This window comes from Xylophilus ampelinus, assembly GCF_003217575.1.
GTDB lineage: Bacteria > Pseudomonadota > Gammaproteobacteria > Burkholderiales > Burkholderiaceae_C > Xylophilus > Xylophilus ampelinus.
Genome location: NZ_QJTC01000019.1, coordinates 1 through 54,522, shown reverse-complemented (window position 1 = coordinate 54,522; position 54,522 = coordinate 1). Strand labels below are relative to the sequence as shown.

51 protein-coding genes, 1 tRNA gene and 2 pseudogenes are annotated in these 54,522 nt (G+C 69.3%); 33 read left to right on the top strand and 21 right to left on the bottom strand.

Features of this window, described 5'->3' with window-relative positions:
- The first annotated feature begins 20 nt into the window (after positions 1 to 20).
- On the top strand, positions 21 to 1,328 hold the full coding sequence (locus DFQ15_RS12615) for a D-amino acid dehydrogenase (protein WP_110466313.1): 1,308 nt from the start codon (positions 21 to 23) through the stop codon (positions 1,326 to 1,328).
- A gap of 161 nt (positions 1,329 to 1,489) precedes the next feature.
- On the opposite strand, the gene DFQ15_RS12610 is transcribed toward DFQ15_RS12615, so the two are convergent.
- Positions 1,490 to 2,782: an FIST signal transduction protein gene (locus DFQ15_RS12610; RefSeq protein WP_110466312.1), complete on the bottom strand. Its 1,293-nt coding sequence runs from the start codon at positions 2,780 to 2,782 to the stop codon at positions 1,490 to 1,492.
- Positions 2,779 to 3,741: a PhaM family polyhydroxyalkanoate granule multifunctional regulatory protein gene (locus DFQ15_RS12605; RefSeq protein WP_199399871.1), complete on the bottom strand. Its 963-nt coding sequence runs from the start codon at positions 3,739 to 3,741 to the stop codon at positions 2,779 to 2,781. Before DFQ15_RS12605 ends, DFQ15_RS12610 begins: the two co-directional genes overlap by 4 nt.
- A gap of 202 nt (positions 3,742 to 3,943) precedes the next feature.
- Between DFQ15_RS12605 and DFQ15_RS12600 the strand changes: the two genes are divergently transcribed.
- Positions 3,944 to 5,131: a toxin-antitoxin system YwqK family antitoxin gene (locus DFQ15_RS12600; protein WP_233504482.1), complete on the top strand. Its 1,188-nt coding sequence runs from the start codon at positions 3,944 to 3,946 to the stop codon at positions 5,129 to 5,131.
- Positions 5,132 to 5,150: 19 nt separating this feature from the next.
- Here DFQ15_RS12600 and DFQ15_RS12595 read toward each other — a convergent pair whose 3' ends face one another.
- The gene (locus DFQ15_RS12595; protein ID WP_110466311.1) at positions 5,151 to 6,182 is read right to left on the bottom strand and encodes a fumarylacetoacetate hydrolase family protein; all 1,032 of its coding nucleotides are present in this window, start codon (positions 6,180 to 6,182) and stop codon (positions 5,151 to 5,153) included.
- Between the two features lie 52 nt (positions 6,183 to 6,234).
- Between DFQ15_RS12595 and DFQ15_RS12590 the strand changes: the two genes are divergently transcribed.
- The 4 genes from DFQ15_RS12590 (at position 6,235) to DFQ15_RS12580 (ending at position 9,366) form a co-directional block, all read left to right on the top strand.
- Positions 6,235 to 7,407: a DUF3108 domain-containing protein gene (locus DFQ15_RS12590; protein WP_233504480.1), complete on the top strand. Its 1,173-nt coding sequence runs from the start codon at positions 6,235 to 6,237 to the stop codon at positions 7,405 to 7,407.
- 141 nt (positions 7,408 to 7,548) lie between these two features.
- Complete coding sequence (locus DFQ15_RS12585) at positions 7,549 to 7,830, top strand: BTH_I0359 family protein (RefSeq protein WP_110466310.1); 282 nt, start codon at positions 7,549 to 7,551, stop codon at positions 7,828 to 7,830.
- A 227-nt stretch (positions 7,831 to 8,057) separates the two neighbouring features.
- Positions 8,058 to 8,231, top strand: a complete 174-nt coding sequence (locus DFQ15_RS17445; RefSeq protein WP_158529065.1) for a hypothetical protein — start codon at positions 8,058 to 8,060, stop codon at positions 8,229 to 8,231.
- Between the two features lie 277 nt (positions 8,232 to 8,508).
- Positions 8,509 to 9,366, top strand: coding sequence for a ChaN family lipoprotein (locus tag DFQ15_RS12580; protein WP_233504478.1), 858 nt, complete (start codon positions 8,509 to 8,511; stop codon positions 9,364 to 9,366).
- Between the two features lie 93 nt (positions 9,367 to 9,459).
- On the opposite strand, the gene DFQ15_RS12575 is transcribed toward DFQ15_RS12580, so the two are convergent.
- The gene (locus tag DFQ15_RS12575) at positions 9,460 to 9,765 is read right to left on the bottom strand and encodes a hypothetical protein (protein ID WP_110466309.1); all 306 of its coding nucleotides are present in this window, start codon (positions 9,763 to 9,765) and stop codon (positions 9,460 to 9,462) included.
- Between the two features lie 158 nt (positions 9,766 to 9,923).
- Positions 9,924 to 12,233: a putative bifunctional diguanylate cyclase/phosphodiesterase gene (locus DFQ15_RS12570; protein ID WP_110466308.1), complete on the bottom strand. Its 2,310-nt coding sequence runs from the start codon at positions 12,231 to 12,233 to the stop codon at positions 9,924 to 9,926.
- Between the two features lie 371 nt (positions 12,234 to 12,604).
- Here DFQ15_RS12570 and purU point away from each other — a divergent pair, with 371 nt between their 5' ends.
- The 3 genes from purU (at position 12,605) to DFQ15_RS12555 (ending at position 14,656) form a co-directional block, all read left to right on the top strand.
- Positions 12,605 to 13,453: a formyltetrahydrofolate deformylase gene (gene purU, locus DFQ15_RS12565; RefSeq protein ID WP_110466307.1), complete on the top strand. Its 849-nt coding sequence runs from the start codon at positions 12,605 to 12,607 to the stop codon at positions 13,451 to 13,453.
- Positions 13,454 to 13,539: 86 nt separating this feature from the next.
- Positions 13,540 to 13,938 carry a CidA/LrgA family protein gene (locus DFQ15_RS12560; protein ID WP_110466306.1) on the top strand — a complete coding sequence of 133 codons (399 nt, stop codon included), beginning with the start codon at positions 13,540 to 13,542 and terminating at the stop codon, positions 13,936 to 13,938.
- On the top strand, positions 13,931 to 14,656 hold the full coding sequence (locus DFQ15_RS12555; protein WP_110466305.1) for an LrgB family protein: 726 nt from the start codon (positions 13,931 to 13,933) through the stop codon (positions 14,654 to 14,656). Before DFQ15_RS12560 ends, DFQ15_RS12555 begins: the two co-directional genes overlap by 8 nt.
- Before the next feature lie 16 nt (positions 14,657 to 14,672).
- On the opposite strand, the gene DFQ15_RS12550 is transcribed toward DFQ15_RS12555, so the two are convergent.
- Positions 14,673 to 15,371: a YggS family pyridoxal phosphate-dependent enzyme gene (locus tag DFQ15_RS12550; protein ID WP_110466304.1), complete on the bottom strand. Its 699-nt coding sequence runs from the start codon at positions 15,369 to 15,371 to the stop codon at positions 14,673 to 14,675.
- 40 nt (positions 15,372 to 15,411) lie between these two features.
- Here DFQ15_RS12550 and DFQ15_RS12545 point away from each other — a divergent pair, with 40 nt between their 5' ends.
- From DFQ15_RS12545 to DFQ15_RS12530, 4 genes are all read left to right on the top strand, one after another.
- Positions 15,412 to 16,455, top strand: coding sequence for a type IV pilus twitching motility protein PilT (locus DFQ15_RS12545; RefSeq protein ID WP_110466303.1), 1,044 nt, complete (start codon positions 15,412 to 15,414; stop codon positions 16,453 to 16,455).
- 82 nt (positions 16,456 to 16,537) lie between these two features.
- Positions 16,538 to 17,167 (top strand): cyclic nucleotide-binding domain-containing protein, encoded by a 630-nt coding sequence (locus tag DFQ15_RS12540; RefSeq protein WP_055841170.1) that lies wholly within the window; start codon positions 16,538 to 16,540, stop codon positions 17,165 to 17,167.
- Between the two features lie 33 nt (positions 17,168 to 17,200).
- On the top strand, positions 17,201 to 18,337 hold the full coding sequence (locus DFQ15_RS12535) for a PilT/PilU family type 4a pilus ATPase (RefSeq protein WP_110466302.1): 1,137 nt from the start codon (positions 17,201 to 17,203) through the stop codon (positions 18,335 to 18,337).
- Between the two features lie 334 nt (positions 18,338 to 18,671).
- Entirely contained in the window at positions 18,672 to 19,574 is a 903-nt protein-coding gene (locus DFQ15_RS12530) for an NAD(P)-dependent oxidoreductase (protein WP_110466301.1), read from the top strand.
- Between the two features lie 329 nt (positions 19,575 to 19,903).
- Here the strand turns inward: DFQ15_RS12530 and DFQ15_RS12525 are convergent, their stop codons facing one another.
- From DFQ15_RS12525 to DFQ15_RS12515, 3 genes are all read right to left on the bottom strand, one after another.
- On the bottom strand, positions 19,904 to 20,668 hold the full coding sequence (locus DFQ15_RS12525) for a BON domain-containing protein (protein ID WP_082448605.1): 765 nt from the start codon (positions 20,666 to 20,668) through the stop codon (positions 19,904 to 19,906).
- Complete coding sequence (locus DFQ15_RS12520; protein ID WP_110466300.1) at positions 20,665 to 21,264, bottom strand: SIS domain-containing protein; 600 nt, start codon at positions 21,262 to 21,264, stop codon at positions 20,665 to 20,667. The genes DFQ15_RS12525 and DFQ15_RS12520 overlap by 4 nt, the downstream gene beginning before the upstream one ends.
- 83 nt (positions 21,265 to 21,347) lie before the next feature.
- Positions 21,348 to 21,788 (bottom strand): YraN family protein, encoded by a 441-nt coding sequence (locus DFQ15_RS12515; RefSeq protein ID WP_110466299.1) that lies wholly within the window; start codon positions 21,786 to 21,788, stop codon positions 21,348 to 21,350.
- Here DFQ15_RS12515 and rsmI point away from each other — a divergent pair.
- The 6 genes from rsmI (at position 21,788) to DFQ15_RS12485 (ending at position 28,753) form a co-directional block, all read left to right on the top strand.
- On the top strand, positions 21,788 to 22,762 hold the full coding sequence (gene rsmI, locus DFQ15_RS12510) for a 16S rRNA (cytidine(1402)-2'-O)-methyltransferase (RefSeq protein ID WP_110466298.1): 975 nt from the start codon (positions 21,788 to 21,790) through the stop codon (positions 22,760 to 22,762). The two genes, DFQ15_RS12515 and rsmI, sit on opposite strands and share 1 nt — an antisense overlap.
- 135 nt (positions 22,763 to 22,897) lie before the next feature.
- Entirely contained in the window at positions 22,898 to 24,118 is a 1,221-nt protein-coding gene (locus tag DFQ15_RS12505; RefSeq protein ID WP_110466297.1) for an efflux RND transporter periplasmic adaptor subunit, read from the top strand.
- 13 nt (positions 24,119 to 24,131) lie between these two features.
- Complete coding sequence (locus DFQ15_RS12500; RefSeq protein WP_110466296.1) at positions 24,132 to 26,162, top strand: MacB family efflux pump subunit; 2,031 nt, start codon at positions 24,132 to 24,134, stop codon at positions 26,160 to 26,162.
- 162 nt (positions 26,163 to 26,324) lie between these two features.
- On the top strand, positions 26,325 to 27,893 hold the full coding sequence (locus DFQ15_RS12495; protein WP_110466295.1) for a TolC family protein: 1,569 nt from the start codon (positions 26,325 to 26,327) through the stop codon (positions 27,891 to 27,893).
- 105 nt (positions 27,894 to 27,998) lie between these two features.
- Positions 27,999 to 28,346, top strand: coding sequence for a DUF6172 family protein (locus tag DFQ15_RS12490; protein ID WP_110466294.1), 348 nt, complete (start codon positions 27,999 to 28,001; stop codon positions 28,344 to 28,346).
- Entirely contained in the window at positions 28,343 to 28,753 is a 411-nt protein-coding gene (locus DFQ15_RS12485; protein ID WP_110466293.1) for a hypothetical protein, read from the top strand. Before DFQ15_RS12490 ends, DFQ15_RS12485 begins: the two co-directional genes overlap by 4 nt.
- A 21-nt stretch (positions 28,754 to 28,774) precedes the next feature.
- Here DFQ15_RS12485 and DFQ15_RS12480 read toward each other — a convergent pair whose 3' ends face one another.
- Positions 28,775 to 30,043 (bottom strand): Hsp70 family protein, encoded by a 1,269-nt coding sequence (locus DFQ15_RS12480; protein ID WP_110466292.1) that lies wholly within the window; start codon positions 30,041 to 30,043, stop codon positions 28,775 to 28,777.
- A gap of 101 nt (positions 30,044 to 30,144) precedes the next feature.
- Between DFQ15_RS12480 and DFQ15_RS12475 the strand changes: the two genes are divergently transcribed.
- Entirely contained in the window at positions 30,145 to 30,606 is a 462-nt protein-coding gene (locus tag DFQ15_RS12475) for a bifunctional diaminohydroxyphosphoribosylaminopyrimidine deaminase/5-amino-6-(5-phosphoribosylamino)uracil reductase RibD (protein ID WP_199399870.1), read from the top strand.
- A gap of 90 nt (positions 30,607 to 30,696) precedes the next feature.
- On the opposite strand, the gene DFQ15_RS12470 is transcribed toward DFQ15_RS12475, so the two are convergent.
- Entirely contained in the window at positions 30,697 to 31,266 is a 570-nt protein-coding gene (locus tag DFQ15_RS12470) for an ankyrin repeat domain-containing protein (RefSeq protein WP_110466291.1), read from the bottom strand.
- A 194-nt stretch (positions 31,267 to 31,460) separates the two neighbouring features.
- Here DFQ15_RS12470 and DFQ15_RS12465 point away from each other — a divergent pair, with 194 nt between their 5' ends.
- Genes DFQ15_RS12465 through DFQ15_RS12450 form a run of 4 tightly spaced genes read left to right on the top strand, consistent with a single transcriptional unit; the run spans position 31,461 to position 35,102 of the window.
- Positions 31,461 to 32,093, top strand: a complete 633-nt coding sequence (locus tag DFQ15_RS12465) for a paraquat-inducible protein A (protein WP_110466290.1) — start codon at positions 31,461 to 31,463, stop codon at positions 32,091 to 32,093.
- Positions 32,090 to 32,797: a paraquat-inducible protein A gene (locus tag DFQ15_RS12460; RefSeq protein ID WP_110466289.1), complete on the top strand. Its 708-nt coding sequence runs from the start codon at positions 32,090 to 32,092 to the stop codon at positions 32,795 to 32,797. The genes DFQ15_RS12465 and DFQ15_RS12460 overlap by 4 nt, the downstream gene beginning before the upstream one ends.
- On the top strand, positions 32,794 to 34,437 hold the full coding sequence (locus DFQ15_RS12455) for a PqiB family protein (RefSeq protein WP_110466288.1): 1,644 nt from the start codon (positions 32,794 to 32,796) through the stop codon (positions 34,435 to 34,437). The genes DFQ15_RS12460 and DFQ15_RS12455 overlap by 4 nt, the downstream gene beginning before the upstream one ends.
- Positions 34,434 to 35,102 carry a PqiC family protein gene (locus DFQ15_RS12450; RefSeq protein WP_233504476.1) on the top strand — a complete coding sequence of 223 codons (669 nt, stop codon included), beginning with the start codon at positions 34,434 to 34,436 and terminating at the stop codon, positions 35,100 to 35,102. Before DFQ15_RS12455 ends, DFQ15_RS12450 begins: the two co-directional genes overlap by 4 nt.
- A 92-nt stretch (positions 35,103 to 35,194) precedes the next feature.
- Here the strand turns inward: DFQ15_RS12450 and DFQ15_RS12445 are convergent.
- A tRNA-Arg gene (locus tag DFQ15_RS12445) sits at positions 35,195 to 35,270 on the bottom strand.
- Between the two features lie 91 nt (positions 35,271 to 35,361).
- Positions 35,362 to 36,024, bottom strand: coding sequence for a TetR family transcriptional regulator (locus DFQ15_RS12440; protein WP_110466287.1), 663 nt, complete (start codon positions 36,022 to 36,024; stop codon positions 35,362 to 35,364).
- A 209-nt stretch (positions 36,025 to 36,233) separates the two neighbouring features.
- Between DFQ15_RS12440 and DFQ15_RS12435 the strand changes: the two genes are divergently transcribed.
- The 4 genes from DFQ15_RS12435 to DFQ15_RS12420 all read left to right on the top strand — a co-directional run bounded on the left by DFQ15_RS12435 (position 36,234) and on the right by DFQ15_RS12420 (position 43,337).
- A complete protein-coding gene (locus DFQ15_RS12435) occupies positions 36,234 to 37,571 on the top strand; it encodes an efflux RND transporter periplasmic adaptor subunit (RefSeq protein ID WP_110466286.1) in 1,338 nt (445 codons plus the stop codon).
- Positions 37,572 to 37,583: 12 nt separating this feature from the next.
- Positions 37,584 to 40,757, top strand: a complete 3,174-nt coding sequence (locus DFQ15_RS12430; RefSeq protein WP_110466285.1) for an efflux RND transporter permease subunit — start codon at positions 37,584 to 37,586, stop codon at positions 40,755 to 40,757.
- The gene (locus DFQ15_RS12425; protein ID WP_110466284.1) at positions 40,744 to 42,234 is read left to right on the top strand and encodes an efflux transporter outer membrane subunit; all 1,491 of its coding nucleotides are present in this window, start codon (positions 40,744 to 40,746) and stop codon (positions 42,232 to 42,234) included. Before DFQ15_RS12430 ends, DFQ15_RS12425 begins: the two co-directional genes overlap by 14 nt.
- A gap of 233 nt (positions 42,235 to 42,467) precedes the next feature.
- The gene (locus DFQ15_RS12420) at positions 42,468 to 43,337 is read left to right on the top strand and encodes a c-type cytochrome (protein ID WP_110466283.1); all 870 of its coding nucleotides are present in this window, start codon (positions 42,468 to 42,470) and stop codon (positions 43,335 to 43,337) included.
- Between the two features lie 171 nt (positions 43,338 to 43,508).
- Here the strand turns inward: DFQ15_RS12420 and DFQ15_RS12415 are convergent, their stop codons facing one another.
- From DFQ15_RS12415 to DFQ15_RS12405, 3 genes are all read right to left on the bottom strand, one after another.
- Positions 43,509 to 44,075, bottom strand: coding sequence for a DUF2946 family protein (locus DFQ15_RS12415; RefSeq protein WP_110466282.1), 567 nt, complete (start codon positions 44,073 to 44,075; stop codon positions 43,509 to 43,511).
- A 65-nt stretch (positions 44,076 to 44,140) separates the two neighbouring features.
- Positions 44,141 to 45,235, bottom strand: coding sequence for a YheT family hydrolase (locus DFQ15_RS12410; protein ID WP_110466281.1), 1,095 nt, complete (start codon positions 45,233 to 45,235; stop codon positions 44,141 to 44,143).
- Between the two features lie 54 nt (positions 45,236 to 45,289).
- A complete protein-coding gene (locus DFQ15_RS12405) occupies positions 45,290 to 45,742 on the bottom strand; it encodes a YybH family protein (protein WP_110466280.1) in 453 nt (150 codons plus the stop codon).
- A gap of 169 nt (positions 45,743 to 45,911) precedes the next feature.
- Between DFQ15_RS12405 and DFQ15_RS12400 the strand changes: the two genes are divergently transcribed.
- The 3 genes from DFQ15_RS12400 to DFQ15_RS12390 are packed head-to-tail and all read left to right on the top strand — an operon-like array spanning position 45,912 to position 48,072.
- A complete protein-coding gene (locus tag DFQ15_RS12400; RefSeq protein WP_110466279.1) occupies positions 45,912 to 46,505 on the top strand; it encodes a LemA family protein in 594 nt (197 codons plus the stop codon).
- A gap of 6 nt (positions 46,506 to 46,511) precedes the next feature.
- Positions 46,512 to 47,519: a TPM domain-containing protein gene (locus DFQ15_RS12395; RefSeq protein ID WP_110466324.1), complete on the top strand. Its 1,008-nt coding sequence runs from the start codon at positions 46,512 to 46,514 to the stop codon at positions 47,517 to 47,519.
- A 1-nt stretch (position 47,520) separates the two neighbouring features.
- Positions 47,521 to 48,072 carry a TPM domain-containing protein gene (locus tag DFQ15_RS12390; protein WP_110466278.1) on the top strand — a complete coding sequence of 184 codons (552 nt, stop codon included), beginning with the start codon at positions 47,521 to 47,523 and terminating at the stop codon, positions 48,070 to 48,072.
- Positions 48,073 to 48,109: 37 nt separating this feature from the next.
- Here DFQ15_RS12390 and DFQ15_RS17895 read toward each other — a convergent pair.
- Positions 48,110 to 48,313 (bottom strand): annotated as a pseudogene (locus DFQ15_RS17895) (VOC family protein); the annotation flags it as partial.
- Positions 48,314 to 48,429: 116 nt separating this feature from the next.
- Here DFQ15_RS17895 and DFQ15_RS12380 point away from each other — a divergent pair.
- Complete coding sequence (locus DFQ15_RS12380) at positions 48,430 to 49,371, top strand: GSU2403 family nucleotidyltransferase fold protein (RefSeq protein ID WP_110466277.1); 942 nt, start codon at positions 48,430 to 48,432, stop codon at positions 49,369 to 49,371.
- Between the two features lie 4 nt (positions 49,372 to 49,375).
- On the opposite strand, the gene DFQ15_RS12375 is transcribed toward DFQ15_RS12380, so the two are convergent.
- Positions 49,376 to 49,885, bottom strand: a complete 510-nt coding sequence (locus tag DFQ15_RS12375; protein WP_110466276.1) for a DUF1993 domain-containing protein — start codon at positions 49,883 to 49,885, stop codon at positions 49,376 to 49,378.
- A 268-nt stretch (positions 49,886 to 50,153) separates the two neighbouring features.
- Between DFQ15_RS12375 and DFQ15_RS12370 the strand changes: the two genes are divergently transcribed.
- Positions 50,154 to 51,347 carry a Fic family protein gene (locus DFQ15_RS12370; RefSeq protein ID WP_110466275.1) on the top strand — a complete coding sequence of 398 codons (1,194 nt, stop codon included), beginning with the start codon at positions 50,154 to 50,156 and terminating at the stop codon, positions 51,345 to 51,347.
- Positions 51,348 to 52,137: 790 nt separating this feature from the next.
- Here DFQ15_RS12370 and DFQ15_RS12365 read toward each other — a convergent pair.
- The 3 genes and pseudogenes from DFQ15_RS12365 to DFQ15_RS12360 all read right to left on the bottom strand — a co-directional run.
- Positions 52,138 to 53,049 (bottom strand): Kiwa anti-phage protein KwaB-like domain-containing protein, encoded by a 912-nt coding sequence (locus DFQ15_RS12365; protein ID WP_110466323.1) that lies wholly within the window; start codon positions 53,047 to 53,049, stop codon positions 52,138 to 52,140.
- Entirely contained in the window at positions 53,042 to 53,626 is a 585-nt protein-coding gene (locus tag DFQ15_RS17190) for a hypothetical protein (RefSeq protein ID WP_146228746.1), read from the bottom strand. Before DFQ15_RS17190 ends, DFQ15_RS12365 begins: the two co-directional genes overlap by 8 nt.
- 423 nt (positions 53,627 to 54,049) lie before the next feature.
- Positions 54,050 to 54,411 (bottom strand): annotated as a pseudogene (locus DFQ15_RS12360) (nuclease-related domain-containing protein); the annotation flags it as partial.
- Between the last annotated feature and the right edge of the window lie 111 nt (positions 54,412 to 54,522).

The following is a 54,522-nucleotide window of genomic DNA, read 5'->3' as shown; positions in this document are numbered from 1 at the left end:
AAACCTGAAAGGATTTCGCCATGCGCGTCGTCGTCCTCGGCTCCGGCCTCCTCGGCCTCACCTCCGCCCACTACCTGCAGCAGCTCGGCCACGAGGTGACGGTCATCGACCGCCAGCCCACGCCCGCGGCCGAAACCAGCTTCGCCAACGGCGGGCAGATCTCGGTCAGCCACGCCGAGCCCTGGGCCAACCCCTCCGCTCCGCTGAAGGTGCTGCAGTGGCTGGCCCGCGAAGATGCGCCGCTGCTGTTCCGCATCCGCGCCGACATGCGCCAATGGCTCTGGGGCCTGCAGTTCCTGCGCGAATGCACCCCGGCCCGCACCCGCCACAACATCGAGCAGATCGTGCGCCTGGGCACCTACAGCCGCGACACGCTGCAGCAGCTGCGCGCCGACACCGGCCTGGAATACGCCGAGCGCACCCAGGGCATCCTGCATTTCTACACCAGCCGGAAAGAGTTCGACGGCGCCGAAGGCCCGGCACGCCAGATGCGCGCGCTGGGCTGCGACCGCCGCGTGATATCGGCCGACGAGGCCCTGCGCATCGAGCCCGCCCTGGCCCATATCCGGCCGCAGCTGGCCGGCGCCACCTTCACCGCGGAGGACGAATCGGGCGACGCCCACCGCTTCGCCCGCGGTCTGGCGGCCCGTGCAGAGGCGGCCGGCGTGCAGTTCCGCCTGGGCCACACGATCACCGCGCTGCGCGAAGTGGGCGGCCGCATCGACCATGTCGAGGTGACCGACCCGGACGGCCGCTTCCAACGCATACGGGGCGACGCCTTCGTGCTGGCGATGGGCTCGTTCAGCCCGCTGCTGACCGCGCCTTTGGGCATCCGCCTGCCGATCTACCCCGCCAAGGGCTATTCGGTCACGATGCCGGTGGCCGACGCGTCCCGCGCGCACCAGGTCTCGCTGACCGACGACGAATACAAGCTGGTCTTCTCCCGCCTGACCACGCCCGACGGCGTCGACCGCCTGCGCATCGCCGGCACGGCCGAACTCAACGGTTACGACCGCAACCTGAACCCGGTGCGCTGCGACGCCATCGTGCGCCGGACCGAGCAGCTCTTCCCCGGCGCGGGCGACGCGTCGCAGGCCCAGTTCTGGACCGGCCTGCGCCCTGCCACGCCCAGCAACCTGCCGCTGATCGGCCGCACCACGCTGGGCAACCTGTTCCTCAACACCGGCCACGGCACCCTGGGCTGGACCCACGCCTGCGGTTCGGGCAAGTCGATCGCCCGCATCGTGAGCGGCCTGGCGCCCGAGGTGGATTACGTGTTCACCGGCATGGAGCGACCCGCGCCGCGGGCGGAGGCGGCGACCGTCTGAACACGTTCGCGCCTCGGGGGCGGCCTCGCCCGGTTCGCGCCGCGCGCGCACGGTGCGGCCGGTCGCCGGACCGGCTCCACTGCGCCGGGACTTGATTTCAAGAGAATAGTGCCAGCAGCCGGCGCCAATCAACGACCACAAGCTATTATTTTTATAGCAAACTAGGTTGCGGGTTCGTCCGCCGTTACGAATACCGTCAGCACGCCGGTGTAGCCGTAGACGTGGTGCCGGGCGATTTCGCCTCCGGCGAAGAAGCCCACCAGCGGCACGTCGCCCAGCGCGTGGCGAAGGATCTGCAGTTCGGCGCTCGGCCCGCCGAAGTGCGGGCCGCCGCGGCCGGCGCAGCTCACGTACAGCGCGCCCGCGATGCGTCCCGCCAGGTGCGGCCGGGATTCGGCCTCGGGCGCCGACAGCGCCTCGGCGGTCACCAGCGGCAGCTCCTCGGGCTCCAGTTCCTCGCGGATCTCGGCGCAGATGCGCACCAGGTCGGCCCGGGCCGCCTGCAGGTTGCGTTGGCAAAAGGCCATGCGCATGCCGGCCTCGACCCGCTCGGCCACCGCCACGCCCTGGCGTGCAGGATCGAGCCCGACGATGTGGCGCACCCGGGTATCGACGCCGAAGTTGCCCGCCCGGCCCACCAAGTCGCTGGCGCCGCCGTCCTGCGGAGACTGCAGGCCGACCAGGGTGGCGCGCACCTTCTCCAGCGCATGCTGCGGATCGTCCATCGACACGCCCAGCTCGCGCAGCAGCACCTCGAGCGCCGGCTCGCCGTCGAGCCGGGTGATGACGTTGTCCTGCGCCGCGGTGACCGCATGGCCGCGCGCCAACGGCAGGCAGCCCTGGGTGACACGCGAGACCAGCTGCACGCCGGGGCCGAAAGCGACACCGCTCAGGCCGCCCTTGAACACGCCGCCGGCCGCGCCCTGCCCGCGGATGTTGCCGTTGCCGCCGACGGCGAACTGCACCGCGCCGTGGCGGCTGGCGGCCAGGCCGCCGAAGAGATAGCCGGTGGCGGTGCGGTCGGCCAACTCGCCGATCAGCTCGTTGAGGTCGGGCATCTGCGCATCGGCATGCAGCAGCGCGGTATGGGCGTCGAAGCTGCCGGTGGCCAGCGAGCCGAGCGGCGCCACGCCGGAGAAAACGCGGTACTGCTCGGGCGGCAGATCGCAGAGCATCACCGCCAGCGCCGGCTCGTCGAAATACTCGGCGTTGTTGACCGCCACGCCGACGCCCACGGTGCCGGCCCAGTCGGTCACCTCGGGCAGCTCGGCGCTCAGCGCATCGAGGATCTCCGGCGCGTCGGGTGCGTAGTGGTCGGTGATGTAGAGCAGCGCCAGCGGGGGCGAAGACGCGTGGTCGGGCAGTGCCATCTGGGCATGCAGCTGTGCCAGTACCAGGCCGACCGCCATGCGCCACTGCGGGTGGGTCGCGTGGCCGTAGGGGAAGAGTTTCATCGTTTGCGGGTGGGGCGCGACACGGCGGGCGCCGCGGCCGGTGGAGAGGCGCGGCGCGTGATACGCGGCGCCGCGGACGATGCCGCCGGTGCGTGGGGCCCGGCGACCGGGCGGGGCGCAGGCGCGGCGGCTCGCGGCGATGGAGACGGCGCCTTGGGGACGCGGGGCGTCGGTGTGCGCGGCGTGACCGGCGACTTCGCGCGGCCCGGTGCCGACGGCGTCTTGCGTGCGGTCGGCACCGCCCCCGCGGGAACGGCTGCCGCAGAGGCCATGCGGGTCGCCGCGTCGACCATCACCGGCGGCGCGCGCGTGGCGTCCTGCAGCGCGGCGGCGGCGATCTGCTGGAACTGGTCGGTGAGGGCGTTCCACCACTGGAGCGGATCGACCACGCCGGCCGGACCCGGGCCGGCCGTGGCCGCCTGCGGCGCAGCGGACGGCGCGGCAGCGTCGGCCTGCGGCGCGGAGGCGGCGGGCGCAGGCGACGGCTCGTCAGGTACCGGCGCGGGCTTCGGCGCCACAGCAGCGGCGCCAGCGGTGAACATGTCGTCGTACGGCCCGGGCGCGCCCGCGGCCCGCGCGGCCGGGGCGGGCGCCGCAGGCGGAGCCGAAGCCTGCGCGCAGGCTTCGGCGGCCGGAAAGCCGAAGGCAGAGGCCAGATCGCCCATCTGCACGTTCATGCTGCGCAGGGTGGCGAGCGACATCTTCTGCACCTCGAGTGCCTGGATCGTGGCGGCCAGCGCGCGGGCGTTCTGCTCCAGCCAGAACTGCACCGTCTTCAGCTCCTGGATGCGCTTGTCGAGTTCTTCGAGCCGCAGCGTGGGCGCGACCCAGGCCGACCAATCGGGCAGCCCGGCGGGCGTGGCGCGCGGCATGCCCTTGGCGGCCGACGCGGCCAGCGTCTGGAGGAAATCGAAGCCCGGAACGTACTCTCCGAAACCGAAGGCGGTGGGCTCGGGCATGGCTGTCTCCTGGTATTGTGGGGTGGCGCCGACAGGCAGCCAGCTTACCGCAAGCAGCCCGTGTTGCACTCCGTGCTCAACACGGTGTTTCCGCATGTAATCCCGGGCATCGGCCACGTGGCGCGGGGGCTGGCGCGGAGTAAGCTCGATCGGCCTACAGGCTTTGAACACGTAATCGAGCGACATGCTTATGGAGCCGCCGTTGTCCCTGTCGTCCTGCCCCGCACCGCCTTGCGTCGCGTCAACGCTCCGCCGCGGCCTGGCCTGCGGCCTGGGCCTGCTCCTCTGCGGATCGGCATGGGCCGTCCAGGACTGCGACCTCAACGGCGAATTCGTCAGCCCGATCGGCGGCAGCAGCCTCCAGGGACGGACCGGCACGATCCGCTGCCGGGAGCGGGGCACTGGCATGCCGACCCGCGAGCAGGAAGTGCAGGACGGCAAGTTCATCGGCCAGGTGCGCTATTTCAGCGAAAACAGGTTGTCGCGTGAACATGTCCTGAACGAGCGCGGCAACATCCACGGCCGGGCCCGCGAGTTCGCTCCCTCGGGCCAGGTGCTGCGGGACACCGTCTACGACGACGGCCGCCAGGTCGGAATGGCGCGCAACTTCTACGCCAACGGCCTGTTGCAGCGCGCGAGTTTCAGCAATGCGAAAGGCGAGATCGCCTCGGCCGAATTCAACGCCCACGGCGAACTGCGGCGACTTCAGTGCGCCGACCGGCCGGTGCTGGCCCCGGTGGTGGACGACGCGCGGCTCTGCGGCTTCGCAGGCAAGCCGTCGCAGATCGCCTTCTATTCCGAGACCGGCGTGTTGCATGCCCGCGGCACCTACGCTGCCGGCAAGCGGGTGCGCTACGAGACGCTGCAGGAGAACGGCCACGTCTCGCAGCAGGAAGAACTGAGCGCCACCGGTCGTATCGAACGCAGCTTCGACACCGCAGGCACCAAGCGCCGCGAGGTGATCTGGAGCATGGCCGGCGGCAAGGCGGTGCGCGAGCGCGAGCAGGAGTTCTCGCACACCGGCGTGCTTTTGCGCGAACGCCGCTGGACGCAGGGAGAACTCAGCGGCGAATCGACCTTCTTTCCCAACGGCCAGCGGCGCAGCGTGGCGCAGTACGACGTCGCCGGCACCGCCCGCGTCCTGGACACCCGCGAGTTCTACGACAACGGCACGCTGGCGGCCGAGAGCCGCTACATCGACACCGGCCGCTACGCCCCCATCCCCACCGGCATCCACCGCCGCTTCGACACCCAGGGCCGGCTGAGGTCGGAATCGGTCTACGACGCCCGCGGCCGCCTCAGCCGCGCACGCACCTACGACGAGGCCGGCCGGCTCGTGCGGGACGACGAGGTGGAGGAAGACGGGTCGCGCCGGGCGATGGCGCGGTAGGCGTACGCCGGGGCCTCGATCAGGCGGCGCTCGGCGCGTCGGCGTACCCGGTGGCCACCACATGCTGGTCGATCGCCCCGAAGACGCTCTGCCCGTCGCGGCCCTTCATCTCGATGCGGATGGTGTCGCCGAAGCGCATGAATTCGGTCTTCGGTGCCCCGTCCTGGATGGTTTCGATGCAGCGCTTCTCGGCGATGCAGCTGTAGCCCTTGGGCCAGTCCATGCGGCCGTTCTTCTCCATCCCCTTGTTGCTGACGGAGCCGCTGCCGACGATGCTGCCGGCGCGCACGTTGCGGGTTTTGGCGATGTGGGCGACCAGCTGGCCGAAGTGGAAGGTCATGTCGGGGCCGGCGTCGCACATGCCGACCTTGCGGCCGTTCCAGGTGCTCTGCAGGGTCAGGTGCAGGCGGCCGCCCTGCCAGGCCTCGCCCAGCTCGTCGAGGGTGACGGCCACCGGGCTGAAAGCGGTGGCGGGCTTGCTCTGCAAGAAGCCGAAGCCCTTGGCCCGCTCGGCCGGGACCAGGTTGCGCAGGCTGACGTCGTTGGCCAGCATGACCAGGCGGATGCCGTCCAGCGCCTGCTCGGGCGTGGCGCCCATCCGCACGTCGGCGGTGACGACGGCGATCTCGGCCTCGAAGTCGATGCCGAAGGCCTCCGACGGCACCACGACCGCGTCGCAGGGGCCGGCGAAATCGTCGCTGCCGCCCTGGTACATCAGCGGGTCGTCATAGAAACTGGCGGGCACCTCGGCGCCGCGGGCCCGGCGCACCAGCTCGACATGGTTCAGGTAGGCCGAGCCGTCGGCCCACTGGTAGGCGCGCGGCAGGGGCGCCATGCAGCGGGCGGGCTCGAACGGGAACGCGTGGCGGGCGCGGCCGGCATTGAGCTCGTCGCTCAGGTCCTGCAGCTGGGGCGAGAGGAAGCTCCAGTCGTCCAGCACCTGCTGCAGGCGGCCGGCGATGCCGGTCGCATAATGGGCCGAGGCCAGGTCGCGGGATACGACCAGCAACTGGCCGTCGCGCGATCCGTCCTTGTAGGTAGCAAGTTTCATGGCAGCAAGTATCCCTGGAACCGTTCCGCGGAGCCCCGCGGGCGGCATCCCCGTGCGCCCCCTGGCCGCCCTGACCGCAGCCGTGCTGGCGGCCCACCTGGCCGCGCTCGGCTGGGTGCCGCCGGGCCTGCCCGACGCGCCGCCGCCCACCAGCGCCACGCCCTTCGTCACCCGGATGGTGTCCCCTCCCGCGCCGCCCGACCCGGTGGCACCGCCCCGGCCGCCGGCCCCGCCGCCCGCGCCACCGCCCGCCCCTGCGCCGACACCCAAACCGAAGCCGCCGCCGGCACCGCCTTCCGCGCCGGCGCCCGAGCCGGCGCCTTCGCCACCGGCCGCCGATCCGCTGGCGGCGGCGTCGATCGGCCCGGTCGCCTCGATCGGGCCGTCGGCCTCCGTCGGGCCGGGCGCGTCGGTCGGCCCGTCGGCCGCCGCGGGCACCCCGGCCGGCGCTGGCGCTTCGGCGGGCGCGGGCGGATCCGGCACCGGCACCGGCGCGGCAGGCCCGGCGGGCGTGGCGACGGCCCCTGCGGCGACCGCGACTCCCGGGCGGTATCTGCTGGAAGGCCCGCCGTGGAGCCCGCCCGTCGGCGTACCGGCCTCGGTGCGGATGCTCTACAGCGCCGAGGGCAATGCCAAGGGCATGACCTGGCACGCCAAATCGGAACTGCTCTGGCAGCAGGAGGGCGACCGCTACGACGCGCGGATGGAGGTCAGCGCCTTCCTGATCGGCTCGCGGGTGCAGACCAGCACCGGCAGGATCGACGCGACCGGGCTGGTGCCCGAGCGCTTCGGCGACAAGGCGCGGCGCAGCGAGCAGGCGGCGCATTTCGACCGCGACAAGGGCAGTGTCGTCTTCAGCTCGAACGCGCCCGAGGCACCGCTGCATGCCGGCGCGCAGGACCGGCTGGGCGTGTTCATGCAGCTCGGCGCGCTGCTGGCGGGCGATCCGACGCGCTACCCCGAAGGCTCGTCGATCGCGCTGCAGACCGTCGGCACCCGCGACGCGGAGGACTGGAGCTTCACCATCGCCGCCCGCGAACCCCTGGACCTGCCCGCGGGCAAGGTCGACGCGGTGCGCCTGGAGCGGGCGCCGCGCAAGGAGTTCGATACCCGGGTCGAGGTCTGGTACGCCCCGGCGCTGGGCTACCTGCCGGTGCGCATCCGCATCACCCAGCAAAACGGCGACTATGTCGATCAGAAGCTCGACAGCCTGGGCAAGCCGTGAGGGCCCGACGCCCGAACGGCGCAGGGCGCCATGTCTTACGCGCCAAAGCGATAAAAAGAATGGCGCTGCGGCCCCCCTACACTTGAAACTGGCATCCATGCTGCCAAATGCCAGAGAGTTCTGAACAGAAAAGGAAACCGCATGCAGATGCTTTACGACTCGGAGTCTTTCGTGGTTGTCCACATGGTGCCAGACACCACCGAGGACGACAGCACGGGTGCGGAAGTCCCACAGCTGGCGCGCCATGGTTTCGAGATCGTGGACAAGCGCTCTGGCAAAGAGGTCTACCTCGACGGCTCCTGGGCCGAGATGTTCCAGCAGATCATCCTCGACTGGCAGCGCAACACGCCTACGCAGGACGAGGTCGAGGATATGCTCGACAGCTACGCGGGCCTGGCGCAGAACCCGGTCGTCGTGCACTGATGCAGCAGGCGGCCTCTACCGGCCGCCCGTGCGGCCCTCGGTCTCTGACAAGTCGATCGACGCCACGGTCTTCCGTGGCGTTTTGCTTGGTGGGCAGGTCGTGCGGCGGCGCGGCGTCTTCCTGCTGCGGATAGAGCCGGCGGAACACCGGCTCCACCAGCAGCAGCACCGGCGATCAGCCTGCGCACCTGGAACGCGGTGATCACCGGCACCCCGGCTGCAGTACCTTGGCGATCGTCAACTGCGCCGCATTGCGCGCCGGCCCGGCGCTGGCCACCGGCGCGCCCGCCATCTCCGCCAGCGCGACGACGACCGGCGGCCCGACCATCCAGGGCGGCGGCGTGCGCAGGACCACGCAGGCCGCGGCCGCGGCGAAGGCGAGCGCCAGGGTGAACAGTTAGAGCGGCTAACACAACCCAGCGAAGCGGTTCTGGCTAGGCGCCGCATCGCAGACAGTACGAGTAGTACGACAAGGTGCGGCAACGACGCCAGAAGGGTTGTGTTAGCCGCTCTTAGCGGGCCAGCAGCATGCGATCGGGCAAGGCGAGAGAAAAGCGGCGCATGGGGAAACGAAGACGGAAAAGGCGGGCACGACCGGGCGCCCCTGTTCGGGACGGCGATTGCAACAGACCTCGCACCACCGGGACACCCCCGGGGCCGGCCGCATAGTATCGACGCATGACCGCCTGCGCCCCGCTCCGCCACCGCCTGTCCCGCCCGGGGCCCGCCGTCCGCCACGCGGCACCGATGCTGCTGGCGGGCGTGCTGGCGGGCTGCGCGGCCGGGCCGTCCGCGGTTCCGGCCAAGACGCCCGGCACCGCGGCGGAGCCGGCCTCACCTGCCGGCGCGGACGCCACGCCCGACATCCTGCTGATCGGCGAGACCCACGACGCGGCGGGCCAGCCCGAACTGGTGGTCGCCCAATTGCAGCGGCTCGCCGCCCGGGGCCGGCTGGCCGCTGTGGCGCTGGAGATGGCCCCGCTGGGCGCCACCACCGTCGCCCTGACGCCCGATGCCGACGACGCCGCCCTGCGCCGCGCATTGCGCTGGGACGAACGCGCCTGGCCCTGGGCACGCTATGCGCCGGTAGTGCGCGCAGGCCTGGCGGCCCGCGTGCCGGTGGTCGGCGCCAACCTGCCCGCCGACCAGATGCGCACCGCGATGGAGGACGTGTCGCTCGACGCGCAGCTGGCGCCCGACGTGCGCCGTGCGCAGGAAGAGGCGATCCGCACCGGCCACTGCGGCCTGCTGCCCGAGCGGCAGATCGGCCCGATGACGCGGGTGCAGATCGGCCGCGACCGGGCGATGGCGCTGACGCTGGCCGAATCGGTGATGCCCGGCCGCACCGCCTGCTGCTGGCGGGTGCCGGCCATGTCGACCGGCAGCTGGGCGTGCCGCAGCACCTGCCGACCCAGTGGACCGTGCGTAGCGTGGCGATGGTGGCCGGCGGCGCGGCGCCCGGCGGGCAGTTCGACGCGGTGTGGACCAGCCCGGCGATGCCGCCGGTCGATCACTGCGCCGGCCTGCGGCGGATGATGGCGCCGGCGCGGCGCGGTTGAGCGAAACGGGGCGTCGGTTGCCGGACGGCGCCTCTGAAAGCGGCCGCAGTCCTTGCTATAAAAATAATAGCTACAGGTCGGCGTTTTTCGCCGGCCAGAGGCACTTTTCGTTCATAAAACGGCCTGCGAGGGCGACCGGACAAGGCGCGGCGAACAGCTGCAGCGTGCGCTGGTTGACCCGCAGCACCCGCAGGGCGGACATGCCCTCCTGCACCGCCTCGGGATGCGCGTCCAGGTAGGCCCCGAGGTCGCGCACGCCCTCGGCCCGCAGCCGGTCGAGCAGCCGCTTCAGGCCGCTGAAGTCTTCGAGCCACAGGGAGACGGGGGCGAATTCGAAGGCGTGGCCCAGGTCGACGGAGTCGGACGGTGCGTTCATGGCAGAAAACTCGAATAAAAAATGCCTGCAGCCGACGTACCGCGCCGACCAGCAGCTATGAATTCAATAGCAAACGATGGGCGGCTCCCCCGGCGGGCGGCGCCGGCCGGCCGGTGCCGCCCGCCCCGTGCCGGATCCGCGGGTGCCCTGCCCATCGGCTACGACCGGATCAGCGGCCGGGCCGGCGCGCCCGCCGGTTCCAGCAGCGCCGGCTGGCGGCGCAGCAGCGCGGCGAATTCGTCGGGCGGCAAAGCGTGGCTGAGCAGGAAGCCCTGGTACATGTCGCAGTGCCGCTCGCGCAGGAAATCCAGCTGGGCCTTCGTCTCGACCCCCTCGGCGATGACCCGCATGCCCAGGCTGCGCGCCATCGCGATGATGGCCGCGCTGATCGCCATGTCGTCGGCGCTGCCGGGGATGTCGCCGATGAAGCTGCGGTCGATCTTGATCACGTCGATCGGGAAGCGCTTCAACTTGGCGAGCGAGGAGTAGCCGGTGCCGAAGTCGTCGATCGCGATCCGCACCCCGAGGGCGCGCAACTGCTCGAGGGTGTCGAGCGCCTCGTCTTCGCGCTCGACCAGCACGCCCTCGGTGATCTCCAGCTCCAGGCAGTCGGCGGGGAACCCGGTCGCCTCCAGCACCTGGGTGGCCTGGCCCACCACGTCGTTCAGGTGGAACTGGCGGGGCGAGACGTTGGCGGCCAGCGTCAGCGGCGGCAGGCCCTCGTCGCGCCAAGCGCGACCCTGGCGGCAGGTCTCGGCCAGCACCCAGGTGCCGATCGCGCCGATCAGGCCGGTCGATTCGGCCACCGGGATGAAACGGTCGGGTGGGATCCGGCCCGCTTCGGGGTCCTGCCAGCGCAGCAGCGCCTCGGCGCCGACGATGCGGCCACTGCCGATATCGACCTGCGGCTGGTAGTGCAGCTGCAGCGTGCCCTGGGCGACCGCGCGGCGCAGCTTGGCCTCCAGCTCCAGCCGGGCGCGGGCGCTGGCGGTCATCTCGTCGGCGAAGTAGCGGTAGACGCCGCGGCCGTCGCCCTTGGCGCGGTAGAGGGCCGCGTCGGCGCCCTGCAGCAGCGCCTCGGGCGTGGTGCCGTGCTGCGGGAACAGGCAGATGCCGGCGCTCATGCCGGTCGCCAGCTCCACGCCGGCGCGCGAATGCCAGGGCTGGGCCAGCGCCTCCATGCAGCGGGCGGCGCCGCTGGCCGCGTCCTCGCCGGTCGGCAGGTCGCGCATCAGCAGCGCGAACTCGTCGCCGCCCAGGCGGGCCAGCACGTCTGTCGGCCGGCGGCAGGCCCCCAGGCGCGCGGCCACCTGCTGCAGCAGCTCGTCGCCGGCCAGGTGGCCGTAGCTGTCGTTCACGTCCTTGAAGCGGTCGAGGTCGAAGAGCAGCACCGCCAGCATCTCGCCCTCGCGCTCGGCTTCGAGCACCACCTCCTCCAGCCGCAGCTGGAACATCAGCCGGTTGGGCAGGCCGGTGAGGGCGTCGTGGTGGGCCAGGTAGTCGAGCTTGGCCTCCGAGGCCTTCTGCAGCGTGATGTCGGTGAAGACGCCCACGTAATGGTTGACGTGGCCGGCACCGTCGCGCACCGCGGTGATCGCCAGCATCTCGGGGAAGATCTCGCCGCTCTTGCGTCGGTTCCAGACCTCGCCCTGCCAGCGGCCATGGGCGTCGAGGTCGGCCCACATCGCCGCATAGAAGTCGGGCGCATGCCGGCCGGACTGCAGCAGGCGGGGCAGTTCTCCCAGCACTTCGGCCGCGGCGTAGCCCGAAACGCGGCTGAAGGCCGGGTTGACCGAGACGATGCGCTGGTCGGCATCGGTGACCATCACGCCCTCGACCGTCTCCTCGATGATCGCGTCGGCCAGTCGCAGGTGCGTCTGGGCCGAGCGCATCGCGGTGACGTCCTCGACCACCGGCACGAAGTAGGCCGGCACGTCGTCCTCGTCCCGCACGATGCCGACCTTGACCTTCAACCAGCGCAGCTGGCCGTCGGTATGGCGGATCCGATGCTCGATCTCGTAATGGTGGGCCTCGCCGCGCAGCAGGATGCCGCGCCGCTCTTGCGCCGCCGCCGCATCGAAGGATTCCATCAGCTCGGCCATGCTGCGACCGACCAGGTCGGCCTCGCTGCGGCCGAAAATCTCGCATAGCCGCGGGCTGGCCGCCAGCATCCGGAAATCGACCGACATCCGGCCGATGCCGACGCCCGCGTGCTGCACCATGCCGCCCAGTTCGCTGCCGATGCGCAAGCTGGCCTCCCGCGCTCGCCGCTCCCGGCGCAGCAGGACCCACCCGAGCAGGCCGGTCAGCACGACGAAGACGAACTCGCCGGCGCCATGCAGACGCGCGACCAGGGCGGGATCGGTCACATCGAGCGTGCGCTGCAGACGTTGCGAGGCGAACATCCAGGCGGCCCCGACCACTATGTAGAGGGCGGCGACGGCGACCGGGCGCAGGCCCTGTTTCATGCGCGGCGGGCCTGGCGTGGCGAAAGGTTGCGGGAGCGAAGGCGGCAGCAGGTCATGGCGTAGAGAATCGGCGCGGGGAGACTGCAACCCGGCACACCGGCGGGCGAGCCCCCCGGCGGGGCGTGCGCCCCCAGCGTGCTGTGCGCCGCGCCTCCCAGATACAAATGCGGCAAGCGGCCATTGTGCATGCCCGCAGCCGCCCGACCGGCGACCGTGGCGGGGGGCCGACAGATTTTTGCCGCCCCTGCCTGCCGGCCCGACGATCGACTGCCCGGTCCGCCCCGGCCCCCGGACGCGCGGCGCGCGGCAGCCGGTCGGTCGGGTCGGTTGCCGGCGGCGGCATCGGTGGTTGCTGCGACAATCCCGCGGCTATGAACCACGCCTACGTCCTCACCCTGTCCTGCCCCGACCGCCCGGGCATCGTGCACGCCGTCTCGGGCTTCCTGTTCGAGCGCGGCGGCAACATCGAGGCCGCGGCGCAGTACAACGACCCGGCCACCGGCCTCTTCTTCATGCGGGTGCAGTTCGCCTGCGCCACGCTCGACCGGGCCGCGTTGCAGGCGGCGCTCGACGCGTTCTCGCCCTCGTTCGGCGGCCAGTGGCAGCTGCACACCCTGGCCGAGCCGGTGCGCACCGTGCTGATGGTGAGCAAGGAAGGCCACTGCCTCAACGACCTGCTGTTCCGCTGGAAATCGGGCCTGCTGGCCATCGACATCCGCGCCATCCTCAGCAACCACCGCGATTTCTACCAACTGGCGGCCAGCTACAACGTGCCCTTCCACCACATCCCGGTCACCGCCGCCACCAAGCCGCAGGCCGAGGCGAAGCAGTACGAAATCATCGAGGCCGAAGGCGCCGAGCTGGTGGTGCTGGCCCGCTACATGCAGGTGCTCTCCGACGACCTGTGCCGCAAGCTGGCGGGCCGTGCGATCAACATCCACCACAGTTTCCTGCCCAGCTTCAAGGGCGCCAAGCCCTACTACCAGGCGCACGACCGCGGGGTGAAGCTGATCGGCGCCACCGCCCACTACGTGACCGCCGACCTGGACGAGGGCCCGATCATCGAGCAGGACGTGGCCCGGGTGGACCACAGCAAGACGGTCGAGGACCTGACCGCCATGGGCCGCGACACCGAGAGCCAGGTACTGGCCCGCGCCGTGAAGTGGCACAGCGAGCGCCGCGTGCTGCTCGACGGCAATAAGACGGTGATATTCAAATGACCTCCCAGGACGCCGGCGCCTCCCCCGGCCCGGCACAGAAAAGCCCGGCATGAGCACCGGCCTGTGACGACGACGAAAGCCGCACCGTGAAGCCGATCGCCGGGCTGGCCTGGCTGCTGGTGTTCCAGTCGGTGGGCGAGGCGCTGTCGCACGTCTTCTCGCTGCCGTTTCCCGGGCCGGTGATCGGCATGGTGCTGCTCTTCGTGGCGCTGTTCCATCCGGCGGTCCGCGGTCCGGTCGGGGCATGCGCGGATTTTTTGCTGGCGCACCTGTCGCTGCTCTTCGTGCCGGTGGGCGTGGGCGTGATGACGCACCTGGGGCTGCTGGAGGCCTATGGCGCCCGCATCCTGGCGGTGATCGCGGTGTCGACCTGGATCGGCATCGCGGTGACGGCACTGGTGCTGCGGGCGGGGCGCGAGGGCGGTGCGGCGAACGGCGGCAAGGGCACGGCACCGGCCACGCCGCGGGAGGGCCGGCATGGCTGATGTCGTCGAGCTCTGGCTCTACCTCTCCTCCAGCCCGCTCTTCGGGCTGACCGCGACGCTCGCCGTCTACGTGCTGGCCCAGGGGTTCTACGCGTCGCGCGGCCAGGCGCCCTGGGCCAACCCGGTCCTCTGGAGCGTGCTGGTGCTGGCCGGCGGCCTGCTGGCGGCGCGCGTGCCCTACCCCACCTATTTCGCGGGGGCGCAGTTCATCCATTTCCTGCTGGGGCCGGCGGTGGTGGCGCTGGGCTGGCCGCTGTGGCAGCGGCGCGCCGCGCTGCGGGCGCGCTGGGGCCGGCTGATGCTGGCGGCGCTGGCCGGCGGTGCCGCGGCCAGCGCCAGCGCGGTGGCGCTGGCCTGGGCCTTCGGCCTGCCGCGCGAGGTGATCCTGTCGCTGGCGCCCAAGTCGGTCACCGCGCCGGTCGCGATGGGAGTCGCCCAGGCGATCGGCGGGGTGCCGGCGCTGGCCGCCGTGTTCGCGGTGCTGACCGGACTGGTGGGCGCGCTCAGCGGCAAGTACCTTTTCGCCCGGCTGGGGGTGCCGACCGACAGCGCCGGCTGGACCGCCCGCGGCTTCGCGCTGGGCACCGCCGCGCACGGCATCGGCGCGGCCCGGGCCATGCAGGTCAACGCCGAGGCCGGCGCCTATGCCGGCCTGGCGCTGGGCCTGCAGGTGGTGCTGGCGTCGCTGCTGATGCCGTTGGTGTTCCGGCTGTTCTAGCGGGCCGGCCGGCGCATCAGGGCGCCGCGGGCGGCGTCCGGCCGCCGAAGATCGCGGTGCCCACCCGCACCATCGTGCTGCCCTCGGCCACCGCCGCCTCCAGGTCGGCCGACATGCCCATCGACAGCGTGTCGAGCGGCAGCCCTTCGGCCACCAGCGCATCGAACAGCGCCCGGGTGCGGGCATGCACCGCCCGCTGCGCCGCCATGTCGGCCTGCGGCTCGGGGATCGTCATCAGGCCGCGCAGCCGCAGCCCGGGCAGCGCGGCGACGGCATGCGCCAGCGCCGGCAGGTCGGCCGGCGACACGCCCGACTTGTTGGCGCCGCCGTCGATGTCCACCTGCAGGCAGACGTCGAGCGGCGGCAGGCCCTCCGGCCGCTGGGCCGACAGCCGCTCGGCGATCTTCAGCCTGTCTACCGAATGCACCCAGTCGAAGTGGGTGGCGGCCAGCCGGGTCTTGTTGCTCTGCACCGGCCCGATGCAGTGCCATTCGATGCCGCTGCCGGCCAGCGCCTCCACCTTCTCCACGCCCTCCTGAAGGTAGTTCTCGCCGAAGGCCTGTTGCCCGGCCGCGACGGCTTCTCGCACATCTTGGGCGCCGAAGGTCTTCGATACCGCCAGTAGCCGCACACTGTGGACCGGCCGCCCCGCCGCGGCGCATGCCGCCGCGATCCGGTCGTGTACCTGGTGGATGTTGTTACCAATCGTTGTCATAATCGCCGAAGCGTCCGAAATGAAATCTTGAAGGATCCCCGTGGATATCACCCAACTGCTGGCCTTCAGCGTGAAGAACAAGGCCTCCGACCTGCACCTCTCGGCCGACCTGCCGCCGATGATCCGGGTCCATGGCGATGTGCGGCGGATCAACGTCGATGCGCTCGACCACAAGGCGGTCCACGCCATTGTGTACGACATCATGAACGACAGCCAGCGCAAGGCCTACGAGGAGTTCTTGGAGGTCGACTTCTCCTTCGAGATCGAGGGCCTGGCGCGCTTCCGGGTCAACGCCTTCAACCACAACCGCGGCGCGGGCGCGGTGTTCCGGACGATTCCCTCGAAGATCCTGACGCTGGAGCAGCTCAACGCGCCCAAGATCTTCGGCGACCTGGCCCTCAAGCCGCGCGGCCTGGTGCTGGTCACCGGCCCCACCGGCTCGGGCAAGTCGACCACGCTGGCCGCGATGGTCAACTACCTCAACGAAACCGAGTACGGCCACATCCTCACCGTGGAAGACCCGGTCGAGTTCGTGCACGAATCGAAGAAGTGCCTGGTGAACCAGCGCGAGGTGGGTCCGCACACCCACTCGTTCTCGGCCGCGCTGCGCTCGGCCCTGCGGGAGGATCCCGACGCGATCCTGGTCGGCGAAATGCGCGACCTGGAAACCATCCGCCTGGCGATGACCGCCGCCGAGACCGGCCACCTGGTCTTCGGCACGCTGCACACCTCAAGCGCCGCCAAGACGATCGACCGGATCATCGACGTGTTCCCGGCCGAAGAAAAGGAAATGGTCCGCGCGATGCTGTCCGAATCGCTGCAGGCCGTCATCTCGCAGACGCTCTGCAAGACCAAGGACGGCCAGGGCCGGGTCGCGGCGCACGAGATCATGCTGGGCACCAGCGCGATCCGCAACCTGATCCGCGAGGCCAAGGTCGCGCAGATGTACTCGGCGATCCAGACCGGCAACAGCGTCGGCATGCAGACGCTCGACCAGAACCTGACCGACCTGGTGCGCCGCAACGTGATCGCGCCGTCCGAGGCCCGGGCCAAGGCCAAGATCCCCGAAAACTTCCCCGGCTAGGCCGCTGCCTGCGGCCCGCCGCAGGCCAGCGCGACCACGCCCCCACCGCACGCGCATTCGACACAGCGCATTTGGAGCAGGCATGAAAGGCATTCTCGGGCTGCTGCGCAGCAAGACCCCGCAAAAAACCGGCGACGACCGGGCGGATTCGGTCTTCTTCTCCACCGCCTTCGCCGACCAGGGCGTCGACCCGTCGCGCCTGATCCCCTGGGAGGCCCGGGCGGTCGAGGTGGGCGCCAAGCGCCTGGCCTCGGCCCGCGGCGTGAAGCTGCTGCAGCAGCTGTGGGCCAAGGACCGGCACATGAACATGCTCGACACCGCCGCCGTCGGCCGGATGGAGCGCTTCTTCGAGTTCGCGAGCCTGCAGGCCAACCGCGACGTGATCCGCCAGGACGAGTACGGCAACTTCATGATCGTGCTGCTCTCGGGCACCATCGCGGTCGACCGGCTCCAGCCCTGGGGCGAGCGGCTGCGGCTGGCCGAGACCCGGCCCGGCGACATCCTGGGCGAGATGTCGCTGCTCGACAGCGGCATCCGCTTCTCGGCCTGCACCTCGCTCACCGACTGCGAGATCGCGGTGCTCAGCGCCGACGCGATGGACGAGATGATGACAGCGGAATCGGAAATGGCCGCCAGCCTGATCGCCCTTCTGGCGCGCAAGCTCTCGCTGCGGCTGCGCGTGGTGAGCGCGCGGCTCAGCGACAACAAGTAGCACGGCGCACAGCGCCCCTCCGAGGACGACCGAATGGAACGCGACCAGGCCAGTAAATTCATCAACGATCTGCTCAAGCTGATGAGCAGCCGGGGCGGCAGCGATCTCTTCATCACCAGCGACTTTCCGCCGGCGATGAAAATCGACGGCAAGGTGACCAAGGTGTCGCCCCAGCCGCTCGGCCCCACCCACACGCTGGCGCTGGCGCGCGCCATCATGAACGACAAGCAGGCCGCCGAGTTCGAGCGCACCAAGGAGTGCAACTTCGCGATCTCGCCGGCCGCCATCGGCCGCTTCCGGGTGAATGCCTTCGTTCAGCAGGGCAAGGTCGGCATGGTGCTGCGGACCATTCCCAACTCCCTGCCGACGGTCGACGGCCTGGGCGTGCCCCAGGTGCTCAAGGAGGTCGTGATGTCCAAGCGCGGCCTCTGCATTCTGGTGGGCGCCACCGGCTCGGGCAAGTCGACCACGCTCGCCGCGATGGTCGATTGGCGCAACGAGAATTCCTACGGCCACATCATCACCATCGAGGACCCGGTCGAGTTCGTGCATCCGCACAAGAACTGCGTGGTGACCCAGCGCGAGGTGGGCCTCGACACCGACAGCTGGGAGGCCGCGCTCAAGAACACGCTGCGCCAGGCACCCGACGTGATCCTGATGGGCGAGATCCGAGACCGCGAGACGATGGAACACGCCGTCGCCTTCGCCGAGACCGGCCACCTGTGCCTGGCCACGCTGCATGCCAACAGCGCCAACCAGGCGCTCGACCGCATCATCAACTTCTTCCCCGAAGAGCGCCGTGCCCAGCTGCTGATGGACCTGTCGCTGAACCTGCGCGCGATGATCTCGCAACGGCTGATCCCCAAGCAGGACCTGAAGGGCCGCGCCGCCGCGGTCGAGGTGATGCTCAACACGCCGCTGATCTCCGACCTGATCTTCAAGGGCGAGGTCTCCGAGATCAAGGAGATCATGAAGAAGAGCCGCAACCTGGGCATGCAGACCTTCGACCAGGCGCTGTTCGACCTCTTCGAAGGCAACACGATCACCTACGAGGACGCGCTGCGCAACGCCGACTCGCTCAACGACCTGCGGCTGCAGGTCAAGCTCAACAGCCAGCGCGCGAAGAACACCGACCTGGCCTCGGGCACCGAGCATTTCGCCATCGTCTGACAAGGGGCTTTCTACGCCTTGATGCGGTAGAGTACGCCTTCGAAGCGAACCGCTCCGTCGGCGGGCGCAGCGGACGCGGAGGAAGAAAAAGCGTCGATCAAACGAGAACCACCTACGAGACGAGGCCTCCTTCGCGTCCCCTGCGCCTGCAGCGGACGGATCGTTCCCCCAGGTGCCGTGGCCAGCCGCCTGCGGCTCCTTCGCCCCTCCCGACTCCTTCGCGGCGCTGGCTGCGGTCCGGCTTCGCCACCGCGGCCTGGCATGCGGATCGTCGTGCACGGAATTTTCGTACCATCGTTGCTTTTTACCGTCGGCCCCTCAGCCGTCTGCCCCCATGCCCGCTCTCGCCGTCAAGACCTACGCCGCCACCGCCTCGCAGACCGTCGCCTTCCTCGGATTGGGCGTGATGGGCGGCCCGATGGCCGGGCACCTGGCGCGCGCCGGCCACCAGGTCACCGTCTACAACCGCACCGCGGCCAAGGCCGATGCCTGGGCCGCCGAGTTCGGCGGCCGGCACGCCGCGACCCCGCGCGAGGCGGCGCGCGGCGCCACCCTTGTCTTCTGCTGCGTCGGCAACGACGACGACCTGCGCAGCGTGGTGCTAGGCGACGACGGCGCCTTCGCCGGGATGGACGCCGGCGCGATCTTCGTCGACCACACCACCGCCTCGGCCGACGTGGCCCGCGAACTGTCGGCCGAGGCACGGAGGCGCGGCCTGCGCTTCGTCGACGCCCCCGTCTCGGGCGGCCAGGCCGGCGCGCAGAACGGCGCGCTGACGGTGATGTGCGGCGGCGAACAGGCCGCCTTCGATGCCGCGGCGCCGGTGGCCGCCGCCTTCGCCCGCGCGATGACCCTGCTGGGCGAGAGCGGCGCCGGCCAGCTGGCCAAGATGGTCAACCAGATCTGCATCGCGGGCCTTGTGCAGGGCCTGTCCGAGGCGATCGCTTTCGGCATGAAGGCCGGCCTCGACATGCCGCAGGTGCTGGAGGTGATCGGCAAGGGCGCGGCCCAAAGCTGGCAGATGGACAACCGCGGCAAGACCATGGCCGAAGGCAAGTTCGACTTCGGCTTCGCGGTCGACTGGATGCGCAAGGACCTGGGCCTGGTGCTGGACGAAGCCAAGCGCAACGGCGCCCGCCTGCCGGTGACCGCGCTGGTGGACCAGTTCTATGCGGATGTGCAGCAGGCCGGCGGCAAACGCTGGGATACGTCGAGCCTGATTACCCGGCTGGGCTGAGCGCGGCAGAATCGACCAACAGCTGGCGGTCTTACTGGCCGCAGCGCTTCTTGCTCCCTCTCCCCGGGGGAGAGGATTGGGGTGAGGGAACCCGCCTGGAAGAGCCACCACTGCTTGCCAACGTCGCGCGGCCCTCATCCCAGCCTTCTCCCAGAGGGAGAAGGAGCAATACCGAGTCACGCGCCCAAAAAGGCGGGCGCTACAAAATAAATAGCTAAAGGCCGGCGTCCCGTGCGGACATACGGCATTTTTCATTCAAGTAACGCGCATGCGGGGCCGACCCGTTCTTTGCCGACGGACCCCGCACCGCGCGGTCCGTCTCCGGCACTTCAGCGGATTGGCGTCACCACCACCGCCGGCGGCGCATCGGTGATCGGGGCGGCATTGGCAGGGGCTGCTGCGGCAGGGGGCGGTGGAGGCGCCGGTGGCGCCGACGAGGTGACCGGTGCCGGCGGCTGCTGGCGGCCCATCTGGGCCAGCTCGTCCTCGCTGACCAGCTCGAACACCCGCACCACCTTCAGCACGCCGCTCACGCCGCGGGCGATCTCTGCGCTGCGCTTGGCTTCGCGGGCCGTCACCCGGCCGAGCAGGTAGACGACGCCGCGCTCGGTCACGACCTTGATCGCGCTGGCCGAGATGTCCTTCGCATCCACCAGGCTGGCCTTGACCTTGCCGGTGATGAAGGTGTCGTTGGAGCGCTGCGACAGCGTCGCCGGTGCCATCACGCCGATGTCGTTGACGACGGCGCGCACGTTCTCGACCCGCGCGGCCAGCTGTTCGGCCTTGCTGCGCTCGTCGGCGGTGGAGGCTTCGCCGGTCAGCAGCACCTGGCGGTTGTAGCTGGTGGCGTTGATCCGCACCCGGTCGCCGCTGAGCCCGGCCGAGATCGCGCGCTGGGTGCGGTTCTCGATCGCCTCGTCCTCGATCTGGGTGCCGGCGGTCCGGCGGTCGACGGCGGCGAAGCCCGCCACCGCGGCGCCCCCCACGGCCAGCGGGAAGCAGCCGGACAGCAGCCCGGCGAGGGTGGCCGCGGCCAGCGCCGCACAGCCGAGGCGCAGCGCGCGGGCGCTGCGGATGTTTGCTGGTGGGGTCATATCTGAATCTCCTGTTCGCCGAGAAGTTGCGCATCCACGCCGTCGCAGATGCAGTGGAGGGCCAGGGCATGGACCTCGAAGACGCGCGCCGCACGGTCGTGCTGCACGCAGATGTGGATGTCGGTCTCGCGCAGCATGCCGGCCATGCGGCCGCCGTGGCGGCCGGTGAGCGCCACCACGACCATCTCGCGCTCGTGCGCCGCGTCGATCGCGGCCACCATGCTGGCGCAGTTGCCGCCCGGGGAGATGGCCAGCAGCACGTCGCCGGCATGGCCCAGGGCCCGCACCGGTCGGGAGAAAACCGGCACCGCGTCGGGTTCGGCGCCGGGCGGGGCCAGCAGGGTGCCGTCGGTGGTCAGCGCGATCGCGCCCAGCGCGGGCCGGTCGCGCTCGAAGCCGCAGACGAAGGCCGCGGCGAACACCTGGGCCAGCGCGGCGGAGGCACCGGTGCCGCAGGCCAGCACCTTGCCGCCGCTGGTGACGCTGACCGCCATCGCCTGCACGGCCGCCGCGATCGGCGGGCTCAGCGTCTGGGCCGACTGGTACTTGAGGTCTGCGCTTTCGACGAAGGCGGTCTGGATACGTTGCTCGAGCATGGAGCGTGGATGATACCGGCGGGTTTTACGCGGCACCGCGCCAGATGTACCAAGCGGTTGCCTGCGCCGCCCCGCCGCTCAGCTCAGGCGCCGTCGGCGTCGAAGGCGGCCCGCAGCCAGGTGACGGCGCCGGCCTCGACCAGCACCGCGTCGAACCGGCAGGGCGGCGGCGCGCCGAGCCGCATCAGGTAGTGGCGCGCCGCGAAGACGATGCGCTGTCGCTTGGTGGCTCCGATGCTGGCGGCCGCGCCGCCGTGGCCCACGCCCTTGCGCTGGCGCACTTCGACGAAGACCAGCGTGCCGTCCCGGTCGCGCATCACCAGGTCGATCTCGCCTCCGCCGCGGCCGGGCGTTCGATAATTGCGGCTCAACAGGCGCAGGCCCGCCGCCTGCAGATGCGCCAGCGCCCGGTCTTCGGCCGCGTCGCCCGCGGCCTTGGTGGTGGTCGCGGTGGTGCCGCCGCCCCCGGTGCCCGCGGCCGCCGGCGCAGCGCCCGCACCGCACCGTTTTTCAAGGAATCCCATTGAGCGCCTCTTTCGTCCCTGCCCTGTCCGCCGCGCGCGAAGCCGCGGGCGCGCAGCATTATCCGCGGGGCACCCTCTACATCGTGGCGACGCCCATCGGCAACCTGGCCGACATCACCCTGCGGGCGCTGCATGTGCTGGAGATGGTGGACGCGGTGGCCTGCGAGGACACCCGCCACACCCAGCAGATGCTGCGCGCTTACGGCATCGAGCGGCGCGGCGCCCGGTTGCTGGCGGTGCACCAGCACAACGAGGCCGAGGCCGCGCAGGCGGTGCTGGTCCGCCTGCAGGCCGGCGAGCGCATCGCCTATGTCAGCGACGCCGGCACGCCCGCCGTGAGCGACCCCGGCGCCCGCCTGGTGGCGGCGGTGCGGGCCGCCGGCTCGGCGGTGGTGCCGCTGCCCGGCGCCAGCAGCGTGACGACCGCGCTCAGCGCCGCAGCGGTGGTGGCCCAGGGCCACGACGACGGCGGCTTTCTCTTCGCCGGCTTCCTGCCGACCAAGGCCGGCGAGCGCGCCACCGCGGTCGCCGCACTCGGCGCCCAGCAGCGCGCCGCGGTGCTGCTGGAGGCGCCGCACCGCATCGAGGAGATGGCGCGCGCCCTGGCGGTGCTGGGCGAGCGGCCGGTCACCTTCGCCCGCGAGCTGACCAAGCAGTTCGAGGAGATCGCCACCGTGCCCGCCGCCCAGGCCGCCGCCTGGCTGGCGGCCGGGCCGCAGCGCACCCGCGGCGAATTCGTGGTGGTGCTGCACCCCGCACCCTCGGTGGCGGCACAGGCCGGCGCCCTGTCGGTCGGCGATGCCCGCACGCTGCGGCTGCTGCTGGCCGAACTGCCGGTCAAGACCGCGGTGCGCATCGCCGCCGAGATCACCGGGGCGCCGCGCAACACGCTCTACGACGCGGCGCTGGCGCTGAAACGGCAAGCGGGAGGCGATGACGACGCGCAGGGCACGCCGGGCACCTCGGCTGCGTGACATCGCCGGCCGGCTTTCGGTGACCTGGCCGGGCGCCGTCCGCCGGCGGTGGCTCGTGCAACGCCCGTCACCGCCTTTACCCCAGCTTCGCACAGGCTAAAACTCCGGACAGAACTTGGACCCGACACTCCCCCCATGGCACCACGCTCCTCCCGTACCTCCAGAATCCTGCGCTATGCCGCGGCGGCCGTCGTCTTCGTGGCCGTCGCCGCGGCGATCCGCCACTTCTATTTCTCGGCCCCCAAGCCCGCCCGGTTCGTCACCGCCACCGCCACCACGATGGACCTGGAAGACGCGGTGCTGGCCACCGGCACGGTGCAGGCCTTCAAGCAGGTGAGCGTCGGCGCCCAGGTCTCGGGCCAGATCAAGATACTGCACGTGAAGCTGGGCGACACGGTCAAGAAGGGCCAGCCGGTGGCCGAGATCGACTCCACCACCCAGCAGAACAACCTGCGCAACGCCCAGGCGGGGCTCGAGAACGTGCGGGCGCAGCTCGCGGCCCAGCAGGTCGCGCTGATCCAGGCCGAGCTGAGCTACAAGCGCCAGAAGGAGCTGCTCGACGCCGATGCCGGCTCGCGCCAGGACTTCGAGGCGGCCGAAGCCACGCGCAATACCACCCGCGCCAACATCGGCGCGCTGCAGGCTCAGATCCGCCAGGCCTCCATCACCGCCGAGACGGCGCAGGTCAATCTGGGCTACACCAAGATCGCGTCGCCGATCGACGGCGTGGTGGTGGCCCTGGTCGCGCAGCAGGGCCAGACGGTCAACGCCAACCAGACCACGCCCACGATCATCAAGGTAGCGCAGCTCGACACCGTCACCGTCAAGTCGCAGATATCGGAGGCCGACGTGGTCAAGGTGCAGGCCGGCCAGCCGGTGTACTTCACCATCCTGGGCGAGCCCGACCGCCGCTACGACGCCAAGCTGCGCACGGTGGAGCCGGCGCCCGACTCGATCCTGACCGACACCACCTCTTCCTCGTCGAGCGGCAGCACCAGCACCTCGACCACCGCCATCTACTACAACGGCCTGTTCGACGTGCCCAATCCCGACGGCAAGCTGCGCATCTCGATGACCGCGCAGGTCTCGATCGTGCGGGCAGAGGCCAAGGGCGCGGTGGCGATCCCGTCGTCCGCGCTCGGCCGGCGCGAGCGCGACGGCAGCTACACCGTGCGGGTGCTCGACGCCGACGGCAATGCCCAGCCGCGCAAGATCAAGGTCGGCATGAACAACAACGTCAACGCCCAGGTGACCGAGGGCCTGGTGGTCGGCGACAAGGTGGTGCTGGGCGAGGCCGGCGCGCCGGGCACCGGCGCCGGCATGCCGGGCGGCCGCCGCCCGCCGATGCGGCTATGACGGGCCCGGCGCGATGAACCAGGCCCTCCCCCCGACAGCGGCTCCGCCCGCCTTCGACCGCAGCGCGGGCGCGCGCCGCACCGACGCCCCGCTGCTCGATCTGCAGAAGCTGCGCCGCGAATTCCCCGCCGGCGAGACCACCGTCGCGGTGCTCAAGGACATCGACCTGGCGATCCACGCCGGCGAGATGGTCGCGATCGTCGGCCAGTCGGGCTCGGGCAAATCGACGCTGATGAACATCCTGGGCTGCCTCGACCGGCCGAGCGGCGGCAGCTACCGGGTGCTGGGCCGCGAGACCGGCCGGCTGGCGCCCGACGAGCTGGCGGCCCTGCGCCGCGAACACTTCGGCTTCATCTTCCAGCGCTACCACCTGCTGTCGGACCTGACCGCGCGCGGCAACGTCGAGGTGCCGGCGGTGTACGCCGGCACGCCGTCGGACGCGCGCCACGACCGGGCCGCCGCCCTGCTCGGCCGGCTGGGCCTGGCCGAGCGGGTCGGCTACCGGCCGGGGCAGCTCTCGGGCGGGCAGCAGCAGCGGGTCTCGATCGCGCGGGCGCTGATGAACGGCGGCAGCGTGATCCTGGCCGACGAGCCCACCGGCGCGCTCGACACCGGCAGCGGCGAAGAGGTGATGAAGATCCTGCAGGAGCTGCATGCCGAGGGCCACACGATCATCATCGTGACCCACGACATGGCGGTGGCCGAGCATGCCGAGCGGATCATCGAGATCCGCGACGGCGAGATCATCGGCGACCGGCCCACCGGCCGGATGCAGGGCGTGGTGGACCGGCCCACGGCGCCGCAGCTGCCGCCACGCCCCGCCGCGGCCGGCGGCCTGGCCGCGCTGCGCGACCGTTTCACCGAAGCCTTCGGCATGGCGCTGCTGGCGATGAACGCCCACCGGCTGCGCACCTTCCTGACGATGCTCGGCATCATCATCGGCATCGCCTCGGTGGTGGCGGTTGTGGCGATCGGCGAGGGCTCGCGGCTGCAGGTGCTCAAGAACATCAGCTCGATCGGCACCAACACGATCGAGGTGTTCTCGGGCACCGGCTTCGGCGACCCCCGCTCGGCGCGGGTGCGCAGCCTGGTGCCGGCCGACGCCGACGCGCTGGCGCGGCAGAGTTATGTGGACAGCGTCACGCCCACGCTCAGCAGTTCGGTCACCGGCCGCTACCGCAACATCGAGGCATCGGTCACCGTGCTCGGCGCGGGCGAGCAGTACTTCCGGGTGAAGGGCGTCACCATCGCCCAGGGCAACCCCTTCGGTGCCGACAACGTGCAGCGGCGCGAGCAGGTGGCGGTGATCGACGACAACACCCGCAAAACCCTGTTCCCCAACACGCCCGACCCGGTGGGCGAGGTGATCCTCCTCGGCAGCGTGCCGGTGCGGGTGATCGGCGTGGCGGCCAAGAGCGAGTCGGCCTTCGGCAACACCGAGGCGCTGAACGTCTTCGTGCCCTACACCACCGCGATGAGCCGCATCGTCAACCAGAACTACCTGCGCAGCATCACCGTGCGGGTGCGCGACGACGCGCCCACCACCGCGGCCGAGGCCGGCATCAACGCGCTGCTGCTGCAGCGCCACGGCCGCAAGGACTTCTACGTGCTCAACACCGACAGCATCCGCCAGACGATCGAGGCCACCACCAAGACGCTGACGCTGCTGATCGCCTCGATCGCGGTGATCTCGCTGATCGTGGGCGGCATCGGGGTGATGAACATCATGCTGGTCTCGGTGACCGAGCGCACCCGCGAGATCGGGGTGCGCATGGCCGTCGGCGCGCGGCAGGGCGACATCCAGCAGCAGTTCCTGATCGAGGCGGTGCTGGTCTGTCTGATGGGCGGCGTGCTGGGCATCGCCCTGGCGCTGGCCATCGGCCCGGTGGTCGCCGGCGTGGGCGGCGATTTCCAGCTGGTGTATTCGACCGGCTCGATGGTGGCGGCCTTCGTCTGCTCGACGCTGATCGGCGTGGTGTTCGGCTTTTTGCCGGCGCGCAATGCGGCGCGCCTGGACCCGGTCGATGCACTCGCCCGGGATTGAGCACGCCTCCAGGCTCGCCCACTGCGTGGGGCCGCCCTCCCCCTCGCCGGGGGCGATACCTGCGGCCCGGCGAAGCCGGTTCCGCGGTATCCCTGGGAGATGCGGTGGGCCCGGGCGGCCGCGAGGATGGACCGGCGTTCTGCGCCAGACGAACGGAATGACATGAGCACAGGCCGACAGACTTTCTCCCTGGTATCCACCGCGCTGGCCGCCGCGCTGCTGGCCGGCTGCGGCACGCCGGGCGCCGACCGCTATGCCGCTCCCGAACTGCGCCTGGCGCCGCAGTGGCGCGAGACCGGTACCGGTGTGGTGCAGGCGCCCGCCGCCGCTGGGTCGCGGGCCCCGGCCTCCGCCGACGACCCGCCGGACGTGCGCGCCCTGCCGGCGGCCGCCGTCGCGGTGGACTGGTGGACGGCTTTCGGCGATCCGGGGCTCGACGCGCTGGTGGCGCAGGCCCAGCGCTACAACAACGACCTGGCCGCCACCGCGATCCGGGTGCGCCGGGCACAGCTCAATGCGGGGCTGGCGGCGGTGCCGTTGGTGCCGCAGCTCAGCGGCAACGTCGGCGCCAGCGCCTCGCGCGGGCTGGGCAACGGCAACCGCGGCAACGGCTCGGTGCGCTCGGCGTCGTCGAGCCTGGGCGCGAGCTACGAGGTCGATCTGTGGAGCCGCCTGGGCAGCGCCCGCGACGCCGCCCGCTGGGAAACCCTGGCGACGGTGCAGGACCGCGAATCCGCCGCCCAGGCGCTGGCCGGCACCACCGCCACGCTCTACTGGCAGGTGGCCCATGCCAACCAGCGGCTGGCGCTGGCCGCGCAGAGCATCGCCTATGCCGAGCGCACCGTGGCCCTGGTGCAGGCGCAGTACGCCGCCGGCGCGATCTCGGGCCTGGAGCTGGCCGAGGCGCGGCAGACGCTGGCTTCGCAGCGCGCCAGCCAGACCCAGTTGCGCCAACAGCGGGTGCAGGCGCTCAATTCGCTCGGCCTGTTGTTCGACGGCCGGCTGACCGTCGGTGGCGCACCGGTCGGCGAGGTGCCGCCGGTACCCGGCCTGCCGGCGCTGGCGGCGCCCGCCGGAGCCGAGGCGGTGCTGGACTGGCGCGAGCCCACGGTGCTGCCCGCAGGCCCGCTGCCGGCGGTCGAAGCCGGCCTGCCCGCCGACCTGATCGCCCGCCGGCCCGACGTGCGCGCGGCCGAGCTGCGGCTGCGCAGCAGCCTGAAGAACGTCGACGCCACCCGCGCCGCCTTCTACCCCGCGCTGACCCTGACCGGCGCGCTGGGCACGTTGAGCAACGCGCTGCTCAACCTGCTGCGGAACCCGGTCGCCAGCCTGGGCGCCGGCATCAGCCTGCCCTTCCTGCAGGCGACGCAGCGCAGCCTGTCGATCCAGGTGTCGCAGACGCAGTACGAGGAGGCGGTGACGCTGTTCCGCCAGAGCGTCTACCAGGCGCTGGCCGATGTGGACAACGCGCTGTCGGCCCGCCAGCAGTTCGAGGCGCAGGCCGCGCTGCTGGCCGAATCCCTGGCCGAGGCGCAGCGGGCCGAGCGGCTCTACGAGATCCGCTACCGCGCCGGCTCGGTCGCCCTCAAGCCCTGGCTCGATGCGCAGGAAAAGCGCCGCAACGCCGAGATCGCGGTGGCCGACAACCGGCTCAACCGCCTGGGCAACCATGCGTCGCTGTACCAATCCCTGGGTGGCCCGACGGCCGGCGCTGCGCTACAACTTCAATAGCAACATGCCGGCAAGGGATGCCGGCTGCAGGCACGAAAGCCTCATAATCGCGCGTTTGCGCATCCGGCGGCCGCAGGCGCCGCCGCAGCGCTGCGAAGGATTGGCATGAGAAAGACATTTGCGCTGGAGACCCCGGGCAAGCACCCCGACCGGGTGCTGGAAGCGACCAAGCACGAGATCCGCAAGTACGTGCAGCGCGAGCGCCGCAAGCCGCTGCCGGCAGGCGCCGACTTCTGGGATTTCGATTGCCGCGTCGGTGCCACCGCCGACGACGCCGAGGGGGTGCACCTGGCCGCCCTCACCGAGCGCATCGACGCGCTGGTGCAGCAGGGCCGCAAGGATGTCTACGTCGAGGTGCTGGCCCGCCCGGCCAACCGCACCCCCCGCGCTCCGGCCGGGGGCGACGTGCTGGCCGCGGAACTCGACGGCGGCGATCCGACGTCCCGCGCATGATGCTCGCCGCCATCACCGTCGCCCACACCTACAAGGGCAGGAAGACCGCCGAGCCGCAGACCTTCGCGATGCACCCGTTCGCCGAGAAGCAGGGCGAGCACGCCGGCTGCTACGAAATCGTGCACAGCCGCCGCGGTGCCGAGGCGCCCGAGCATTCCGGCTACGTGACCGACGACCAGCTGGCCGAGCTGTTCGCCCGCGGCCTGATCGAGACGCTGGGCCTGCGGCTGCGGCTGCAGCCCGCCGAGGGCCTGTATCCCGACTCGCTGCCCGCCAAGAAGGTGCCGCGCAGCAGCATCGCCGAGGGCTCCGACTTCGCCCGCCGGGTCGAAGCCTTCGAAGGCCGCGGCCCGGTCACCGCCGGCCTGCGCACCGTGCTGGCCGGCATGGGCCTGAACGTTTCCTAGCCGCCCTACCGCAGCTGCACGCTAGCGCAGCTGCACGCCGCCGGCATAGGCCAGGCCGGCCGCGACGCCGCCGAAGCGGTCGCCCTCGACCAGGGGCGTCTCGGGAAACCGCCGCCGCAGCATCTGCTGGAACGGCGCCAGGGCCGACGAGCCGCCGGTGAGGTAGATGGCATCCGGCGCACGCGGCAGGCCGGCGCGGCGCAGGCAGTCGGAGGCGCAGTCGCCCACGCTCTCCAACAGCGGCCGCAGGTGGCGGGCCACCGCGTCGGCGCTGAGCGACGCCGACAAACCCCGCTCCACGAAATCCAGGTCGATCGGCACCGCGCCCGCCGCCGTGGCGCTGGCGATCTTGGCCTCTTCCACCGCGGTGGCCAGGCGGTGGCCGTCGCGCTGCTCCAGCACCCGCATCAGCCGGGCGTGCAGCACCGGGTCGGCAAAGTCGCGGCGCAGCTCGGCCACCTTGCGGATCGACTGCGGCGCGTACAGCCACTGGATCAGGTGCCAGGTCGCCAGGTCGAAGAAGGTGGCGTTGGGCACCTCGCGGCCGCTGGGGCCGATGTGGTGCAGGCCCAGCAGCGGCATCACCTCGTCGAGGCTCAGGCGCCGGTCGAAGTCGGTGCCGCCGATGTGCACGCCGGTGGTGGCCAGCACGTCGTCCGTGCGCTCGGCGCGGGCCATGCGGTCGGGGCCCAGGCGCACCACGGTGAAGTCGGACGTGCCGCCGCCGATGTCGGCGATCAGCACCAGCGATTCCCGGGCGACGCGGCGCTCGTAATCCAGCGCGGCGGCGATCGGCTCCAGCTGGAACGCGATGTCCTCGAAGCCCGCGTCCTCGGCCGCCTGCCGCAGCGAGTCCTGGGCCTGCGCGTCGTGCGCCGGGTCGTCGTCGACGAAATGCACCGGTCGGCCCAGCACCACCTGGCGTGGCCGGGTGCCCAGCACGCCGGTCGCCCGGTCGGACAGCTCGCGCAGGAAGAGCGCAATCACGTCCTGGAAGCTCATCGCCTCGCCGTTGATGGAGGTGGTCTCCTGCAGCAGGCTGCTGCCCAGCAGGCTCTTGAGCGAGCGCATCAGCCGGCCCTCGGTGCCGGCCAGGTACTGGGCCAGCGCGTCGCGGCCGTAATGGGTGCGGCGGTCTTCGGCGTTGAAGAAGAGGGTGGTGGGCAGCGCGGTGGCGGTGCCCTCCATCGCCAGCAGCAGGGAGGCGCCGCCCGCGGCGCGGTAGGCGACGGCCGAATTGGAGGTGCCGAAGTCGATGCCCAGGCAGCCGGCGGAGGGTGGGGCGGTCATGCGCGTGAATCCTGGCAAAAAGCCGACGATGGTACCCGCAGCGGTGGCGCTGCTAACCTTGGCCGCCCACCCGCCCGCCATCCGCCCCCCCGCTGCCGACCATGGATGCCACCACCGCCGCCGACCACATGCGCGCCGCCCTCGCCGAAGGCCGCCGCGCCCTGCCCGCCTGCCTGCCCAATCCGCCGGTGGGCTGCGTGCTGGTGCGGGGCGGCGCGATCGTCGCGCGCGGCTTCACCCAGCCGCCGGGCCACCCGCATGCCGAGGCGGTGGCGCTGCAGCAGGTCGACGGGCCGCTCCGCGACGTGACCGCCTTCGTCACCCTGGAGCCGTGCGCCTTCCACGGCCGAACGCCGTCGTGCGCCAGGACGCTGGTGGCCCGCGGCGTGCGCCGGGTGTTCGTGGCGATGCTCGACCCGGACGCGCGCAACAGGGGCCGGGGGATCGAGATCCTGCGGGAAGCAGGCGTGGAGGTGGCGGTGGGCCTGATGGAGGCCGACGCGGTGCGCGACCTGTCGCCGTACCTGGCCCTGCCGGAGAACGGCGCGCCGCCGAAGGTGTGAGAGAACCTGCTGCGCGGCCCGATCGCGCGGCTGTGGTCCTCACCGTACCGAAGTACGACTCCGGTCCTCGCCGCACACTCGGGCCGCCCGCTACGGTTCTTTCGCACCTTCCGGTAGCCCTTGGCCGCCGCGCCGCTCCAGCTGCGCCACGGTATCGGCCGCGCCCATGGTGCGGGCCAGGTCGAGCGCGGTGAGCCCGTCGCTGCTGCGCGTGTCGGGCGACGCGCCGCGGGCCAGCAACAGGTCGACGATCGCGGTGCGGTTGAACATGGCGGCGAACATAAGCGCCGTTTTGCCGCCGGGCGGCGCGAACTCGGCCTTCGCGCCGTGTTCCAGCAGCAGCTCTGCCATCGGCAGGTTGCCCTTGAAGGCGGCGCCGGCCAGCGGCGTCTGGGCCATGTCGTTGGCCCGGTCGGGATCGGCACCGTGCTGCAGCAGCAGCCGGGTGGCCTCCAGGTGGCCGTGGTAGCTGGCCAGCATCAGCAGCGTGTCGCCCTTGTGGTTGCCCATGTTGGGCGGCAGGCCGCGCGCGAGCATCGGCTGCAGGCCCTCGGCATCGCCGGTGCGGGCGTAGTCGAACATCTTGTGGGCGAAGTCGAGCATGTCCTGCTCGGTCGCGGCGGTGACGGCGGGCGCCGCGGTGTCGGGTGTGGGCTGCATGGGCGTGTCTAGGAGGCATGGCGATGCGACCATTGGGCCACCGGTGCGAGCCGACCGTGTGAGTTTCCATTGCAGGTGGCATCGGCAAGGAGCTACACGGTATTGACGGTGCGGAGCGATACTCGCGGCGGTGCGAAATGGTTCGCGCCGCCCGGGCCGCACCACGGCCTCCCCTTCCGACGCCGCTGCCGCCCATGATCGAAGCACCTCACCTCATCGTCTGCGAGAGTTGCGACGCGGTGTACCGCCGCACGGCACTGCGCCCGCGCGAGGTGGCGCGCTGCTCCCGTTGCGGCGGCGAACTCGCCCGGCCGTCGGGCGAGCAGAGCCACCGGCTGCTGCCGCTGACGCTGGCGAGCCTGGCGATGTTCGTGGTCGCCAACGTCTTCCCGATCGTCGAGATCGAGCTGCGCGGACTGCGCAGCCGCACCACACTGACCGGCGCGGTGGTGGCGCTGGCGACCGAGGGGCAGCTGCTGGTCGCGTCGCTGGTGATGCTGACCACGCTGGTATTCCCGTTGCTGCAGATGCTGTCCCTGGTCTGGCTGCTGGTGCCGCTGGCGCGCCGCCGCCGGCCGGCGGGCTTCGTGCCCGTCGTCCAGACGTTGCAGACACTGCGGCCCTGGGGCATGGTCGAGGTGTTCCTGCTGGGCGTGCTGGTGGCGCTGGTCAAGCTCTCGGGCCTGGCCACGGTGCTGCCGGGTCCGGCGCTGTGGGGTTTCGTGGCGCTGACGGTGCTGATGACCATGGTGCTGTCCTTCGATCCGCGCGGCTTCTGGGACATGTCCCGGCAGCTCGGCTCAGAACCCGGCGGGTCCGCGGCATGACGGCGCAGCAGGCGCCGCGTCGCTGGCAGCCGGGCGAGGACGTGCTGGCCCGCCAGGACGAGGACCTGCAGGTCCCGACCGCCCGCGCCCTGGGCCTGCTGCCCTGCCGCCGCTGCGGCACCGTCTGGCAGGAGGCGCACGAGGGCGACACCTGCCAGCGCTGCGGCAGCCGGCTGCACACCTCCAAGCCCGACAGCCTGAACCGCACCTGGGCACTGCTGATCGCCGCCTGCATCATGTACCTGCCGGCCAACCTGCTGCCGGTGATGGTCACCCGCTCCCTGTTCGGCACCCAGCAGGACACGATCATGAGCGGCGTGGTCTTCTTCTGGCTGAGCGGCTCCTACGGCGTCGCCACCATCATCTTCGTGGCGAGCTTCCTGGTGCCGCTCTTCAAGCTGGTGGCATTGATCGTGCTGCTGGTGACCGCGCAGCGGCGCAGCGACTGGCGGCGCGCCGAGCGGGCACGGCTCTACCACGTGATCGAGTTCATCGGCCGCTGGTCGATGCTCGACGTGTTCGTGGTGGCGCTGCTGGCCGGCTTGGTGCGGATCCAGGGCTTCGCCGAGATCACCGCCGGGCCCGGCATCGCCGCCTTCGGCGCGGTGGTGGTCCTGACCATGCTGGCATCGCTGACGTTCGACCCGAAACTGAGCTGGTACTTCCAGCCCGGCCCACCGCGCCCGGAAAGCGCCACTCCATGACCGACCACGGCACCCCCCCCTCACCCCCCGACATCGCCGCCGACGCGGCCACCCCCCGCATCACCCGGCGGCGCAACTGGCTGCCCTCGCTGATCTGGCTGATCCCGGTGGTGGCGGCGCTGGTCGGCGTCGCGCTGGTGGCGCGAGCGCTGGTCAACCGCGGACCCGAGATCGAAGTGAGCTTCAAGACCGCCGAGGGCCTGGAGGCCGGCAAGACGGCGGTGCGCTACAAGAACGTGCAGATCGGCGTGGTGCAGAGCCTGCGCCTGGACCGCGACCGCTCCAAGGTGCGGGTGGTGCTGCAGCTGAGCGAGGACGCCAGGGGCTTCACCACCGAGGACACCCGTTTCTGGGTGGTGCGGCCGCGGCTCGACACCTCGGGCATCTCGGGGTTGGGCACGCTGCTGTCGGGCGCCTATATCTCGGCCGACCCGGGCACGGCGGAGAACACCGTCAGCTCCTTCGTGGGCCTGGAGGTGCCGCCGATCGTGACCCGCGACGCGTCGGGCAAGCAGTTCGTGCTGAGCGCGGCCGACATCGGCTCGCTGGATATCGGCGCGCCGATCTACTTCCGGCACATCCGGGTCGGCCAGGTGGCCTCGTACGAACTGAACCCCGACGGCCGCGGCGTCACCATCCGCATCTTCGTGAATGCGCCCTACGACACCTTCGTCGGCACCAATACCCGTTTCTGGCACGCGAGCGGCATCGACATGCAGCTCAGTTCTTCCGGAGTGACGCTGCGCACACAGTCGTTCGCCTCGATCCTGCTGGGCGGCATCGCCTTCGGCGCGCCAGAGGAGGGCGGCGGCCCGGTCGCGGCCGAGAACACCACCTTCGGCCTGGCCGGCGACGAGACCACCGCGATGAAGAAGCCCGACGGCCCGGCGCAGACGCTGCTGCTGTACTTCAACCAGTCGTTGCGCGGGCTGCAGCCCGGCGCCGCGGTAGATTTCCGCGGCGTGGACATCGGCGAGGTGAAGTCGATCGGCGCCGAGTTCTCGCGCACCGAGCGCGACTTCCGCATGCCGGTGCTGGTGCAGGTCTACCCCGACCGGCTGCGGCAGCGCAGCGGCGGCACCGCGCCCGAATCGAGGCGCACCCATGAAGAACGCCTGCGCATCCTGGTCGACAAGGGCCTGCGCGCGCAGCTGCGCAACGGCAACCTGCTGACCGGCCAGCTGTACGTGGCCTTCGACTTCTTCCCCAAGTCGCCGGCCGCGAAGATCGACCTGGCCAAGGTGCCGCTGGAACTGCCCACCGTGGCCAACAGCCTGGACGAACTGCAAAGCCAGGTGCAGGAGATCGTCGGCAAGGTCAACAAGGTGCCGATCGAGGAGATCGGCCGCGACGTGCGGGCCACCCTGGCCAAGCTCGACAAGGCCCTGGTCGGCGCCGAGACGCTGACGCGCACGCTCAACAACGACGTGTCGCCCGAGATCACCGCCGCGCTGAAGGATGCCCGCAAGACCATCGACAGCGCCAACCAGATGCTGGCGTCCGACGCACCGCTGCAGGCCGACCTGCGGCAGACGCTGCAGGACCTGTCGCGCACCGCCACCTCGGTGCGGGTGCTGACCGACTACCTGGAACGCCACCCCGAATCGCTTTTGCGCGGCAAGCCTGAGGACAAGAAGTGAAATCTGCATCCATCCCGTCCCGCCGGCCCGCATGGGGCCTGGCCCTCGCCGTCTGCGCCCTGGCCACCGGCTGCGCCGGTCAGCCCGACCGCTTCTACACGCTGTCCGACCCGGCTGCCCTGCGCACGGCGCCGGCCGTTGCCCCGCAGGCCGCTTCCACGATGGCCATCGAGGTGCTGCCGGTCGGCGTGCCCGAGCGGCTGGCGCGGCCGCAGATGGTGGTGCGCACCTCGGCCGCGAGCCCGGAGGTCCAGGTGCTGGAGCAGCACCGCTGGTCGGCATCGTTCGAGAAGGAACTGCGGGATGCCCTGTCGTCGGGCATCGCCACGCGCCTGGGCGCGATCGATGCCAGCAAGACGCCCGCCGCCGCCGGCCTGCGCCCGTGGCGCATCGCGGTGCAGGTGGCCCGGTTCGACGCGGTCGAGGGCGAGCGGGTCGACGGCGCCTTCACCTGGACGCTGCGCCGCGCGGGCACGCCGCAGCAGCTCGACTGCCGGCTCGACACGTCGGTGGCGGCGGGCGCCGGCATGCCCGCGCTGGCCAAGGCATCGGGAGAAGTGGCCGCCCGGCTCGCCGAGACCATCGCCGACGCGATCGCGTCGGCCGATGCGGCGGCGAGCGAGGCACGGACGCTGCGCTGCCCTGCGCCGGGCGGCATGTCCTGACAGTGCAGGGGTGACGAAGGCGGCAGCGCCTTCCCCTCCGACTGAAGGGTGACGACCCACGCATGGCAGGTGGTCGTCACCGATCGAAAAACTGGTGCGGCTGGCGGGGATCGAACCCACGACCCTTGGCTTCGGAGGCCAATACTCTATCCACTGAGCTACAGCCGCATGTGCCAGGCAAGAATCCGGGCAGCCCGGGATTATCGCCTATCGGAAGGCCCGTTGGCGCAAAAGGCCCGAAGCCACGACACGTCGCACCTCAAATAGGCGCCGGGCCCTCTGCCGGAACCGCCGCCGCGACCGCCGGCCCCAGGCCCATGCCGGCCAGGTAGATGTCGAACACCGCGGCGCCGGCGGCCTGCAGATCGAACTCGTCCGGCCGCAGCAGCCAGTTCTGGATCAGGCCGTCGACCATCGCGTGCAGGCCGTGGGCGGCCATCTCGCAGGTGATCGGCGGCGTCCGGCCGGCGCGGGCGAAAGCCAGGCGCAGACCGTCGACCATGCGGGCCAGGCATTCGGTGCGGACAGCCAGGTGCCGATCGCGCACCGCCCGCAGTTCGCCGACGTACTCGACCTTGTGGATCGCGATCTCGAACACGGTGCGGACCTGCGCGTCGTAGGTCATGACGCGCAGCGCATGCTGCAGCGCGTCGCGGATCTGCTGGATCGGGTCGTCCTGCGGATCCGCGCCCACCCGGTCGATGGCGTTCTCGAGCGGCAGGGTCACCCGCTCCATCATCGCGTTGAACAGGTCGGCCTTGTCCTTGAAGTGCCAGTAGATCGCGCCGCGGGTGGTACCCGCGGCGACGGCGATGTCGTTCAGGGCGGTGCGGGAGACGCCCTGGTCGTGAAAAAGCCGCTCCGCCGCGTCCAGCAACTGGGACCGGGTGGCGAGGGCGTCTTCCTTGGTTCTACGGGCCATGCGGCGGCTTTCGGTGTGAAATTTGCTTGGCTTTCGCCGGGGTAAATCCCGTTGCCTCGGGACGTGGCGGCAGCGATTGCCGTCTTTATACATTCACGATTGTATGTATACTGCACATGTTTTCCCTATCCCGATGGCAGCAGTGCGACTGGCACCGCTGCCGTCTTTCGTTTCCGCACTGTTCTGCCGACCCCCTGGAAGGATTTCCAATGCTTGCCTTGCGCGATGCCCCGCCCCGCCTGTCCCTGACTCCCACCACGCTCGCCGTCGCGGCGGTGCTGGTGCTGCTCCTGGCCGGCTGCGGCAAGAAGGACGCGGCGCCCGCCGCCGGCACGCCTCCGGGCGGCGGCATGCCGCCGCCCCAGGTCGGCGTGGTGACGGTGCAGCTGGGCGACGTGGGCCTGGTCACCGAGCTGCCCGGCCGGGTCGAGGCCTCGCGGATCGCGCAGGTGCGTGCCCGCGCCGCCGGCGTCGTGCAGAAGCGGCTGTTCAAGGAAGGCAGCGACGTGAAGGCCGGCCAGCCGCTGTTCCAGATCGACTCCGCCCCGTACGCCGCGTCCTTCCAGAGCGCGCAGGCCTCGCTCGCCCGCGCCGAGGCCAACCTGGCCCAGGCCACCGCGACGGCCGAGCGCTACAAGCCGCTGGTCGAGGCCAACGCGATCAGCCGCCAGGACTACGTGAACGCCCAGGCCACGCAGAAGCAGGCCGCGGCCGACGTCGCGGTGGGCCGTGCCGGGGTGCAGACCGCCAAGATCAACCTCGACTACGCGAGCGTCACCGCCCCCATCGCCGGTCGCATCGGCCGCGCGCTGGTGACCGAAGGCGCGCTGGTCGGCCAGGGCGAGAGCACCCAGCTGGCGGTGATCCAGCAGATAGACCCGGTCTACGTCAACTTCACCCAGTCGGCCACCGAGGTGATGAAGCTGCGCAACGCGCTGCAGAGCGGCAAGTTCAAGCGCGCCAGCGGCGCCGAAGCCGCCAGCATCCGGGTGGTGCTGGAAGACGGCAGCGAATACGGCCGCGACGGCCGCCTGCTGTTCTCCGACCTGACGGTGGATTCCACCACCGGCCAGATCACCCTGCGCGCCGAGGTGCCCAACCCCACCGGCCAACTGCTGCCGGGCCTCTACGTCCGGGTGCGTCTGGAGCAGGCCCAGGCCAAGAACGCAATCCTGCTGCCGCAGCAGGCGGTGACCCGCACCATCGACGGCGACACGGTGACGCTGGTCGACGCCGAGGGCAAGATGAGCAAGCGCCAGGTGGTGCTGGGCGACTCGAAGGGCGCCAACTGGGTGGTGCTCGACGGCCTGAAGGGCGGCGAGCAGGTGATGGTCGACGGCTTCCAGAAGCTGCAGATGCTGTCGCCCGGCGCACCGGTGAAGCCGGTGCCGTGGACTCCGCCGGCACCGCAGGGCGCCGCTCCCGCCGCGCCGGGCGCAGCCCCCGCGCAAGGCACCGCGGCCCCGGCCGCCGGCGCACCCGCCGCTGCCGATGCCGGCTCCGCCGCCAAGGCCGCCGAACCGGCCACCGCGCCGGCGACCAAATAAGGAGCGGCACCGATGGCAAAGTTCTTTATCGACAGGCCGATCTTCGCCTGGGTGATCGCCCTTTTCCTGCTGGTGGCAGGCGGCGTCGCGGTCACGCAGCTGCCGATCGCGCAATACCCGGCGGTCGCGCCACCCGCGGTGGTGGTCAACGCCACCTACCCCGGCGCCTCGGCCAAGACGCTCGAAGACAGCGTACTGGCGGTGATCGAGCGCGAGATGAACGGCTCGCCCGGCCTGCTCTACATGGAGACGGTGGCCCAGGCCAACGGCACCGGCTCGATCACGCTCAGCTTCGCGCCCGGCACCAACCCCGACCTGGCCCAGGTGGACGTGCAGAACCGCCTGTCCCGCGCCACGCCCCGGCTGCCCTCCGCGGTGACGCAGCAGGGCGTGCGGGTCGACAAGTCGCGCAACAACTTCCTGCTGTTCATGATGCTGTCGTCGGACGATCCGGCGCAGGACGTGATCAATCTGGGCGACTACGCATCCCGCAATCTGGTGCCCGAGCTGCAGCGGATCGACGGCGTCGGCCAGGTCCAGCTCTTCGGTACCGAGCGCGCCATGCGCATCTGGATCGACCCGACCAAGCTGACCGGCCTGAACCTGTCGGTGGCCGACGTCACCAGCGCGATCACCGCGCAGAACGCGCAGGTCTCGGCCGGCTCGATCGGCGACCTGCCCAACATCGCCGAGCAGGCGATCTCCGCCACGGTGGTGGTGTCGGGCCAGCTCACCTCGCCCGAGCAGTTCGGCAACATCGTGCTGCGCGCCAACACCAACGGCGCTACCGTCAGGCTGAGGGACGTGGCCCGTGTCGAGCTGGGCGCGCAGGCCTATGCCACCTCGGCCCGCTTGAACGGCAAGCCGGCGGTCGGCATGGGCGTGCAACTCACCCCCACCGGCAACGCGCTCGGCGTGGCCAAGGCGGTGCGCGCGCGCATGGTCGAACTCGAGAAATTCTTCCCCTCCGGCGTGAAGTGGCAGATCCCGTACGACAGCTCCGAGTTCGTGCAGATCTCGATCACCCAGGTGGCGCACACGCTGGTCGAAGCCATCGTGCTGGTGTTCCTGGTGATGTTCCTGTTCCTGCAGAACTGGCGCTACACGATCATCCCGACCATCGTGGTGCCGGTGACCCTCACCGGCACGGTGGCGGTGATGCTGGCGCTCGGCCTGTCGATCAACGTGCTGACGATGTTCGGCATGGTGCTGGTGATCGGCATCGTGGTGGACGATGCGATCGTGGTGGTGGAGAACGTGGAGCGGATCATGAGCGAGGAAGGCCTGCCGCCGCTGGAGGCCACGCGCAAGGCGATGTCGCAGATCTCGGGGGCCATCGTCGGCGTGACCGTGGTGCTGATCGCGGTGTTCATCCCGCTGGCCTTCTTCTCCGGCTCGGTCGGCAACATCTACCGGCAGTTCTCGGTGGTGATGGCGACCTCGATCGCGTTCTCGGCCTTCCTGGCCCTGTCGCTCACGCCGGCGCTCTGCGCCACGCTGCTCAAACCGGTCGAGGCCGGGCACCACCATGAGAAGAGCGGTTTCTTCGGCTGGTTCAACCGCCATTTCAGCCGTGGCGCCAAGCGCTACGAAGGCTTCGTGTCGCGGATGCTGCGCCGTACCGGCCGCTCGGCCATCGTCTACCTGCTGCTGCTCGGCGTGGTGGGCGTGCTGTACCTGCGCCTGCCCAGCGGCTTCCTGCCCAACGAGGACCAGGGCAACATCATCGTGAACGTGCAGCTGCCGCCGGGGGCGACCCAGCAGCGCGCGGTGGCGGTGATGGAGCAGGTCGAGGGCTTCATGCTGAAGCAACCCGAGGTGGCCAGCATGGTCGGCGTGCTGGGCTTCAGCTTCTCGGGCCAGGGCCAGAACGCGGCGCTCGCCTTCGTGACGCTCAAGCCCTGGGACGAACGCAAGGAGGCCGGCAATTCGGCCTCCGCCCTGGCCGGCCGCGCCTTCGGAGCGCTCTCGGGCATCCGCGACGCCTTCATCTACCCGCTGTCGCCGCCCGCGATTCCCGAACTGGGCACCGGCACCGGCTTCAAGTTCATGCTGCAGGACCGCGCCGGCAACAGCCACGAAGCCCTGGTCGCCGCGCGCAACCAAGTGCTGGGCATGGCGTCGAAGGACCCGGCCCTGGCGCAGGTGCGGCCCAACGGCATCGAGGACGCGCCGCAGCTGCGGCTGGAGATCGACCGCGACAAGGCCAACGCCCTGGGCGTGAGCTTCGCCTCGATCAACCAGACGATCTCGGCCAACCTCGGCTCGGCCTATATCAACGACTTCCCGAACAACGGACGGCTGCAGCGGGTGGTGGTGCAGGCCGAGGCGTCCGAGCGGATGCAGCCCGACGACATCCTGCGCCTGAACGCGGCCAACGCGCAGGGCCAGCCGGTGCCGCTGTCGGCCTTCGCGACGACACGCTGGGAAGCCGGCCCGATGCAGACGGTGCGCTACAACGGCTACCCGGCGATGCGGATCGAGGGCGACGCCGCCCCCGGCTACAGCAGCGGCGACGCCCTGCTGGCGATGGAGAAGATCGCGCAGAAGCTGCCCGCGGGCTTCGGCTTCGAATGGAGCGGCATCTCGCGCGAGGAAAAGCTGGCGGGCTCGCAGGCCTTCATCCTCTACGGCTTCTCGATCCTGGCGGTGTTCCTGTGCCTGGCCGCGCTCTACGAGAGCTGGTCGATCCCGGTGGCGGTGCTGCTGGTGGTGCCGCTCGGCGTGCTGGGCGTGGTGCTCGGCACCCTGCTGCGCAAGTACAACGCCGACGTCTACTTCCAGGTGGGGCTGATCACCATCATCGGCCTGTCGGCGAAGAACGCGATTCTGATCATCGAGTTCGCGAAGGACCTGCAGGCGACCGGCAAGGGCGTGGTCGAGTCGGCGCTCGAGGCGGCCCACCTGCGGTTCCGCCCGATCGTGATGACCTCGATGGCCTTCATGCTGGGCGTGGTGCCGCTGTTCCTGGCATCGGGCGCGGGCTCGGCCAGCCAGCGGGCCATCGGCACCGGCGTGATCGGCGGCATGCTGACCGGCACGGTGCTGGCGGTGTTCTTCGTGCCGGTTTTCTTCGTGGTGGTGCGCTCCTTCTTCAGGGGCAGCAAGCGCCAGCAACACATGTATGAAGAGCATGCCAAGCATGCGGGAATGGGGGGCGGCCATGCCAACGATGAACAAGTCTGATCGCCGGGTGTCGCGCGCGCCCCTTTCGCTGGGCCTGCTGGCGGCCGCCGTGCTGCTGGCCGGCTGCAGCATGATCCCGGCCTACGAACGACCCGAGGCGCCGGTGGCGGCAGACTGGCCGTCGAACGTGGCATTCGCCGCCGCCGGCACTTCGCAGGCCCCGGAGGCCCGCGCCGCCGACCTGCCGTGGCAGGACTACTTCGCCGACGAGCGGCTGCGCCGCCTGATCGGCCTGGCGCTCGACAACAACCGCGACCTGCGGCTGGCGATGCTCAACGTCGAGCAGGTGCGGGCGCAGTACCAGATCCAGCGCGCCAACCTGTTCCCGGCGGTCAACCTGTCGTCGACCGCGCAACGGGCGCCGAACGTCGTCAACGGCAACCTGACCAACTCCTTCAGCGTCGGCCTGGCCGTCAGCGCCTGGGAGATCGACTTCTTCGGCCGGCTCTCCAGCCTGAAGGAGCAGGCGCTGGCCCAGTACCTGGCGAGCGACGAGGGCCGCAAGGCCGCGCAGATCAGCCTGGTCTCGGCCGTCGCCAACGGCTGGCTGGCGCTGCTGGCCGACGAGGAGCTGATCGACCTGTCGCGCCGCACCGTCGCCACGCGGGAGGAGTCGATCCGCCTGACCAGGCTGCGACTCGACAACGGCGTCGCCTCGGAGCTGGACTTTCGCCAGGCGGAGTCGCTGACCGAGACCGCCCGCGCCACCCTGGCGCAGCAGCTGCGCCAGCGCGCCCAGGACGAGAACGCCCTGGTGCTGCTGCTGGGCCAGTCGCTGCCCGAGGACCTGCGCGCCGAAACCGCCCGCCTGCGCCTGGCCGATGCGCCCCAGCTGGCCGACTTGCCCGCCGGGCTGCCGTCGGAGCTGCTGGTCAACCGACCGGACATCCGCCAGTCGGAGCAGCAGCTGCTGGCCGCCAACGCCAACATCGGCGCGGCGCGCGCGGCCTTCTTTCCCCGGATCGCGCTCACCGCCCAGGCCGGCACCTCCAGCAGCGAACTCGACGGCTTGTTCAAGAGCGGCTCCTGGGGCTTCACCCTGGCGCCGCAGCTGCTGCTGCCGATCTTCGACGCCGGCCGCAACCGGGCCGGCCTGGCCTCGGCCACCGCCGGGCGCGACATCGCGGTGGCGCAGTACGAGAAGAGCATCCAAACCGCCTTCCGCGAAGTGGCCGACGCGCTGGCCGGACGGGCCACGCTGGGCGAGCAGCTTCGCGCCCAGCAGGCCCAGGCCCGGGCCGAATCGATCCGGCTCAACCTCTCGGACCTGCGCTACAAGAACGGCGTCTCCAGCTACCTCGACCTGCTCGACGCCCAGCGCTCGCTCTTCACCGCGCAGCAACTGGCGGTGCAGACGCGCCTGCTGCAGCTGCAAAACCAGGTGACGCTGTACCGGGTGCTGGGCGGCGGCTGGACCGAGCCGCCCGCGGTGCCGGTGGCCGCGGCGGCACCGGGCGCGCCGACCGCCACGCGCTGACCGCGCTTGGCCTGCTCCCGGCGACGGCCGGATGCAGGTGTCGTCTCCCCCTGGAACGCCGGCCCCGTGCCGGCGTTTCCATGTCCGGCACGGCGGCTTTCGCCCCTGCCGGCCCGGGGTGCGCGCACCCTGGGGGAGACCCGCAGAGGGCGCCAAAAGGGGGCGTTTTGGGGGGTCGCTGTCTATAATGAAAGGTTGATTTTTCAAAGCCCCCGATCCATATTGAGGACGCCATGATCGACACCATCCAGGAAGAAGTCCACAGCGGCCCGGTCAAGAATCCGAAGCAGTTGTTGATCACGGTGTTTTTCTCGTTCGTGATCCCGATCTTCATCATCATCGGCCTGGTGATGTTCGTGGTGTCCGCCAACAAGCCCGCCGCCGGCGCCGGCGACCTCGCCAAGGCGGCCGACGCCCGAATCCAGCGCGTCGGCACGGTGGAGATCCGCGACGCCAACCGCCCGCTCAAGGGCGGCGAGGAAGTCTTCAAGGCCCAGTGCGTGACCTGCCACGGCGCGGGCGTGGCCGGCGCTCCCAAGTTCGGCGACGCCGGCGCCTGGGCCGCCCGCATCAAGACAGGCTACGACGCGCTGCTGCATTCGGCCCTGGCGGGCAAGGGCGCGATGGCGCCCCAGGGCGGCGGCGATTTCGACGACGTGGAAATCGGTCGTGCGGTGGTCTACATGGCCAACGCGGCCGGCGCCACGTTCCCGGTGCCCGACCGTGCGGCAGCCCCGGCAGCGGCCGCAGACGGCGCCGCCCCCGCGGCTGCAACTGCGGCTCCGATGGCGGCGGCACCTGTCGCGCCCGCCGCGGCCGCCACCGCAGCAGCCACCGTCACCACGCCGGCCCCCGTGCCGGTCGCCGCGACCGGCGAGGCGCTCTACAAGCAGGCCTGCCAGCTGTGCCATGCCGCCGGCGTCGCCGGTGCGCCCAAGTTCGGCGACAAGGCCGCCTGGGCCGAGCGCCTGAAGGACGGCATCGACGGCATGACCAGGATCGCCATCGCCGGCAAGGGCGCGATGCCGCCGCGCGGCGGCACCCAGGCGTCGGATGCCGAAATCCGCGCCGTGGTCGAATACATGGCGGCGGCGGTCAAGTAGAGACCACCCCCAGGCTGCGCGCTCCGCGTCTTCGCCTTCCCCCTGCGAGGGGGCGATGCCGGCGGACCGGCGGAGCCGGATCCGCGGCATCCCTGAGGGGGGAGCGGCGTGCGGGACGGGGTTGGGGAAAAAGCCGGTCTTGCGACCGGCTTTTTCATGGGCGACCGCTGTTTACCCGGGTATGCCGGTGCGCTTGGGGGAGGGCTGTTTCGCAGGGCTGGGGATGTAGCCGAAGCGCTGCGGCAGATCCGCCGACCGCACCTCCTGCGGCACCCAGAGGCCCTGCTCCACCGCGTCGCCGACCAGCGCCATGTCGAGCGAATGCACCAGGCCGAAGCCGATGTGGGTGTCGAGGTAGACGCGTCCCTGCTCGTCGACCAGGCAGCGCCGCACCCGGGCCGGCGTGCCCGTGTGGGCGCTCACCGCCAGGCCCTCGGCCACGCGCCAGACGTAGGGCGTTGCCGCCAGCTCGACATAGACCCGCTGCGGCCCGTTCTGGAAGAACCAGCGGCCGTCGGCATCGGCCTCGTAGTTGCGCTGGATGAAGCCGACCAGCTGCTCGTGCCGCAGCAGCGCGCCGCGGCTGGCCTCGGTCGCGCCCGGCCCGGCGAACGGCCCCGCCGCCTGGGCGCCGTCGTCGCGCATGAACCACCGGCCCCGGGCGTCCAGGCCCAGCCAGCCGTAGCAGTCGGGTACGTTGGGCCACTTGGCGATGGCCTGCTTCACGATGTCGTCCATCGGACCATTATCGGCAGCGGGCCGGGGCGCGGCGGCATCAGATGGCTGCAGGGCGCTGGCGGACCTCAGCGCGCCGCCAACTGCCCCGCGAGCCAGCCGGCCACCGCCTCCGGCATCGCCCGCACATGCCCCGGCGGTGCGCCCGCCGGAAACCCGACGTGGCCACCGGTCGCGGGCCGCCAGAGCGTGACCGGTGCCCGTGCATCGCCCGGCGGCGGCGGCAGCGAGGCGACGGGCACGAACGGGTCGTTGGCGGCGTTCAGCACCAGTGCCGGCACCCGGATCGCCCCCAGGTGCGGGCCGGCGGAGCAACGGCGCCAGTAGTCCTCCGCGTTGCGAAAGCCGTGCAGCGGCGCGGTGAAGACGTCGTCGAAGGCGTGCAGGTCGCGGGCGGCGCGCAGGACCTCGCCGTCGAACAGGCCCGGGTGCTGGGCCAGCTTGGCGAGCGCCTTGGGCTTCATGCTCGCCAGAAACATGCGGGTGTAGACGTACCGGCCGAAGCCGCGGCCGATGGCGGCGGCGCCGGCCGCCAGGTCCAGCGGCGCGCAGACCGAGGCGACGGCCGCCACGGTGCGGGCGGCGCCCTCGCCCGCCTCCTGCGTCCAGCGCAGCAGCGCGTTGCCGCCGAGCGAGATGCCGACCGCCAGCAGCGGCCGGCCGCGGCCCGCGCGCAGCCGCTCCAGGATCCAGCCGATCTCGCCGAAGTCGCCCGAGTGGTAGGCACGCGGCGCCAGGTTCAGCGTGCCGCCGCAGCCGCGGAAATGCGGCACCACGTAGTCCCAGCCGCGCGCCGCGGCAATGGCGGCGAAGGTCTCGGCATAGTGGCTGCGCGAGGAGCCTTCCAGGCCGTGGAACAGGACTAGAAGCGGACGGTCGTCGGCCGTCGGCGCCGTGGTGGCCTCGGCGGATGCGGGCGACGGGAAGACCCATGTCGACGCGGACGCCACCGCAGTGCCCGACCAGGATGTCGAGGCGTGCCCGGCAGCCGCTGCCGCCCCTGCCCCGACCGCGAAATCCAGGTCCACGAAATCCCCGTCCGCCGTGTCCCAGCGCTCGCGCCGGTAGGCCGGCGGCGTACCGGGGCCGCGGTGGCCGTAGAGGGCGGCCCAGATGGTTTGCAGATGGCCGCCGGGCAACCAGACAGGCGCTACATAATTCATAGCATGTAGTCGGCGCCGGACGCCGGCTGCAGGCACTTTTTATTCAGAATTCTCTCAGTGCAACATCGGCGCCGCACCCAAGGGCGTGTGCTGGGCTTCCTCGGGGGTGCCGAGGCTGGCGTGGTGGGTCACCAGGCGCCATCCCTCGGCGGTCTTGTGGTAGACGTTGGTTGCCACCACGCAGGCCTCGCGCCGTCCGTCGGGCAGGTCCAGCACGATCCGCTCGACCAGGGTATGCACCGCGCTGGCCAGGGCCTGCACCCGGCGCAGGCCCTCGGTGCGGACCTGCAGCGTGCCGTGGGCGAACATCGCCTCGAAGGCGGCGCGGATCTCGCCGGCGCCGGTCATGCGGGGGCCGCCGGGGTGGACGCAGGTGATGTCGTCCTCGTCGGCCCAGCAGGCCATCAGCTGGGCGATGTCGCCCTTGCGCAGGGCGTCGTAGAAAAGGGCCTCGATGTCGTCGGCGGTGCCGCCGACGGTGGCGGCGCGGAGCGGTGCGGTGGTCATAGGCAGCGGGCGTGGACGGGGCGCGCGGTGCGGCGCCGGGGGGTGGCAAGGGCCACGAGTGTAGGACGACCCGACACAAATGGATGCGGCGGCCGCCGCCCGAAAACGGCAGAGTACGCCCGCGCCCGCTATCCTCTGCCCCTCCCGTTCGACAACACGAGTGAATTCCATGCGCCGTTTCTTCCTGCTTTTGCTCGCCACGCTCGCCCTTTCGGGCTGCGGCTACAACGACTTCCAGCGCCTCGACGAACAGACCAAGTCCGCCTGGAGCGAGGTGCTCAACCAGTACCAGCGCCGTGCCGACCTGATCCCCAACATCGTCGCCACCGTCAAGGGCCAGGCCAACTTCGAGCAGGACACGCTCACCAAGGTGGTCGAGGCGCGCGCCAAAGCCACCTCGATCCAGATCTCGCCCGAGACGCTGAACGACCCGCAGGCCTTCGAGCGCTTCCAGCAGGTACAGGCGCAGCTGACCGGCGCCCTCTCGCGGCTCCTGGCCGTCTCCGAGAACTACCCCACGCTGCAGGCCAATCAGGCCTTCCGCGACCTGCGGGTGCAGCTGGAAGGCACCGAGAACCGTATCACCGTGGCCCGCAACCGCTACATCCAGGCGGTGCAGGAGTACAACGTGAAGGCCCGCAGCTTCCCCACCAACCTCACCGCCAAGATCTTCGGCTACCCGCCCAAGCCCAGCTTCACGGTGCAAAACGAGGCCCAGATATCCACCCCGCCCGCGGTGGATTTCGGCCCCGCCAAGAAATAAGTGCCGATGCCTGCGACTTTTCATTTCGCATGGCCCCGGGCGCTGCCGGCGCGGCGCGTCCGGCCGCTGTTCGTGCTGGCGCTGGCCGCTCTGCTGCTGGCGCTGGCGCCGCTCGGCGCGCAGGCCCAGAAACTGCTGCCGGTGCCGCCCCTGAGCGGCCACGTGATCGACGGCACCAACACCCTGAGCGACGAGCAGAAGAAATCGCTGGAAGAGCGGCTGATGGTCTTCGAGCAGGCCACCGGCTCGCAGGTGGCGATCCTGATGGTGCAGAGCACCGGCACCGAAGACATCGCCGGCTACGCCAATCGGGTCGCCAACGCCTGGAAGATCGGCCGCAAGGCGATCGGCGACGGCCTGCTGCTGGTGGTCGCCAAGCGCGACCGCAAGGTGCGGATCGAGGTGGCCAAGGCGCTCGAAGGCGCGGTGCCCGACCTGGCCGCCAAGGAGGTGATCGACGAAGCCATCACCCCGGCCTTCCGCCGCGACGACTATGCCGCGGGCCTGGCGATAGCCCTCGACCGGCTGGAGGTCCGCATCCGCGCCGAGGCCCTGCCCACGCCCAACGCCGGCCGGCCCGATGCGGCCCAGGCCTCGATCGACGGCGAGCCGACCGAGCGCGAGCGCAGCCCGATCGGATTCCAATGGTTCGATGCGGCGGTGTTCCTGTTCGTGGCGGTGCCGGTGCTGGCGGCGGTGCTGCGTCGCTTCCTGGGCCGGCCGGTGGGTGCCATCGCCGGCGGCGCGCTGGTCGGTGCCATCGCCTTCCTGTTCACCCTGAGCCTGGTGATGGCCGGCATCGCGGCCGCCATCGCGCTGCTGTTCGGCCTGCTGGCCCGCACCGGCCCGCTGGGCAACACCCTGCCCGGCCATTTGGGCACCGGCGCCGGCAGCGTGGGCGGCTGGAGCAGCGGCGGTATGGGCGGCATGGGGAGCGGCGGTGGCGGCGGCGGTGGATTCAGCTCGGGTGGCGGCGGCGATTTCGGTGGCGGTGGCGCCTCGGGGGACTGGTGAGATGGGACTGATCAAAACCCTGGCGCGCATCCTGCGCCACCGCTGGCAGGACGACCGCGACACCCACCGGGCGATCCCGCCGGCGCTGGTCGACCGCCTGATGCGCCGCGTGGCCGCCAGCGAGAAACGCCACACCGGCGAAATCCGCATCTGCGTCGAGGCGGGCCTGCCCACCAGCTACCTGTGGCGCGGTGCCACCGCGCGGGAGCGGGCGATCACCCTCTTCGGCAAGCTGCGGGTGTGGGACACCGAGCACAACAACGGCGTGCTGATCTACCTGCTGCTGGCCGACCATGCCATCGAGATCACCGCCGACCGCGGCCTCAACCGCCATGTGACCAGCGCCCAGTGGCAGCACCTGGTCGCCCACATGGGCGACGCCTTCGGCGCCGGGCGTTACGAGGACGGGCTGACCCAGGCCTTGGAGGAAGTGTCGGCCCTGCTGGTCGAACATTTCCCGCTGGAGGCTACGCCCGCCGGCGGCACTGCCGTGCGGCCCGACGAGCTGCCCAACGCGCCGGTGCTTTCCGGCAATCCGCTATTGAAAGAGTAGCTAGCCGTCGGCGTCGGACGTCGGCGGCAGTCACTTTTTATGCGGGCTTCGGCGGCCGGTGCAAGGCGCAGAGCTTGTTGCCGTCCAGGTCGCGCAGATAGGCCAGGTACAGCCGACCGGACGGGCCTTCGCGAAACCCGGGGGGATCCTCGCAGGTACTGCCGCCCGTGGCGACGCCCGCTGCGTGGAAGGCATCGACCTGCTCCGGCGACTGTGCCAGGAAGCCGATGGTGCTGCCGTTGCGCGACAGGCCCGATTCTCGATCAGTGGCTCACCCCCGACGCGACCGGTGATGAGTAACCTATTGCTATCAATGGACTTTCGGTATAAAAGTTAAAAATAGCGAAACGTACCGAAATGATCGAGACCAGCCCTGCCATCGCCCGTCAATATACCGACGCCGTGTCCGTTTTCGAGGCGCTGGAGGAAGCCCAGGCAGAGGCAGATCAGGTACGCGGCGGCATGTACTGGCACGCAGGTCCGACGGCAGCACCCGACTCCCGATATCTCGTCCGTACCACCCCCGCCGGGGCCGAAACCAGCCTGGGCGCCCGCTCGCCCGAGACCGAGGCCATCTACCAGCGCTTTACCCAGCGAAAACGCGACAGTGCCGAGCGGCTGACGGGCCTCAAGGCCGCGCTGGACCAGCACCAGCGCCTGAACCGTGCGCTGCGGGTGGGCCGGGTGGACCCGCTGGTGGTGGCATTGCTGGGCCGACTGGCCAGCACCCACTTGAGTCCGCATTTCCGGGTGGTCGGCACCCACGCGCTGTATGCCTACGAAGCTGCCGCCGGTGTGCGCCTGGATTCGGATGCCCTGGCCACCCGCGATATCGACCTGCTGTGGGACACCCGCAAGCGCATCCTGTTCGTCACCCAGCTGGCGCGGGTCGACAGTTCGATGCTGGGTGTGCTGAAAAAGGTGGACAGCAGCTTTCGCATCCGCAAAAGCCAGAAGTACACCGCGGTGAACATGGACGGCTTCGAAGTCGACATCATCCGCCGCGAGCAAACCGGCGACGACCCGCGCCCCGTCAAGCTGAGCGAGGACGACGACGACTTCTGGGTGGCGCAGGCCCGCCGCGCCAATGTGCTCCTGGACTCGCCTGCCTTCTCTGCCGTCATCGTCGCCACCAACGGCACCATGGCGCGCATGCATACGGTGCACCCGGCCACGTTCGCAGCGTTCAAACGGTGGATGGCCGGGCAAGGCGACCGCGCCCCCCTCAAACGCCGCCGCGATGTGCTGCAGGCCGACACGGTGCAGGCGCTTCTAGCGCAGTACCTGCCTCAGCTGTGAACGATCAATAAGCGCCCATGAAATCGCGCTTGCCGATGACCAGACCGTTGTGGCGCAGCAGGGCATACGCCGTCGTCACATGGAAGAAGAACTGCGGCAGGCCGTAGTGGGCCAGATAGGCCTGGCCGCTCAACTTCTTCTCTTTGGGCGTGCCGGGGCGCAAGACGATCTCGGCGGTTTCCTTGCCTGCGAACCGGGCCGCGTCCACGCTGTCCAGAAACGCCAGCGTGAGCGCCAGCAGCGCATCGAGGTCGGCAAAACTTTTCTCGTCACCGTCGAACTTCGGCACCTCCACACCCGCCAGCCGCGCCGCGATGCCCCGCGCGAAATCGGCGGCGATCTGCACCTGCTTGAGCAGCGGAAACATGTCGGGCGCCAGACGGGCCTGCAGGAAGGCATCGGGCTCGATCGACTTGGCCGCGGCATGGTCGGCCGCCTGCGCGAGGATGGCTTTCAAGGCCTTCAGCATCTGCTTCAGGACGGGGACGGAGTGGGTGTAGAGGGTGGGGGTCATGGGGAGGGGCCGGTGGGTTGTTGGGTTTTTGAGGGTGAACAAAGAGAGGCGATACCGGCAGGCTGCCGTACTGCAGCGCAGGATGCGGGGCGCGGTGCGCAGCCGCTAGAGGATCACCGATAGGGAGGCCACTGTAGCCCGCGCCGGTGGGGCCGCAGTGAACAATGAAAGCACCCTACAAAAAACTTAGCAAAAACTTTGGCAAAAACGGAATAATTCATTCCGAATCAGGTACTTAATTCACTATCCATCTTGGCAAAATAGATTGATGTACACCGAAGTCCACCAGTTCGAACCCCTGCTACCCGCGGACGCCCGCATGGAGCCCCTGCTGGCCAAGGCGCACGACCTCTCTCGCCTGGCCACGGCCCTGGCGGGCACCCGGGCGCCGCCGGAACTGCGCAGCCTGCTGCGCAACATGAACTCGTACTACACCAACCGCATCGAGGGGCAGCACACCCGCCCACATGAGATCGACCAGGCGCTGCGGCAAGACTTCTCTACCGACGCAACGCTGGCCGCCAAACAACGGCTGGCCCTGGCCCACATCGAGGCCGAGCAGACGCTGGAACAGCGCTACGCCGGGCCCGAAGGCGCTGCCGCCCTGTATGCGCCGGCCGCACTGCAAGACATCCACCGCGTTTTGTTCGCCCGCCTGCCCGCCGCCGACCTGCTCACGCCCGCGCAAGAGCCCATCGCGCCGGGCACCCTGCGCCAGCGCGACGTGCGCGTCGGCCAGCATGTGGCGCCAGCGCACGCCACCGTGCCCCTGTTTCTGCAGCGCTGGGCCGCTTTTTACGGCGGCGTGCGCCGGGGCGAGGCGGCTTTGGTGGCGCTGGCCTGCGCGCACCAGCGCCTGGGCTGGGTGCACCCCTTCGTCGATGGCAACGGCCGCGTGATGCGGCTGCACACCCATACCTGGCTCACGGCCATGGGCTACACCGGCGGCCTGTGGTCGCCCCTGCGCGGCTTTGCCCGCAGCACCGAGCGCTACTACGCGTTGCTGGCCGACGCCGACAGCCTGCGCCGCGGCGATCTGGACGGGCGCGGCAACCTGAGCGAGCAGGCCCTGATCGCGTGGGCCGACTACGTGCTGGACACCTGCCTGGACCAAGTCCGCTTCATGCACAGCCTGCTCGACTTCGAGACCATCAAGAACCGCATCGAAGCCTGTCTGGTGTTCGAGGCCACCGTGCGCAAACAGGGCGTGCGTCAGGAGGCGCTGCGTGGCCTGCACTACCTGTTCTTGAGCGGAGAAGAGATGCCGCGCGGTGATTTCAAAGCCCTGCTGGGCATGAGCGACCGGGGCGCCACCGATGCGCTGGGCGCGCTGGTGAAGCGCGGGCTGCTCAATTCCGACTCGCCGCAAGGCAAGGTGCGCTTCGGTTTGCCGCAGCATGCACTGCGCTTTATGTTTCCGCAGCTGTGGCCGGAGGCCGAGGCGGATTCTGCGAATGTTTGAGGGCGAAATTGGCCTCTAGGCGTTATTTGATGCCGGCAAGTAGCTATCAAAAACAAAGCGGCGCCAAGAAAGCGATCAGCCCCGAACCCGCAGCTTCCACGCGGCGAATTCCGAGGGTCGCAGGCCGTAACAGGCTAGCACACCCTCGTGCAGGCGGCGCAGTTCATTCAAAATGGCGGCTTAGTACGGTCGCGCGGTCTGGCGCGGGCACGCGGTCGGTCACGGCATGAGCGATTTCGGTCAGTTGCTTCTTTCTGCGCACACGTCACCACCACTTGGATAGTCATCTTAATCACGTCGCGGTAGATTAAACAGATCGGGTTGGGCTCGACCAAGTCTTGCTTGCTGGCCAAGTACTCCTGCGGTGTGTATTCATATGCTCATATGAACACATCGCACGACTGTATGCCGCCTCGGGGTCCGTCCAAAAAAGGTCAGCGGACACAGGGGGCGTGGAACAACGGCACGTCGTCTATAAACTCTTTCATTGCCGGGTCGCTGAGGATGAACCTCTGCAGCATGGCAGTGGATACGCAGCGGGGATTCGACGTGAAACGGAAGTGGGCCGCGCGGGCCTTCGTGAAGATGCTACAACTAGCATTAAAAAGTCAGATCACGGCACGACGCGCTCCGTTTAACTTAAAAATTCACGCATACGGGTACGCTTAGTTGAAGATTGAAAGGCGAAGCTAGCTCATTCCCTTGACATAACGCCTTGAGCATTTCGCGCCAAGGCCAAGGATGAATTCGCTCGATATAATGACTTTATTTAATCCTCGGCAATTAACGGCTAAACAACCTCAGCATCAGGAACATCATATATGATATCTGTAATTTCACTTAACAAACGATGATCCAAGAGTATTTGCATAATTGTTTTAGCAGTGTTTCCGCAAGGAATTATTTTTCCCGTCATATCAAAATTAAGGCCAAAATTTCTAACCCCATTTACCATTTGCACTTTTTTTGAAAATCCAGGAAGAAGATATAATGCTTTTTTCTGGATAACGGTGATGCGTCGGAGTTGCATTGCGTTGGTCCCCACGTAGTCTTTCAGCGGTTGAATGTCTGAGAAGATTGCAACAAAACTCGGCTCAATAGTCAAGTCATTAAAATTCGTTTGATAAATCTTTTTATCTGACATCGAGCTTTCATACGAACGCTTTGCTTTAATAAAAATTGATTCATTAAAACAATAGAAATCAAAAAATGAATCGAAAGAAAAAGTTTCTTCCGGAGTTGCCGAAAGCTCTCCATTATGAAAAACCGCATTAATCAAACAGCTTCTAATTTTTGGACGCCAAGTAGGAGCGGTTTTTCGGATTGCATAAACCGTTTCATTTAGATTTTGAAATTTAACGGCATAACCTGCCGCACCTTTTAAATGCTTAAGCTTTGCGTCGACATTTTCATTTTCCGGCGCATCCACTTTTCCAAGAAGAGCAATCAAACCTTCGCTTTCACCAAGTGCTTGAGAGAGGCAGCTACTTTCATTGTTTTGGGAGATTGGGCTATAAGGAATTTCCTCAGTTGTTTTAACAACTTCATTTTTTATTGTTTCCCGAAAAAGCGACTCGATTTGCGTATCTGTCCTCACATGCCAAGCGCGGAATTTTGCAGTAGTCGTGCTTTTCTTGAAAACCCATAACTGCACATTCGCTGAATCGTAATCAAAATCTTTCCATTCAACAAAATCAGACATTGCAAGACTCTCCGTTTGTAATATAGTTACCCTGTATATCTCCACAGCAATAAATCCCAGGGATTAAAATATTTTTACTTAGTATTTTTACAATGCGCTCGTGCTTGTTTATCATAATTTTTGCCTCATATAAATTCCAGCCAAAAATTAACAAAATAGGATTCATGATGATTTGACTCGCTTTATATGTGATCAAAAAAAGCCAAACCAGAAACGCTGCAAGTCCAGCAATTCTCCCAAGAGAACCATAATCAACCCCCATGAACGAGACGATATAAGGGAAGCTGTAGCTTATAAGTTCGCTTGGTATTGATTTGGACTCAGATACATTGATTGTGTATTTGTGCCGAATTCTTGAAATTACGTTAAATGTAAGGATTAGACACAGCCCAGTCACAAGCACCCCCAACCCTGATAACCATGGATGCTCAAACGTTGGAAAATTACATTCGCCCCATTTTTGGCAGATGCCTCCAGCCCATGTTTTTTGACTTATATCCTGCGATGCGAGTATTAGTGCCAAAGGAAAATAAGAACCTAAAAACACCAAAAACGCCGGGAAAATTCTAAATTTCATATTCAATATTCTTTCAAATTTTCTTTGTACTAGTTGCGCTATATTTTGCCCAGTAGTTCTACGCAAACCAAACATGCAATTCAAAAGATGCCATACAAGACCTTCCCCTTCAATTCATTCCTAGCAGAATCGCAAGCCACTCTCCAGTCCAGCTCTGTACTCTCATGCATCGTCATCACCTGAATGACATATCCGTTAGGCCGGCAATCCCCTTTCCGCTTGCTAACCCATGTGGCAGCCAGTTGCGCATAAGCGTCGCAGAGCACATATCCACCTCACTGTGGTGTCGACACAGCACAGCCGTATTCAACCAGGCGTGCCCATGTGCATGCTGATCAGCCATAGCTCAGCCACCTTTGCCGTCTGCTTGAGCAACGTGGGCAGATCGATCAAGATGGGCTCAAAGCTTTCCCGGCTACAAAGGCCGCTGGCTTCGACCAGCTGAGGATCCCGCTCCAGCGCGTTGACCACTTGGATGTGGCAGTGCCGTGCCTGCTGCAGCGTGCTCATGACAACCTTGGGCTGGCCGTCGGGGATGATCTCGAACCGCTCTCGCGTGGCGCTGCGGATTGTGTCCAAGCGCCAGTCCTTGACCTCCAGAACCAGTGCACTGTGGCGGGGTGCAGCACCACGAAATCCGGGCGCGTCTGCTTGGGGCCGATGGGCACGTCCCACCAGAGCAAGTAGTCGTCTTCGAGCTTCTGCTCCAGCCGCTCGGCCAGCCGCCGTTCGCCGGAGGTCATGCGCCCGGCACAGCTGCCGATGGCGGGAATCAAGGTTGCCATGCGTGGATGCCCCTCCCTAGTGTGGTGTCTCAAAAATAAGCCGAACTAAGTTGACGAATGGTTATCCATGAGTTTCCAAGTCCAGGAAACTACAAAGATGACCAGATCAGG

Excerpts from the sequence above, each read along its gene's own strand:
- DFQ15_RS12615 (WP_110466313.1), top strand. The coding sequence starts at position 21 with ATGCGCGTCGTCGTCCTCGGCTCCGGCCTCCTCGGCCTCACCTCCGCC.
- DFQ15_RS12610 (WP_110466312.1), bottom strand. The coding sequence starts at position 2,782 with ATGAAACTCTTCCCCTACGGCCACGCGACCCACCCGCAGTGGCGCATG.
- DFQ15_RS12605 (WP_199399871.1), bottom strand. The coding sequence starts at position 3,741 with ATGCCCGAGCCCACCGCCTTCGGTTTCGGAGAGTACGTTCCGGGCTTC.
- DFQ15_RS12595 (WP_110466311.1), bottom strand. The coding sequence starts at position 6,182 with ATGAAACTTGCTACCTACAAGGACGGATCGCGCGACGGCCAGTTGCTG.
- DFQ15_RS12585 (WP_110466310.1), top strand. The coding sequence starts at position 7,549 with ATGCAGATGCTTTACGACTCGGAGTCTTTCGTGGTTGTCCACATGGTG.
- DFQ15_RS12580 (WP_233504478.1), top strand. The coding sequence starts at position 8,509 with ATGACCGCCTGCGCCCCGCTCCGCCACCGCCTGTCCCGCCCGGGGCCC.
- DFQ15_RS12575 (WP_110466309.1), bottom strand. The coding sequence starts at position 9,765 with ATGAACGCACCGTCCGACTCCGTCGACCTGGGCCACGCCTTCGAATTC.
- DFQ15_RS12570 (WP_110466308.1), bottom strand. The coding sequence starts at position 12,233 with ATGAAACAGGGCCTGCGCCCGGTCGCCGTCGCCGCCCTCTACATAGTG.
- purU (WP_110466307.1), top strand. The coding sequence starts at position 12,605 with ATGAACCACGCCTACGTCCTCACCCTGTCCTGCCCCGACCGCCCGGGC.
- DFQ15_RS12555 (WP_110466305.1), top strand. The coding sequence starts at position 13,931 with ATGGCTGATGTCGTCGAGCTCTGGCTCTACCTCTCCTCCAGCCCGCTC.
- DFQ15_RS12550 (WP_110466304.1), bottom strand. The coding sequence starts at position 15,371 with ATGACAACGATTGGTAACAACATCCACCAGGTACACGACCGGATCGCG.
- DFQ15_RS12540 (WP_055841170.1), top strand. The coding sequence starts at position 16,538 with ATGAAAGGCATTCTCGGGCTGCTGCGCAGCAAGACCCCGCAAAAAACC.
- DFQ15_RS12535 (WP_110466302.1), top strand. The coding sequence starts at position 17,201 with ATGGAACGCGACCAGGCCAGTAAATTCATCAACGATCTGCTCAAGCTG.
- DFQ15_RS12530 (WP_110466301.1), top strand. The coding sequence starts at position 18,672 with ATGCCCGCTCTCGCCGTCAAGACCTACGCCGCCACCGCCTCGCAGACC.
- DFQ15_RS12525 (WP_082448605.1), bottom strand. The coding sequence starts at position 20,668 with ATGACCCCACCAGCAAACATCCGCAGCGCCCGCGCGCTGCGCCTCGGC.
- DFQ15_RS12520 (WP_110466300.1), bottom strand. The coding sequence starts at position 21,264 with ATGCTCGAGCAACGTATCCAGACCGCCTTCGTCGAAAGCGCAGACCTC.
- DFQ15_RS12515 (WP_110466299.1), bottom strand. The coding sequence starts at position 21,788 with ATGGGATTCCTTGAAAAACGGTGCGGTGCGGGCGCTGCGCCGGCGGCC.
- DFQ15_RS12505 (WP_110466297.1), top strand. The coding sequence starts at position 22,898 with ATGGCACCACGCTCCTCCCGTACCTCCAGAATCCTGCGCTATGCCGCG.
- DFQ15_RS12500 (WP_110466296.1), top strand. The coding sequence starts at position 24,132 with ATGAACCAGGCCCTCCCCCCGACAGCGGCTCCGCCCGCCTTCGACCGC.
- DFQ15_RS12495 (WP_110466295.1), top strand. The coding sequence starts at position 26,325 with ATGAGCACAGGCCGACAGACTTTCTCCCTGGTATCCACCGCGCTGGCC.
- DFQ15_RS12490 (WP_110466294.1), top strand. The coding sequence starts at position 27,999 with ATGAGAAAGACATTTGCGCTGGAGACCCCGGGCAAGCACCCCGACCGG.
- DFQ15_RS12485 (WP_110466293.1), top strand. The coding sequence starts at position 28,343 with ATGATGCTCGCCGCCATCACCGTCGCCCACACCTACAAGGGCAGGAAG.
- DFQ15_RS12480 (WP_110466292.1), bottom strand. The coding sequence starts at position 30,043 with ATGACCGCCCCACCCTCCGCCGGCTGCCTGGGCATCGACTTCGGCACC.
- DFQ15_RS12475 (WP_199399870.1), top strand. The coding sequence starts at position 30,145 with ATGGATGCCACCACCGCCGCCGACCACATGCGCGCCGCCCTCGCCGAA.
- DFQ15_RS12470 (WP_110466291.1), bottom strand. The coding sequence starts at position 31,266 with ATGCAGCCCACACCCGACACCGCGGCGCCCGCCGTCACCGCCGCGACC.
- DFQ15_RS12465 (WP_110466290.1), top strand. The coding sequence starts at position 31,461 with ATGATCGAAGCACCTCACCTCATCGTCTGCGAGAGTTGCGACGCGGTG.
- DFQ15_RS12460 (WP_110466289.1), top strand. The coding sequence starts at position 32,090 with ATGACGGCGCAGCAGGCGCCGCGTCGCTGGCAGCCGGGCGAGGACGTG.
- DFQ15_RS12455 (WP_110466288.1), top strand. The coding sequence starts at position 32,794 with ATGACCGACCACGGCACCCCCCCCTCACCCCCCGACATCGCCGCCGAC.
- DFQ15_RS12440 (WP_110466287.1), bottom strand. The coding sequence starts at position 36,024 with ATGGCCCGTAGAACCAAGGAAGACGCCCTCGCCACCCGGTCCCAGTTG.
- DFQ15_RS12435 (WP_110466286.1), top strand. The coding sequence starts at position 36,234 with ATGCTTGCCTTGCGCGATGCCCCGCCCCGCCTGTCCCTGACTCCCACC.
- DFQ15_RS12430 (WP_110466285.1), top strand. The coding sequence starts at position 37,584 with ATGGCAAAGTTCTTTATCGACAGGCCGATCTTCGCCTGGGTGATCGCC.
- DFQ15_RS12425 (WP_110466284.1), top strand. The coding sequence starts at position 40,744 with ATGAACAAGTCTGATCGCCGGGTGTCGCGCGCGCCCCTTTCGCTGGGC.
- DFQ15_RS12420 (WP_110466283.1), top strand. The coding sequence starts at position 42,468 with ATGATCGACACCATCCAGGAAGAAGTCCACAGCGGCCCGGTCAAGAAT.
- DFQ15_RS12415 (WP_110466282.1), bottom strand. The coding sequence starts at position 44,075 with ATGGACGACATCGTGAAGCAGGCCATCGCCAAGTGGCCCAACGTACCC.
- DFQ15_RS12410 (WP_110466281.1), bottom strand. The coding sequence starts at position 45,235 with ATGAATTATGTAGCGCCTGTCTGGTTGCCCGGCGGCCATCTGCAAACC.
- DFQ15_RS12405 (WP_110466280.1), bottom strand. The coding sequence starts at position 45,742 with ATGACCACCGCACCGCTCCGCGCCGCCACCGTCGGCGGCACCGCCGAC.
- DFQ15_RS12400 (WP_110466279.1), top strand. The coding sequence starts at position 45,912 with ATGCGCCGTTTCTTCCTGCTTTTGCTCGCCACGCTCGCCCTTTCGGGC.
- DFQ15_RS12395 (WP_110466324.1), top strand. The coding sequence starts at position 46,512 with ATGCCTGCGACTTTTCATTTCGCATGGCCCCGGGCGCTGCCGGCGCGG.
- DFQ15_RS12390 (WP_110466278.1), top strand. The coding sequence starts at position 47,521 with ATGGGACTGATCAAAACCCTGGCGCGCATCCTGCGCCACCGCTGGCAG.
- DFQ15_RS12380 (WP_110466277.1), top strand. The coding sequence starts at position 48,430 with ATGATCGAGACCAGCCCTGCCATCGCCCGTCAATATACCGACGCCGTG.
- DFQ15_RS12375 (WP_110466276.1), bottom strand. The coding sequence starts at position 49,885 with ATGACCCCCACCCTCTACACCCACTCCGTCCCCGTCCTGAAGCAGATG.
- DFQ15_RS12370 (WP_110466275.1), top strand. The coding sequence starts at position 50,154 with ATGTACACCGAAGTCCACCAGTTCGAACCCCTGCTACCCGCGGACGCC.
- DFQ15_RS12365 (WP_110466323.1), bottom strand. The coding sequence starts at position 53,049 with ATGTCTGATTTTGTTGAATGGAAAGATTTTGATTACGATTCAGCGAAT.
- DFQ15_RS17190 (WP_146228746.1), bottom strand. The coding sequence starts at position 53,626 with ATGAAATTTAGAATTTTCCCGGCGTTTTTGGTGTTTTTAGGTTCTTAT.